Source organism: Paraburkholderia oxyphila NBRC 105797 (assembly GCF_000685075.1).
Classification (GTDB): Bacteria; Pseudomonadota; Gammaproteobacteria; order Burkholderiales; family Burkholderiaceae; genus Paraburkholderia; species Paraburkholderia oxyphila.
Window position 1 is genome coordinate 1 of record NZ_BAYD01000027.1, and the last position, 57,547, is coordinate 57,547.

Consider the following 57,547-nt stretch of genomic DNA (forward strand, 5'->3'; position numbering starts at 1 on the left):
CGCCCCGCACAGGGGCAACGCTTGCGGCCCGCCGCGAAAACAAGTTACCGCGCCATCCGCCAGGATAACCACAAAAAAACCGCTTCAAACGGTCCCAGCCAGATGAAACCGCGAAGCCGGATGCCAAAGCCGCACCGAAGTGGCGACATCCTTACCAACCCAGGTGCGCCGCAGCAACAGCAAACAAGGCTCACCAATTTCCATAGCGAGATGCTGGCGCACGTGCGCGTCGGGCTTTTGCGCGTAAATACGGAACTCCGCACGCTGAATAGGCGCAAGACGCACCATATAGTGATTCGGCGTTTCGACCGTGAAATCCTGCGCGAGATATTCGGGAAACACCTCGGGATTCACATAGCGATCCTCGTACTGGATCGGCTCGCCCTCCTCGTTATGCACGATGCGCGAATGAAACACCGGCCCCGTGTCGAGCTCGAGCGCGGCCACGGCGTTCGGATCGTCGCTGGCTTCCAGCGCGAGCACGCGCGCCGTATGGCGATGCCCGCGCGCGGCAATTTCGTCGGCGATATTGCGGATCTGCAGGACCGTCGATTCGTACTGGCGCGGCGCGACATAGGTGCCCGAGCCGCGCACGCGGTTCAGCACGCCTTCGGCCATGAGCTCGCGCAGCGCGCGCGAAACAGTCATGCGCGCGACGCCGAACTCCTTGACCATCTCCGTTTCGGAAGGCACGACGTCGCCCGGCTTGAGTGCGCCGCTTTCGATCTGTGCGAGGACGTGGCGCTTGATCTGTTCGTATGCGGGCAGTGGCGTGCCGCGAGCCGGCTTGTTTTGCATGGTCGTCATCTGGAAATGGGCGGGCACCCTGCCCGGCTTTCGGCCTCGTACGAGCGTGACGCTCTGCTACCTCGGGTACGGCCGGTCAGGTACGGCCGGTCAGGTACGGCCGGTCAGGTATGGCCGGTCAGGTATGGCCGGTCAGGCGCGGCCTCTCACGCCCGGCCAGGTTAGGCTAGACAACCTGGGGCCGGCCACATTGTACCGTCCACAACGCGTTGTGCCGACAGTCTTGCCCGAAGCGCCACACACGGCCCGGCGCGAGCCGGGTCCCATGCTAAGATCGACGGCTCCCAATCAACCAATCAGCGCGCGCAGTGGCGCATGAACCGGCGCATCGCAGGGGTCGCGAGACACGCACGCTGCAGGCCATTCAACTTGAACGCTCCCACCCAACTCCTGTTCCTGCCCGGCGCCTCGGGTAATCCCGCATTCTGGCAGCCGCTCGCGGACCAGCTCGAGCATCCGGCCGAGCGTCGCTTTCTCGCTTACCCGGGTTTCGGCGACGAACCCAAGGACCCCGAAGTCGAGAATTTCGAAGATCTCGTGCGCAAGGTCGTGCAGCAGATCGACAAGCCGACCGCGCTGATCGCCCAGTCGATGGGCGGCGTGCTCGCGTTGCGCGCCGCGCTGGCCAAGCCTGCCCTCGTCACGCATCTCGTGCTGGCCGCCACCTCCGGCGGCCTCGACACGCAGGCGCTCGGCGCGCGCGACTGGCGTGAGGAATTCGTCGCACAAAATCCGCACTTGCCGGACTGGTTCGTGACGCTGCGCGAGGACCTCACGGGCGAGCTCGCGTATGTCCAGCAACCCGTCATGCTGCTGTGGGGCGACGCCGACCCGATCAGCCCGCTCAGCGTTGGCGAAAAGCTGCTCGAATTGCTGCCGAACTCGGAGCTCGACGTGGTGAGCAACGGCGGCCACGATCTCGCATGCGCGCATGCACGCGTGCTGGCACCGCTCGTCGACGAGTTCCTGCAGGCGGACGCCGTCGCGTAGTCTGCGCATGGCGGCAACGACCCGGCACGCGCTCAGCGCGCTTAATGTGCTCAGCGCGTGCTCAGTGCGCGTAGTGAAAGCCCGTTTGCTGAAGCTCGAGCACGGTCGCCACGATGCCGGGCGTCACGATGGCCTCCAGAATGACACGTCAGATCGGCGGCCAGCGCATCGATCGCGAGCTTGTCGGGGTTGCTGCCCGCTGCGTGCAGTGTCTCCGCCAGCTCCCAGATGGCGTTATGACAAGTCATGAACACCACGCCTCGCGCGAGCAGCGCGGGAACGCTGTTGTCCTGCGTCGACCAGGCGCCCGCGACGGTCCGATGATCGCCAAAATTAACCAGTAGTGCGAACTTAATGTGGAGACTGCTCCGCATTAAGCATGCAAGTTCATCCTGGAACGCAACGAACTTTCGGGGGGAGATTTCGATCAAGGAAGACGTGGCCGGCGCGCTCTACGTTTCATGAACCGTCCTGTCGTTCGCGGCGCACGCCTGTGCGCCGCGTTTTTTGGTGCGACCAGCCCGCGATGGCCCAGTCGCACCTCATGACTCCCGCCGCGCTACTTCGGCTGCGCCACAGTCCGCAGATACGGCTTGAGCGTCTTGAAGCCCTGCGGATACTTTTGCTTCGCCGCGTCGTCCGATACCGAAGTCGGGATGATCACGTCGTCGCCGGGCTCCCAGTTCACGGGCGTGGCCACCGTATGCTTCGCAGTCAACTGCAGCGAGTCGAGCAGGCGCAGCACTTCGTCGAAGTTGCGGCCCGAGCTCATCGGATAGACGAGCATGGCCTTCACTTTCTTGTCCGGCCCGACGATGAACACCGAGCGCACCGTGGCGTTGTCGACCGCCGTGCGCGGGCCGCCGCCGCTCGCGTTCGGGTGAATCATGTCGTAGAGCTTGGCGACGGTCAGGTCCGCGTCCCCGATCAGCGGATAGTTGACCGCGCTGCCCTGCGTTTCCTCGATGTCCTTGACCCACTTTTGATGGTCGCTCACCGGATCCACGCTCAGGCCGATGATGCGCGTATTGCGCTTGTCGAACTCGGGCTTGAGCCGGGCCATGTAGCCGAGTTCCGTCGTGCAGACGGGCGTGAAATCCTTCGGATGAGAGAACAGAATGGCCCAATGATCGCCGATCCATTCGTGAAACCGGATCGTGCCCTCGGTGGTTTCAGCCGTGAAATCGGGTGCATCCTCTCCTAGACGAATCGTCATCTCCAGCCTCCATGTATGTGGTTGCACTGCAGAGTCCTGCCGTTGCGTCGTACGCGGCGCACTAAATTGCTGCACGCTGTTGCATTTTAGGAAGTCCAGCGACCAGGTTTACGATTTGTTTTTCATGCCGAATGCTTTCATTTTGCATTCAACATACGGTCATTTGGTGTGAAAAATACTGCATAAGCACGATATTGCAGCTTGACATTCACGTTGCATAAAGCGACCATTGGTCGGTTCGATTAACGAAACTGTGTTCTTATTGCGAACACAAGATAACAAGAACGAGCCAGCCAGCAGACACACGTTGCGAGAGCAATAACAGCATGAAAAGAGACAGCCATCAGGACAGCCGCGCCAACACACCGGCGCGCGCTTCCAGCGGACGCGGCGTCGTTGCCGCCCTCGTCTATGTTTTTGAGCGGGTCATGCCGGACCCGTTCGTCCTCTCGATCTGCCTCACCGCCTTCGTCGCGGTGCTCGCGCTCGCGATCGCGCCGCAGGGCCATATTCCGACGCTGCTGAGCGCCTGGTACGAGGGCACCTTCGGCATCCTCGGCTTCGCGTTGCAGATGATCCTGATTCTCGCGACTGGCTACGCCATCGCCGAAGCGCCCATCGTGCAACGCGGCCTGCGCGCGCTCGCCGCCGGAGCCCAGACGCCAGCGCGCGCCGCGCTGCTGGTGTTCCCGGTCGTGGCCATCGCGGCGTGGCTGAACTGGGGGCTGGGCCTGATCGTCGGCGCCCTGCTCTCGCGCGAGATCGCACGGCGCGTGAAGGTCGATTTCGCCTGGCTCGTGGCCGGCAGCTACTCGGCGTGGTCGATCTGCAATAGCGGCCTCTCCAGCTCGATCGCACTTTCCCAGGCTTCGCACGGCAACGCGCTCAATCTGGTCGAGAAAGCCACCGGCCAGGTCGTGCCGCTCTCGCAAACCGTGTTCGCGCCGTTCGTGTTCGTGCCCACCGTGCTCGTGGTGGTCGCGATGACGTTCATCTTCATCCGCATGCACCCGAAGGCCGAGGATGTCGTGCCCTTCAACGAGGCCGCCGAAAGCGAAGACGCCGCCCCCAGCGACGACCCTCACGCGCGCGTGAGCGGCGACACCCCCACGTTCGCCACCCGGCTCGAGCAGTCGATGCTCGGCACGCTGCTGCTGCTCGTGCTGGGCGTGGGCTATCTGGCGATGGAGTGGCGCGCCAAGGGCTTCGATCTCGACATCAACACCACGATCCTGATCTTCCTGCTGATCGGGCTCGCGCTGCAGCGCACGCCCATCGCCTATGCGAACGCCATCCGCCGCGCCGCGCGCCAGACGGGATCGATGCTGCTGCAATACCCCGTGTACGGCGGCATCATGGGCATCATGAAGGGCACCGGCCTCGCCTCGATGATCGCCAAGGCCTTCGTCACGATCGCCACGGCGGCCTCGCTGCCGATCTGGAGCTACCTGAGCTCGCTCATCATCACGCTGCTGGTGCCGAGCGCGGGCGGGCACTGGGCCGTGCAAGGGCCATTCGTGCTGCCCGCCGCGCTGAGTCTGCACGCCTCGGTGCCGCGCACGGCGATGGGTGTCGCGATGGCGGAGAACGTCTCGAACATGCTGCAGCCGTTCTGGGCGGTGCCGATCGTCGCGATCGCGGGCATCCGCATCCAGCGCGTGATGGGCTATACCGCGGTGACGTTCGCAGTCTCGCTGGTCATCTACGCCGCCGCGCTCTGGCTCGTGCCCTGATTGCACCCGGCGGCGCGGCGGCCATCGCCGAGCGCCGCCTGCGCGAATCGGCGACAATGGCAGACGAGCTTGCCGGGCGCACCGCCCGGCCCCTGCGAAGGAGTCTGCCGTGACCGCAAACGTTCCGCCAGCCGCGGATACCGACCCGCGCCTCATCGAGTTCGCGCGCGAAGTCTTTGATACGGCCCGCCGTGGCGAGGCCGCGACGCTCGCGTCGCTGATCGACCAGGGCCTGCCGCCCAATCTGCGCAACGAGAAAGGCGACAGCCTCGTGATGCTGGCGAGCTATCACGGCCACGCCAATGCGGTCCGCGCCCTGATCCAGCGCGGCGCCGACCCCGACCTGCGCAACGACAACGGCCAGACGCCGCTCGCCGGCGCCGCGTTCAAGGGCTATGCCGAGGTGGTGAGCGCCTTGCTCGATAACGGCGCCGATGTGGAAGGCGCATCGCCCGACGGACGCACCGCGCTCATGGTCGCGGCCATGTTCAACCACGTGGAGATCGTCGAGCAATTGCTGGCGCGCGGCGCCAGCCCGAATGCCCGCGACGGTGCCGGCAACACGGCGTTCGACGTCGCGAACGGCATGGGCGCCACCGACTGCGCTGCGCGTCTTGCGCGCGCGAGCGGCAAGACGATATAAGGCAAGGGCCTGTTCACGCTAATGACAGGCCCTGGAGCCTTTTCCCGCCAATAACCGGCGCTAACGCACACAGGCTCAATCCCGCGCCGCGAGACAATGACTTAGATCGCGAAGGACGCACGCATGCGCCGTGAATCACGCCGCCCGCACGCTTCATTCGCGATCCGCAGCACCTCAGCGGCCATCCGTTGCCGCCCTGGTATCAGTCCTGGTTTGCATACCACCCGCCGCCAGGCGACGCTATTCCCGTAGCCCGCGTATGCGGCACATGGTTTGCTCCGGCGTGTTTATGCCACCCGTGATATTGTCTGAATACCGGAGTCGTAGCGCGCATGTGCCCGTCAATCGAACTCTGTCACCTTCGCGAGCGTCGCCATGAGTGATGTACGCCACCATCTGAGTCCACGCGACCGTGTGGAACTGCTCTGCTGGCTCACCTGCGGGAGCCTCGGAGCGTACTACCTCAACGAAACGTGGCCCAATGCGGCCTTTCACGTGCAGGCGGCTCACAAGTGGCTCGATCGTCACGCGCGCGAAGCCGACTGGCTCGCCATCGCGCGGCTCACCGCCATCGCCCAGGAAATCGCCAAGCAGCACGCATGGTTCGTCGACGCCACCTGGGCGCGCGACGCCGTCGAGGAAATCCTCGACACAGACGACCTCAACTATCAGGCCAAGCTCGTCATGCAGGTGCTGAAGGACTGCGAGCTTGCGCTCGCAGACCGTAGTTCCCCCGACTGATTTTCAGCGTCAAGACTGCGGCGCGGGCTGGGCGGCCGTGTGGGCGTCCGCTGGCGCTTGCGGCGTCCAGCCATAGCCGAGCGCCTTGTACAGGCTCACGATCTCCGAGAGCCGCTGATCCTGCAATTGCGATTGCTGAATCTGCGCCGCGAACAGGCTGCGCTCGGCGTCGAGCACTTCCAGATAACTCGTGTAGCCGCCCTCGTAGAGATCGCGCGCGAGGGACGTGTACTGCGTCAGCGCGTCCACCTGGCGCGTGGTGGCGCCGAGCTGATCGTTCGTGCGCGCGGCGCCAACGAGCGCATTCTCCACGTCCGCGAATGCCTGCTGAATGGTCTGCTCGTAGCTCAGCAGCGCCTCCTGGTGCGCCGCCTCCGCCGAATGCACGGAGCCCGCTATCGCGCCGCCTTCGAAGATCGGCTGCGAGATCGCACCCGCGAACGACCACACACGCGCCGGTCCGGTCCAGAGTCCCGAAAGCGCCGTGCTGGCCGCGCCGAACATGCCGGTGAGCGAGATCTCCGGAAAATACTGCGCACGGGCCGCGCCAATCTGGGCATTCGCCGCAATCAGCGTCTGCTCCGCTTGCTGAATGTCGGGCCGCCGCTCCAGCAACGACGACGGCAAGCCCGCCGGAATCGTGGGCACGGAGAGCTGCGAGATCGACTTGCCGCGCGGAATCGGCCCCGGGTTCTGGCCGAGCAGCAAGGAGATCGCGTCCTCCTGCTGCCCGATCTGCTGCTGGATCGAATAGACCGACGCCTGTGCGGATTCGAATTCGGAGCGCGCCTGGCTCAACTGCAGCTGCGACACCACCCCGCCCGCGAAACGCTCTTCGAACAGCTTGACGGTGCCGTCGCGGCTCTTGAGCGTCTCCTGCGCAATCGTCAGTTGATTGTCGAGGTCGCGCAGTTGCAGATAGCTCGTCGCCACATTGGCGATCAGCGCAATCCGGGTGGCCTGCTGCGCCGATTGCGTGCCGAGATAATCGGCGCGCGCGGCTTCCGTCAAGCGCCGCAGGCGTCCGAACAGGTCGAGCTCCCACGACGCAACGCCCTGGAGCTGCACCTGGTTGCCGACCAGCGGCGGAAAGCCGGGGGCGGGCACGCCGCGGCTGCGCGAGGCGCCGAAATTCACGCCGACCTGCGGGAACAGGCCCGAGCGCGCGACGACGTAGCGGCCGTAATACTCTTCGACACGCGCCGCGGCAATGCCAAGATCCTTGTTCTGCGCGAGCGCCTTCGCGACCAGATCGTCGAGAACGGGGTCGTTGAACTGCTTCCACCAGTCGAGCGACGTATCGACCACCTCTGCGTCAGGCGCCGCGAAGCGGTATGTGGACGGCGTTTCCACCGCGGGCCGGTGATAGTCGGGGCCGACCGCGCAGGCCGCGAGCCAGACCGTGCTCGCGGCAAGCACGACAGGTTTCAATGCACGCTTCATGTTCGGGCTCATGGCTTCAACCCTCCTGTGCGGGAGGCGCCGCCGGCGGCGGCAATTCCGGTTCGGCTCTGGGCTTCTTGCGCGACGAGAGCGTTTCGAGGCCCCAGAAGAACATCGGAATGAAGAAGAGCGCGATGAGCGTGGCGCCGAGCATGCCGAAGATCACGCCCGTGCCGAGCGAGCGGCGGCTCGCCGCCGACGCTCCGCTCGCGATGGCGAGCGGCACGCAGCCCAGAATGAAGGCGAGCGAGGTCATGATGATCGGCCGCAGACGCAGCTTCGCGGCATGCAGCGCCGCCTCGTACGGCGACATGCCTTCCTTCTCGCGCATTTCCACGGCGAACTCGAAGATCAGAATGGCGTTCTTCGCCGCGAGCGCGATCAGCACGGTCAAGCCGATCTGGAAGTACACATCGTCCTCCATCCCGCGTATCAGAATGCCGATGAGCGCCCCGAACACCGCGAACGGCACCGCAAGCAGCACGCCGATCGGCAGCGACCATTTTTCGTACTGGGCCGCGAGGATCAGGAACACCATCAGCAGTGCGAAGCCAAACACCAGACCCGCGGTCGAGCCGGCCGTCTTTTCCTCGTAGGCCTGGCCGCTCCACGCGTAGCTGTAGCCGTCGCCCAGCACCTCCTTCGCGATCTCCTCCATCGCCGCGATCGCTTCACCCGAGCTGTGGCCGGGCGCGGCATCGCCGGTAATCTTGGCGGCCGGGAAGTTGTTGAAGCGGTTGACGATGTCCGCGCCGTTGACGAACTTGTAGGTCGTGACGGCCTTGATGGGCACCATGTCGCCGGAACGGTTACGCACGTAGAGCTGCTGGATGTCGTCCGGCTGGGTGCGGTATTGCGGCTCGGCCTGCACGATCACCTGGAACAGGCGGCTGCCCTTCGGAAACTGGCTCACGTACGAGGAGCCGAACATCGTCTGCAGTGCCGAGTAGACGTCCTGCACCGCGACGCCCTGCGATTCGGCGCGCTCGCGGTCCACCTCCACGAGCAACTGCCGCGAGTTCGTGTCGATGGTCGAGTTGACGCCGCGCAGCGCCGGATTCTGGCGCGCCTTCGCGATGATCTCGCGCACCTTCTGTTCGAGCTGCTGGTAGCTGCCGTCGCCGGTGCTCTGCGCCCAGAATTCGAAGCCGCCCGTGGTCCCGAGGCCCGGAATCGACGGCGGGTTCAGCGGGATCACCACGCCGTCCTTGAAGCCGGCGAACGCCTTGTTGGCGGCCGTGATGAGGTCCGCGGCCGTGCCGTCCTTGCCGCGCTCGCCAAAGTCCTTGAGCGTCACGAACAGCGTGCCGGCGTTGGCCTTGTACTGCGAGTCGATCAGGCTGTAGCCGATCGGCGCGGCCACGGCCTTCACGGCGGGCTGCTTGCTGAACCAGTCTTCGGCGCGCTTCGAAAGATCTCCGGTGCGGTCGAGGCTCGCGGCATCGGGCAAGATGACGGCGCCCAGCAGATAGCCCTGGTCCTCGACCGGCACGAACGAAGTCGGGATATTCTTGAAGAGCACACCGGTGGCGAGGCACATCACGACGATCAGCATCACCGAGAGCATCACGCGGCGGATCACCGATTGCACCGCCGTACCGTAGCCGTTGGTGAGCCGCTCGAAGCGCTCGTTGAACCACGTGAAGAAGCGGTTTTTCCTGTGCTCGCCCGGCTTGAGCAGGATGGCGGCGAGCGCGGGCGAGAGCGTGAGCGCGCAGATGCCCGAGAGCACCACCGAGACCGCGATGGTCACGGCGAACTGCTTGTAGAGCTGCCCCGTGATGCCCGAGAGGAAGGCCACCGGAATGAACACGGCCAGCAGCACGAGCACGATGGCCACCACCGGTCCGCTCACTTCGTCCATGGCGCGCTTGGCGGCCTCCTTGGGCGGCAGCTTGAACTCGGTCATGTTGCGCTCGACGTTCTCGATCACGACGATCGCGTCGTCCACGACGATACCGATCGCCAGCACCATGCCGAACAGCGTGAGCATGTTCACCGAGAAACCGAACGCCAGCATGCCGATGAACGCGCCGATGATCGACACCGGCACCGCGAGAATCGGCACCAGTGTGGCGCGGAAGCTCTGCAGGAACAGGAACACCACCAGAATCACGAGGATCACGGCATCGCGCAGCGTCTTCACCACCTCGATGATCGACTCGTGCACGAACTCGGTCGTGTCGAGCGCGATTTCATATTTGAGCCCGGGCGGGAAGCTCTTGTTCAGCTCGTCGAGGGTCGCGCGCACCTGCTTGGACACCTGCAGCGCATTGGCGCCCGGCTGCTGATAGACCGCGATCAGCGTGGCCGTCTTGCCGTTGTAGCGCCCGCGCATCGAGTAGTCCTTGGCGCCCAGCTCGGTATGGCCGATGTCCTTGATGCGCACGATCGCCGCGTCGCCGGACTTCGCGCGCAGGATGATGTTGTCGAAGTCGGCGGGCTCGGTCAGGCGCCCCTTGGTCGCCACCGGGAAGGTTTGCAGCACCGGCCCGTTGGTTGGCGACTGGCCAAGCCGGCCGGCCGAAAACTGCTGGTTCTGCCCGCTGATTGCGTTCTGCACGTCGGCCACGGTGATGCCGAGCTTGGCCATGCGGTCCGGCTTGACCCACACGCGCATCGCATAGTCGGCCGAGCCGAGGATCGCCGACTGGTTCGCGCCGGGCAGGCGCTTGATCGCGTCGAGCACGTAGACGTTCGCGTAGTTCGCCACGTACTGCTGGTCGAAGGTGTTGTCCGGCGAATAGATGGCAATCACCATCATGAACGCCGACGAACGCTTCTGCACCGAGACGCCCTGCGCGGTGACCGCGTCGGGCAGCGTGGGCAGCGCGAGGTTCACGCGGTTCTGCACGTCCACCTGGGCGAGCGACGGGTCGGTGCCGATGTTGAAGTACGCGGTAAGCGTCATGTTGCCCGTCGAGGAGCTCGACGAACTCATGTACATCATGTTGTCGGCGCCGTTCACCTGCTGCTCGATCGGCGCGGCGACGTTCTGCGCGACGATGTCGGCGCTCGCGCCGGGATAGGTCGCGCTCACCGTGATCTGCGGCGGCGCGATGTCGGGAAACTGCGCGATCGGCAGATTGAACATGGCCACGAAGCCGGCCACGACAATGATGATCGACAAGACCGACGCAAAGATCGGCCGGTCGATAAAGAAGTGAGAGAACTTCATCGCTCAACCTCCCGCTGCGGGAGAGAGCGTCACGTCCACGCGGCGGGACTTTTCGGGCGGGTCGGCGGCCACGATCTTCGCGGGCTTGCGCATGTCGATGCGCGCGTTCTGCACGCCCGCGACGATCAGCGCCGCGCGCACGGTAGCAGCACGCTCGCGGGCAAGGCGCTCGTTCTGGGCGTAGGAGCCGCTCGAATCGGTATAGCCGGAAATCACGACTTGCGTGCTGGGCGATGCGCTCAGCTGTTGGGCAACCGCGGCGAGCGCCGTGGCCGATTGCGCGTCGAGGCTCGCGCTGCCCGGTGCGAAGTAAAGCGGCGTGGGCCCGGTCGCGGTGGTCGCTGGCGCCTGGGTCGCCGCGCCTGCGCCTGCTCCTGCACCGGCCTTCGCGTTTGTGGTGTTTCCGCCGCTTGCCGGCCCACCCGCGCCGGTGCCACCGTTGCCTGCGCGCTCAGCGCTTGCCCCGCCGGCATCGGCTGCGCCGCCCTGCCCGCCGACATTCACGTCATCGGAGGGCGTGGCCACCAGATTCGCCTTGACCGGCGCGCCCGGCATCAGCTTGAGCGTGTTGTCGATCACCACGTGATCGCCCGCGTGCAACCCCGAGCTGATCACCCAGTCGTTGCCGTTCCATTCGCCCGTCTCGACCGCGCGCTGCTGCGCCTTGTCGTCCTTGTCCACGGTCCACACGTACGCGCCGCGCGGCCCTTGCTGCACCGCGACTTGCGGCACCGCCACCGAGTTCGCACGTTGCGCGCCCAACAGCTTGATGCGCACGAACTGCCCCGGCCGCAAGCTGCCCTTCGGGTTCGGCACTTCGGCGCGAATCAGATAGGTGCCGGTTTCTTCGCTCAGCGAAGCATCGGCAAACTTGATATGGCCGCGGGCCGGAAAGACGCTGCCGTCGGCCAGCACGATCACCGCCTCGAGCTCGCCGATTCCCGGCACCTTGAGCGAACCGTTTTTGGTCTGCGTGCGCAGGCTCAGCATCTCGTTCTCGGAGAGCGAGAAGTTGATCCACATGGGGTCGAGCTTCGCCACGTAGGTGAGCAGGCTGTTGCTGGCGTCGATATAGGAGCCGTCCTGCTTCTTCGCAAAGCTCGAGAGGCCCGTGACGGGCGCCGTGATGGTGGTATAGCCGAGATTCAGGCTCGCGCTCGTGACATTGGCGCGGGCCTGCTCGAGCGCGGCGGCGGCGGCCTGCTGCTGGCCGATGGAGTCGTCGAGATCCTTCTGGCTCAGCGCGTTCTTGGCAGCCAGCGGGCGCACCCGGTTGAGGTTGGCCTGCGCCACGTCGAGCCGCGCCTTCTGTTGCGCATACTCGGCATGCGCGGCGTCCAGCGCGGCCTGGAACGGCTTGCGGTCCATCTGGAACATCACGTCCCCTTGATGGACCATCGAGCCTTCTTCGTAGATGCGCTTTTCAAGAAAACCGTTGACGCGGGCGCGAATCTCAACCTGCTGCGAGCTCTCGGTCTGCCCCACGTAGTCGAATACCACCGGCACGTCGCGCAGCGCGACATTGATAACGTCGACATTCACAGGTGGCCGCGCCGACGCAACAGGCGTCTTGTCGTGGCACGCAGCAGCCCCAACCACCAAACCCAAGGACAAGCACAAACGTGCCATCCGAATTCCACTTGTCATGCATTTTCTCCGTTATCGACGATCTACGCTGGACCGACGAACTCGAGGCGAATCCGGTCACGCCGGATGTGCTGCGACGCCTGGAAGTTCGGAGCAAAATCTTACAGTGATTCCCTAAAGTGCACGATCAAGTTGGCCGGCAAACCACGCATTTTTGCCGGCCATCAACACTCGATACGCATCGCGAAATAATTAGGCAGATAGTTGCGTGCACAGCAACAAATCAGAAGGATCGTATTGCAAACAGTCGATGCACTTCGATGGGCGGCTCGCACCACCCCGTGCCCTGGCTTAGCGGCTTCGTTCGAGCCGCCTGACGGTCCCGAATTCGGCGCCCGGCAGCGTGTGGATCAGCACGGCCATGGCTTCAGGCACGCGCGCGCGTTCGAGCTCGACATGGAGGCAAGCGAGGTCGCGGCGGCGGTCGATATCGATGGTGTGGATGCCCAATGCATGACCGAGCATCGCGTGCAACACACTACGCGCGAGCTGCGCGTCGCGCGTGGCGACGCGCACGATCATTTGCACGGTGACAAGGCGCGGCGTCGTGCGACGCCTGTCCATGCCGAGACGCGGCGCAATCGGCATGGATGCCGGAGAGGAAGCGGGATGATGCGGGAGGAGCGAGGCCATGTGTGCAATGCGCGCCGCTCTCAGGCACGGCGCGCGTCTTGTTGAACATGGATCGATTCTAGGGAGCGGCATGCAAACGCCGCGTAAAGATATGCGCGGCGCACGCCAAAAACCTGTAGCGCGCCGCGCGGCCGTATTGGCCTGCTACTTTGGCCGGCTACGCTGGCCTGTGAATCGGCCAGTCAAGCCTGCCTCAGTCGAGCGCCCGGCCCGCCGGTTCGCGGATCAGCGGCAAGGCCAGCAGCGACACGGCTCCGCAGCCGATCAGATACCACGCCGGCGCGAGCGGGTTGCCAAACAGTTGAATGAGCCAGGTCGCGAAGAACTGGGCGAAGCCGCCGAAGATCGAAACGCCCACGCAATAGACGATGGACATGCCCGTCACGCGGATCGACTGCGGGAACAGCTCGGGCAGCATCACGATGTTAGGCACCGCGGTGAACGCAACGATGGCGCCCAGCCCGGCCACCACGGCGAGCACGGCCGGCACCGTGGGCACGGCGTGGATCAGCACGAATGCCGGATAGATCACCACGATCAGCAGCACGCGCGAGTAGCCGAGCACCCGCTTGCGGCCCAGGCGGTCGGACAGGATGCCGGCGAACGGCGAGCAGGCGGCCGTGACGAGGGCGGCCACGAGCGCCGCGCTCATGCCCACCGACATCGGCAGGCCGAGTATCTTGATCGCGTAGGTGGACATGTAGAACAGCACGATATAGTTCGCCGCCGTGCCGCCGATGGTCGTGACGACACCCGCGACGAGCGCCGCGCGATGACGCGAAAAGATCTCGCGCAGCGGACGCGCCGTCTCGGTGACCGGCGCGGCCATGTCCACGGCTTCGGCATGCTCGAGCGTTTCGTCGAGATGGCGGCGGATGTAGACGCCCACCGGCACGACCAGCATGCCGATCACGAACGGCACGCGCCAGCCCCAGCTCTGCAGCGCCGCGGGCGTGAGCGCCGACGAGAGCGCCACGCCGAGCAGCGCGCCGCAAACCACGTTGAGCCCCTGGCTCACGAACTGCCAGCTGCCGTAGAAACCGCGCGTGCGGTTGTCGGCGTATTCGAGCAGCATCGTCGTCGAGGCGCCCACCTCGCCGCCCACCGCGAAGCCTTGCACGAGCCGCGCGAGCACGATCAGGGCCGGCGCCGCGAGGCCGATCTGCGCGTAGGTGGGTGCGAACGCGATCATCGCGGAGCCGAGCGCCATGAGCCACAGTGTGAGCGTCATGGCCGCCTTGCGGCCCGCGCGGTCAGCGAATGCACCGATCATCACGCCACCCAGCGGCCGCACGATGAAACCCACGCCGAAGCTGCCCACCGCGAGCAGCAGTTGATTCAGCGCGCCGTGCACCGGAAAGAACAGCGTGCCGATGGTCGTCGCAAAAAAGCTGTAGACCGTGAAGTCGAAAAACTCCAGGCCGTTGCCGAGCGTGATCGCGGCGATGGCTTTCGCGCGCGATGCGCGCGTGTGGCCATGCGCGTCGGCATTCGCCTGGGGTTGCAGCGGGGTGGCGTTCATTGTGGGTCTCCTCTCGACCAGACTCAGGCGCGCAAGAAGCGCTCGGCGAGCTTCACCCAGTACGCGGCGCCCGTCGCGAGACAATCGTCGTTGAAATCGTAACCGGGGTTGTGGACCATGCAGCCGCCTTCGCCGTCGCCATTGCCGATGATCAAATAACTGCCTGCGCACTGCTCGAGCAGGAACGAGAAGTCCTCGCTGCCGGTGAGCGGCGGGAGGTCCTCGATGAGGCCGTCTTCACCGAGCCAGTCGCGCGCGACGTCTTGCGCAAGCGCGGTCATCTCCGCGTCGTTCACGAGCACCGGATAGCGGCGCTGGTAGTCGATGCGCGCGGTGGCGCCGTAAGCGCTCGCCTGCGCGTGCACGAGCGTCTTGATGCGCTCTTCGAGCAGGTCGCGCACCTCGGGGCGCAGCGCGCGCACCGAGAGCCGCATCTGCGCGGTCTGCGGAATCACGTTGGGCGCCTCGCCCGCGTGAATCGCGCCCACCGTGACGATCGCCATGTCGAGCGGCGGCACGTTGCGCGACACGATGGTCTGCAGCGCGAGCACCACGTTCGCGCACACCACCACGGGGTCGATGGCCTTGTGCGGCACTGCACCATGACCGCCGCGCCCGTCGATGTCGATGATCACCGTGTCCGACGACGCCATGAACGGCCCCGGGCGGAAGCCGAGCTTGCCGGTGGGGAAGCCCGGCATGTTGTGCATGGCAAAAACGGCGTCGCAGGGGAAGCGCTCGAAAAGACCTTCGTCGAGCATGCGCTTGGCGCCGCCGAGGCCTTCTTCGGCGGGCTGGAAAATGAGATGGAGCGTGCCGTCGAACGAACGCGACTGCGCGAGGTGCTTGGCCGCCGCGAGCAACATGGCCGTGTGGCCGTCGTGGCCACACGCGTGCATCTTGCCGGGAACACGGCTCGCGTAATCGAGCCCCGTATTTTCCTGGATGGGCAGCGCATCCATGTCGGCGCGCAGGCCGAGGCGCTGCGTGCCCGTCCCCACCTTCAGCGTGCCCACGACGCCCGTCCCGCCCAGCCCGCGATGCACATCGTAGCCCCATTCGGTGAGCCGCTCCGCGACGAGATCGCTCGTCACGAACTCCTCGAAACCGAGCTCCGGGTGCGCGTGGATCGCGTGGCGCAACGCGATCATTTCCTCTTCGATATCCGCGATTGCGGTGGGGATCGCCATGGTGTTCATCCGTCGTCTCCTGCGTTCAAGCCATTGATTGCATGACGGTTCAGGATAATGACGCCGTTTTGTTCCCGACAGTCCTAAAATGGTTAGCCCGCCAACCGCAGGTTCTCATCCGGGTTTCCCCTTATGAAGTTCCACCAGTTCCGGGCGCTCGTCGCCATGGCCGACACCGGCAGCATCCGCGCGGCGGCGCGCGCGCTGGGCATTTCTCCGGCGGCCGCCACCAAGGCCGTGCGCGAGCTCGAAGCGGAGCAGCAGATCGCGCTCGTGACGCGCAACGCGAACGGCATTGCGTTCACCGACGCCGGCCAGGCGCTGCTGGTGCACGCGCGGGCGATCGTGCACCAGATGTCGCGCGCCCAGGACGAGCTCGACGCGCGGCGCGGCCACGGTGGCGGCAAGCTCTCGATCGGCGTGACGCCCTGGCTCGCGCTCTCGTTCCTGCCCGACGCCGTGACGCGCTTTCGCGAGCGCATGCCCGGGATGCAACTGGAATTTTATGAAGGACTGCTCAATATCGTGATGCCGCGCCTGCGCGACGGCACGCTCGACTTTTCGCTCGGTAAGCCCGGCCTCGCCTCGCTGCATGCCGAATTCGCGCAGACCCCGATCTTCGCCACCGAATCGGCCGTGGTCGTGCGCAAGGGCCATCCGCTCGAGCACGCTCAAACGCTCAAGGATCTGCAGGACTGCGAATGGTTGCTCAACTGGGATCCGGCCAGCAAGGAGATGGTCACCGACGACATCTTCCGCCGCCATGGCCTGCCGCTGCCGCGCACGGTGCATCTCGCGCACTCGTTCGTGGTGGCCATGGGGCTCATCATGAACACCGACATGGCGAGCATCTTTCCCTGGCCGCTCGTGGAGACACGCTTCGCGCGCGATAACCTGCGCGCGCTTGCGCTTCAGGAGGAAGTGGACCGCACCGTGGTGAGCGTGGTCGCGCGGCGCGGCGTGCCGCTCTCCGCCGCCGCCGAATGCTTTCTCGCCTGCCTCAAGGAGGCGATCCGCGCGGGCGAAGCCTCCCAGGACCCCGAGCGGCGCCGGCTCTACCACTCGCTCGAGCTGCTGATCTGAAGCGCCCGAGCGGTCGGGCTCGCAGGCCTCTCTTAGAACGACGTGCCGATCTGGAACTGGAACTTCTGGTACTGGTCGCCCGCGTGCTTGACGATCGGGAAGCCGAGGTCGAGCTTGAGCGGGCCGATCGGCGAGATCCATTCGAGGCCTGCGCCGTAGCTGTAGCGCAGCCCGTTCGCGCCGGTGCTGTTGCCTTCGGTGCCCCAGACGTTGCCGCCGTCCACGAACGTGAACACGCGCAGCGTGCGGTCGTAGCCCGTGCCCGGCAGCGGGAACGTCAGCTCGATATTGCCGACGAGCAATTTCGAGCCGCCAATCGGGTCGTTCGTGCTTGCGTCGCGCGGACCCAGCGAGCCCGACTCATAGCCCCGCACCGAGCCGATGCCGCCCGCGTAGTAATTCTTGAAGATCGGATAAGGCTTGCCGCCGAGCCCGTTGCCGTAGCCGCCCTGAAAGTTCAAGCCCAGCACGAAGCCGCGCGCAAATGAGTAGTAATACTGCATTTGTGCATCGGCCTTGTAGTACTCCGTGCCGATTGGCGTGCCGTACTCGGCGTTGGTCTGTACGTAGTAGCCGCGGCTCGGTACGAGCGCGCTGTCGCGGTTATCGCGCGACCAGCCCACCGTCAACGGCACCGTATTCGAGACGCGCCCGAAGTCAGCCACATAGTCCTTGTACGTTTGTGGCGTGTTCGCATCGATATCCAGACGATCCTGCTCGATGCCGAGACCGAAGTACACCATGTCGGTCTCGGAGAACGGAATGCCGAACTTCGTGTCCGCGCCGTACGAGATGATGCGAAAGCTCGTGTCGTTCGTGCTCGAATAGTAGAGCGGCTCGGTCGTGCGATAGTAGACGTCGGTGATGCGCTTGATCCCGTCGATCGTGAAATACGGATCGATCTGCGTGACCGAGAGCGTGCGATAAGTGGTGGCCGTATTGACGTTCAGCGAGAGGCTGGTGCCGGAGCCGAACACGTTGTCCTGCGAGATGCCCGCCGAGATGATGGGGCCCTCGCCCGAGCCGTAGCCCACGCCCAGCGAGATCGTGCCGGTGGGCTTCTCGGTGACCTTCACGTCAATATCCACTTCGTCCTGCGTGCCTTCCACCGGCACCGTCGTGACGTCGACGTCGGTGAAATAGCCGAGCCGGTTAATGCGGTCCTTCGAGAGCGCGAGGCGGTTCGAATCGAACCACGAGCTTTCGAGCTGGCGCATTTCGCGGCGCACGACTTCGTCGCGCGTGCGCGTGTTGCCGATCACGTTGATGCGGCGCACGTACACGCGGCGTCCCGGGTCGACCTGCAAGGTGAGGTTCACCGTGTGGTGCAACTGATCGATCTGCGGTTCGGCGTTGACGGTCGCGAAGGCATAACCGTACTCGCCGAGCTTGTCGACGATCGCCTTCGTCGTGTCCTTGAGCTTCTGCGCGGAAAAACGCTGCCCGGGCTTCACGCCAATCAGCTTTTTGAGCTCGGCTTCGCGGTCGAGCAGATTGCCCGCAAGACTCACGCCGGAAATCGTATAGGGCTCGCCCTCATGTATCGTCACGGTCAGATACATGTCCTTCTTGTCGGGAGAGAGCGACACCTGGGTGGAGTCGATGTTGAACTCCAGGTAGCCACGGTCGAGATAGTAGGTCCGCACGTTCTCGAGGTCGCCGGTGAGCTTCTCCTTGGAATACAGATCGTTTTTCGTGTACCACGAGAACCAGTTCGGCGTGGAGAGCTGCATTTCGTCGCGCAGCGTGCCCTCGCTGAACACCTTGTTGCCGATGAAGTTGATCTGGCGGATCTTCGCGCTCGGTCCTTCGACCACCGAAAACAGCAGGCCCACGCGGTTGCGGTCGATCGGCGTGACGGTGGTGGTGACTTCGGCGGCATAGTAGCCGCGCGTGAGGTACTGGCGCTTGAGCTCCTGCTCGGCCTTGTCGACGAGCGCCTTGTCGTAGCTGAGGCCCGGCGAGAGCCCGACCGACTTGAGCGCCTTGGTGAGGTTGTCCTTGTCGAACTCGTGAATGCCCGCAAAATCGATGGTGCCGATGGCCGGCCGCTCCTGCACCTGCACGACGACCGTATTGCCTTCGGTGGCAATGCGCACGTCGCTGAAAAAGCCCGTGGCGTAGAGCGCGCGAATCGCTTCGGAGGCCTTGTCGTCGGTGAAGGTGTCGCCCTGCTTGATCGGCAGATACGCGAACACGGTGCCGGGCTCGATGCGCGTCAGCCCGTCGATGCGGATGTCCTGGACCACGAAGGGCTCGGTGGCGTGCGCGGTGGCGGCCATGCCAAGACTGAAGCTGGCGAAAGTCAGCGCGCGGGCGTAGCGCGTAGTGGTTGATACCGTCATGCAGGAGTTCGGGAAAAGGGCCAACGGGAAACGACGCGCAGCCGTGCGCGACGCCACAAGCGACACGCGGCAAACGGCGTTCGCACTCTTTGAAGGATGGCGCGGCAAACCGCGCACGGGCTGCGCTATTGCATGCGCGCCCTGCCCGGCCACCGCGGCTTCGCGAGCCCCGTGGCGAGCGAAAGCACCTCAGTCATCTGCGCCGCCTGCGACGGGTGCAGACGAAACGAAAGTTCTGCGCCGCCTGGCAGGCGAAAGCTCATCACGAGATGCTGCACCGCGCCCGACTCGCGCCCGACTTCCCACGCCTCGCAGGGCATCGCGAACTTCACGCTCGCGGCCTTGTGGCGGATGCGCTCGGAGCGGCCAATCGCGTTGGAGAGCGCGGCCAGCAACTCGTGCATGACCGAGCAGTGCAACGCGACGCTGTCCGGCTGATTGCCGTTGACCATCAGATACTGGCCGTCCGCGCTCAACTCGAAACCGCGCAGCGAATCGATGGCAAGTGACGTAGACGTGGACATGGACGGCGCTCCGTGACGAAAAGCATCGGCGGAGTCTAGACGGCACGGCGTGGCCCACCGTTACGTGGCTGTTACGTGCATTACTTTCATCAATATTTCCGCGCCTGACATGCGCCGGGACTGTCGCGGCCGAGACGCCCTGCACCGGGCGGTTCCCGCCTTTCAGTTACCCGTTTCGGCTTGTTCGCCCTGGCGGATCTGGAAACATACGGTAAACGAGATGATTACCAAGCCTGACAGCACGCAGACAATCGTATGAACAGGAGCTCATGGGGCCATGTCGACCCGTAAGCTTCTTGTGCGCCCCATCGGCGCGATACGGATCGTTTCAGCGCGCGTTGTCGGTGGCAAACCCGTGCTCATGGAACACGCTCGCGGGTGCCTGAACGGCGATCGCGCGCAGCGCAAAGCACCGGTTGATCGCGACGGCATCGCGTGTTTCAGCGAGCCGCGTGAGCAAGGCCCGCGCTGCGTCGCGACGCAACTGGCCATGTCGGTCGAGAAATTGCCCCCAGAGAGACATCGCGCGCAGCCGGTCGACTGTTCGCGCGCTCGCAAGATAAGCGGGAGGAAAGAGGCGTTGGTACGCAGGAAGGTTATAGAGCCACGAGGTGCCATGCACGACTGGATCGCTGCCGCCCACGTGCGTGCGAACATGCTCGAACAACTGGCGCAATTCGGCCCGCCTGCGCGGCGCCTCGCGCGCAGCGAGCGGCGACACGGCCGCAGCGCCCACGCCGTGCGCATCGAAATGCAGCCGCACGCCGCCGTGCGGGTCCCGCGCCCATGCAAAACAGCCGAACGCGGCAACAATGGGCGGCGCGGCCAGGTGGGCCGGGCACTCTATATAGAAGTGCCACGTCCAGTCGCCCAACTCGCGCGAGTCCGTGCAGGCACGCACGCCCTGGAGATACGCGGCCCATAGCGGATGGGCAGCATCGAATTCACGCCCCGCCCCGAAGCGCACATAAAGATTGGTGCAGTCGAGCAAGGCCTTTTCGAGCGGCATGCCTGCGACGCGCGCGACGCCCTCGGCAAAGCGGACCTGCAAGTCGAAGAACGCTCGATCGGGTCTCACCGGTCCCCCTTTTCTCGTCCACGCTACAATGCGGCTGCCGTTCCACTGCCCCAACCGACATGCAGAATTCTAATCGGGCTTTCCTGCTCGGTCCGTTGCTCAAAGGCGTTTCCCGCTCGTTCTACCTCACGATGCGCGTGCTGCCCGCCGGGATGCGCGATCCCGTGGGGGAGGCCTACCTGCTCGCGCGCGCCGCCGACACCATTGCCGACACCTCGCTGATCCCGCCGCCCCAGCGGCTCGCGCTGCTGCTCGCGCTGCGCGAGCGCGTCAATGGCACGCCCCCCGGTGGCGCGTCCCCGGGCACGTCCCAAGCCGCGGCGCACGACGACGCCTTGCAACGCATCGCCGGCGAGGTGGCGGGTCAGCAGACGCAATCGGACGAGAAGCTGCTGCTCGAATCGCTTGGCGGCGCACTCGACGTGCTGGCGCAACTCGACGAAGCGGACCGCACGGCCGTGCGCGAGATCGTCACGACGCTCACGGAGGGCATGGAATTCGACTTGAACACCTTCCCCGACGAACGCTCGGGCAAGGTGGCCGCGCTCGGCACATGGGACGCGCTCGACCGCTATACCTACCTCGTTGCGGGCTGCGTGGGCGAGTTCTGGACGAAGATGACCTATATGCATCTGCCCGGCACGCTCGCCCCTGCGCTGCGCGAGACCATGTACCAGCGCGGCGTGCGCTTCGGCAAGGCGCTGCAAATGGTGAACGTGCTGCGCGATTGCGGCAAGGACCTGCGCATCGGCCGCTGCTACCTGCCCGCCACGATGCTCGCGCAGGCCGGTCTCACGCCCGAGGACCTGCTCCACCCCGGCACGTCCGCGCGCGCGCGGCCGCTGATGTTCGGGCTCGTGCGCATCGCCCTCGATCACTTCCGCGCGGCCATCGACTATACGTTCGCGCTGCCGCGCCTGTCCGTGAGGCTGCGCCTCGCGTGCCTGTGGCCGATCCTTATCGGCCTCGAGACGCTGGAGCTGCTGGTCGGCAATGAAGACTGGCTCGATCCCGCGCGGCCTTCCAAGCTCACGCGCAACGACGTCTATCGCATCCTCGCGTGCTCGACGCTCATGGCGCCGTCCAATGCCCTGCTCAACCGATGGTTCAAGCGGCTGCTCACGCGTATCGAAACGCGCATGACCGCAATCGAGCGGACCTGAAAGAAAACGGCGCGTGCTGTTGAGAGCACGCGCCGTGACACTACGCTCCGGTTCGCTTTAGCCCTTCTCGCCGCGATACAGCTTGATGATGGCCGAGAAGTCGAGCTTGCCGTCACCGCGGCTGCTCATCGCCTGATAGAGCTGCTGCGCGAGCGCGCCCATATAGGCGGGCTGGTGCACGCTCTTCGCGGCATCGGTCGCGAGGCCCATGTCCTTGAGCATCAGGTCCGTGCCAAAGCCGCCCGTGTAGCCGCGCGACGAAGGCGCCGTTTCGATCACGCCCGGGAACGGGTTATACGTGTCCGAGCTCCAGCAGCGGCCCGTGGACGTATTCATGATCCCGCCCAGCACCTTCGAGTCGATCCCGAGCGCCTCGCCCAGCGCCATCGCCTCCGCCACGCCCGCCATGGTGACGCCGAGCACGAGGTTGTTGCAGATCTTCGCCACCTGTCCCGTGCCCGTCTCGCCGCAATGGACGATGTTCTTGCCCATGCCGGAGAGCACGGGCTTCACGCTTTCATAGAGCGCCGCGCTGCCGCCCACCATGAACGTGAGCGTGCCTGCCGCCGCGCCGCCCGTGCCGCCCGATACCGGCGCATCCACGAACGCGTTGCCGTTTGCAGCGGCTAGCTTGCCGAACTCCTTCGCGCTCGCCGGATCGATCGTGCTCGAATCGATGATCGTCACGCCCTTCGCGATGCCCGCCAGCACGCCGTCTTCGGCGCTGAGCACGGTGCGCACGTGCGCCGCCGCGGGCAGCATCGTGACGACCCATTCGGCGCCCGTGGCGGCCGCCTTGGGCGTTGCGGCCCGCGTCGCGCCCGCGTCGGCGAGCGTCTGCATCGCCTCGGCGCTCAGATCGAACACGGTGAGCGCGTGCCCCGCCTTGATCAGATTGAGCGCCATGGGCGCGCCCATGTGGCCCAGCCCGATGAAACCGATTTTCATGAGCGATTCTCCCTTTATGGTTGGTCAGGCGCGGCGGCGCTTCAGTGCAGGTTGATCGTCGTGTTCACGCCGGTGTTGATGGTGGCATCGTCGAACCAGCGCGCCGTGACGGTCTTGGTCTGCGTGTAGAACTGCACGACCTGCTTGCCATAGGGACCGAGGTCGCCGAGCTTCGAGCCGCGCGAGCCCGTAAAGCTGAAATGCGGCACCGGCACCGGAATCGGAATATTGATGCCCACCTGGCCGATATCGATCTCGTTCTGGAACTTGCGCGCCGCCGCGCCGCTTTGCGTGAAGAGGCCCACGCCATTGCCGAACGGATTCGCGTTGACGATGGCAATCGCCTCGTCGAGTGTGTTCGCGGTCAGCACCACGAGCACCGGCCCGAAGATCTCGTTCGTGTAGATGTCCATGTCGGTCTTCACGTCCGTGAACACCGTCGGGCCGACGAAGTTGCCGTTCTCGTAGCCGGGCACCTTCACGCCGCGACCGTCGAGCGCGAGCGTGGCGCCCTGCTTCACGCCCGAGTCGATCAGGCCCAGAATGCGGGTCTTCGCGGCGCGCGAGACAACGGGGCCCACGTCGGTCTTCGGCTCTTTGCCGGCGTTGACCTTGAGCTCCTTCGCTTTCTCCACGAGTTCGGGCACCCATTGCTGCGCCTCGCCCACGAGCACCACCACCGAAGTGGCCATGCAGCGCTGGCCCGCCGCGCCGAACGCCGCGCCCACGAGCGCGTTGAGCGCCTGCTCGCGGTTGGCGTCGGGCAGCACGACCGCGTGGTTCTTCGCGCCCATCATCGACTGCACACGCTTGCCGTGCTCGCTGCCGAGGCGATAGACATGCGTGCCCACGGCCGTCGAGCCCACGAACGAAATCGCCTTGATGAGCGGATGCGAGCAGATCGCATCGACGACTTCCTTGCCGCCGTGCACGACGTTTAGCACCCCTGCGGGAATGCCGGCCTCAACGGCCAGCTCGACGAGCTGCATTGTGGAGAGCGGATCCTGCTCGGAGGGCTTGAGCACGAAGGTGTTGCCGCAGACGATCGCCATCGGGAACATCCACAGCGGAATCATCGCGGGGAAATTGAACGGCGTGATGCCCGCGCATACGCCCAGCGGCTGCTGCAGCGTATAGGTGTCCACACCGCCGGCCACGTTCTCCGCGAACGCGCCTTGCTGCAGCGTGCCGATCGAGCACGCGTGCTCGACCACTTCGAGGCCGCGGAAGATATCGCCTTCCGCATCGGGCAGCGTCTTGCCCTGCTCGGCCGTGAGCGTCTGCGCAATGCGCGACATGTTCTCGCGAATCAGCGCCTGCAGCTTGAGCATGATGCGCACGCGCGTGCCGATCGGCGTGTTCTTCCAGGTCGCGAACGCGGCATGCGCACTCTGGACGGCCTTGTCGACTTCCTCGACGGTCGCGAACGGCACGCGCGCCAGCACTTCCTGCGTGGCCGGATTGACGATGTCGCGCCATTCGGTGGTTTTCGATTCGACGAACTCGCCGTCGATCAGCAGCTTGACGGTCGAGACATGAGCGTTGGATGCCTGGGTGACTGCGTTCATCTTGAACTCTCTCTGAAAGGTCTGAACGGGCCGGCCTGAGCCGGATATGCAGGATTACGATCTAATTGACGGATCCGCCAGCCGTGATGCGAGCGCATCAGGATGCGTGCCGGGAATGGAGTCGCGCGTGGGAAAGCCAATCGTGTCCGCCCCTTCAGGGGTCGACTGCATGAGCATCGTGTGTCTCCATCCTTGTTATAGACGACCGCGTCTTGCAGAGGTCTTGAACCGAGTATAGTTATTCGAATATCCACGGTATAGAGACGAAAAAGCCCATCCAATATGCAAAAAAGCACAACGAGACCGATGGAGACGCTGAACTGGGACGATTTACGCTATTTCCTGGAGGTGGCGCGCACGCAGCGCGCCAGCGGCGCGGCACGGCGCCTCGGCGTCGACCACACCACGGTGGCGCGCCGCGTGCGCGAACTGGAGGCGGCGCTGGGCACGGTACTGTTCGACAAATCGCGCTCGGGCGGCTTCGTGCTGACCGCCGAAGGCCAGCGCCTGCTGGCCTATGCGGACACCATCGAAAGCACGGTGCAGTCGGCGAGCGAGCAGTTCGCGCTCGGCGCGCATTCGCTCTCGGGCCACGTGAGGGTGGGATCGACCGAGGGGTTCGGCTGCTTCTTTCTTGCGCCGCAACTGGCGCGCTTCACCGGCAAGCACCCCGACATGTCGATCGATCTGCTGCCGGTCCCGCATTTCGTGAGCCTTTCGAAGCGCGAAGCCGATCTGGCGATCATGCTCGAGCGCCCCGAGCGCGGCCAGTACGTCTATACGAAGCTGTGCGACTATCGCCTGCGCTTATATGGAACGCCTGAGTATCTCGAGCGGCACGCACCCATTCGGACGGCGGCGGACTTGCGCCATCACGCGTTCATCAGCTATGTCGCCGATCTCGCCTTCAGCCATGAGCTGCTCTACCTCGAGCGCACCGCGCCCAATGTCACGGCAAGCCTGTGCAGCACGAGCGTGATCGCGCAGTATCATGCCGCGCTGCAAGGCAGCGCGCTCGCCATTCTGCCCTGCTTCATGGCCGAGCCCGACCCGCGGCTCGTGACGGTCCTGCCCGAAGAGATCGTCGTGACGCGGCGCTTCTGGCTATGCAGCCGCGAAGATCTGCGCAAGCTGCGGCGCATCACGTCGCTCTGGGACTATCTGCGTGCGGCCGCTGACGCGAACCGTGCGCTCCTGATGGGCGAGTCGCCGCAAATGCACTACATCGATCCCTGAGTGCACAGGGGGCGCCAATAAAAAAGCCGCACATGCAATCCTGTTCGCGGATTGCATGTGCGGCTTCCAGAGTGAACCCGGGTCAGGCCAGACGGAGACCCTGGACCGGGCCGCGCCCGTTGCTGCCGCATTTCCGGCGCGGTTCACACGACACCGGCCAGCCGCACGAGGCGACTGGCACGCGTCGCATCCCGGCGATCAGGTCCCGACCGGGCGGATCGTCAGCGCATTCTTGACCGAGGTCACGCCAGCGACGCCCTTCGCCACTTCCGTGGCGTGGTCGACCTGGCCTTGCTCCGGCACCGTGCCTTGCAGGATGACGGCGCCGTCCTTGGCGCGCACGGTGATGTTGGCCACGCTGATGTCCTTGTCCTTCGCGAGCGCCGCGCGCACCTTGCGCGAAAGCGCACGGTTGGCTGCCTTGGCCGACTTGTACTGCGCCTTCGACTGCTGCGCTTGGGTCTTGGCGGCTTCGGTCGCCCCCGGGGTGGGCGCGCTTGCTGCGTCTTGCGCGTACACGTGGAGCGAGGCGGCGACCAGCATCGTGCCGGCTGCCAGTTTGAACGCCTGAATAGCCTTCATGCGGTTTCTCCTGTTGTCACAGTTTTTTGATGGTCCTCGCGGGACCCTTGCACTACACACCATTCACTACCGGTAAACAGACGCTGCCAATACGGTTGATCTCGCCTCGGAGATCGCATTGGGGAGTAACGATACTCCATTTATTTCAAACTTGATGTGAAAGGTGTCGCTGCCACCATTTCGCACGAATGCACTTTACCTCCACTTCAGCTCAATACGCAGAGGATTCACGGGTGCCGCCAACGGATCCTGCAACCCGCGCCGGCACGCTACTTCACACGCCGGAACTCCCCCGGGAACACATCCGGATCAAGCAATGCTATTGAATAGCATTTACAACAAACCCATTCCCCTCATGGACGGCCGACGCAATCATTTCGGAAAATGAGCCAATCCGGTGCATGCGCCATGAATAACAATCGCATTCGCCCACAATTCGTCGATTGGACTCGTGCAGCTTTGTGCATCCATATCGATGAGCAACGTTTGTCGATATGCGGCCGTTGACAGGCGCGAACACAGGTTTTACCCGCATTTACTGATGAAAGGAAATAGCGCCTGTCAATTGACGAGCTGGGCTTTCACCCAGCGGTAGAACTGCTGGATGGCCGCTTCGCGCGGATGGCCCTCGCGCCATGTGAAGTAATAGTCCAGCGATGCGGGAATGCGCACCTGCCCCAACTGCACCAGTTCGCCGCGATCGATGAAGTCGCGCGCGAGCTGCAGCCGCGCCGTGGCCGCCCCTTGCCCGGCCACCGCGGCCTGCAGCAGGAGGCCGGCGTCGTCGAAGACGGGCCCGCGCTCGGGCTCGTCTCCCGCCACACCGGCCGCCTCGAAGAAGTCGAGCCACGAGCGGCGCGAGAAACGCAGCAACGGCATGGAGGCGAGATCTTCGATACGAAACGCCGGGTAGCGCGCGAGCAGAGCGGGACTGCAGACGGCCACCACCTGGTCGTCGAGCAGCTTGCGGATCTGAAAACCCGGCTCGTCCACGCGCCTGTGCCAGATGCCGATATCGAACGGATAGGGATCGGGCGGCGTGACGTCGACATGCATGCGCAACGACAGATCGACATTGGGATGGCGGTCGTAGAAGTCGCCCAGACGCGGAATCAGCCAGACCGAGGCGAAATCGGACATCACGCTCAGTTCGAGCCGCGTCACGCCGCTCACGCCAGGACGCGTGGCATCGAGCGCTTCGCGCAAGCCTTCGAGGCTGCGCCGCACGCGGTCGGCAAGCTGCGCGCCGGCCGCCGTAGGGATCATGCGGCTGCCCGCGCGGCGAAACAGCTCGACGCCGAGCTCCGCTTCGAGGGCGCGCAGGTGATGGCTCACCGCGCTGTGCGTCAAATGCAATTCTTCTGCTGCGCGGCTGAAACTGCGCCGGCGCGCCGCCGCTTCTAGCGCGCGCAGGGCCTGCAAGGGAGGGAGCGGTCGTGACATGACGTCAAATTCTACTCACAATCGCGGCTGAAATCTCTCGCTGGCCTCGCGGCCGGCTTCTCGCCAATAATCGGGACCCAGACATTCGATCCGCTTTCGGATCTCGCTCGCATCATGACCGCACTGAGATTGCGCGTATTCGCCGTTTTCGCGCTCGGCTATTTCATTTCATATCTTTTTCGCGGCGTCAATCTTGGCTTCGCGCCGTTCCTGACGCACGAAATGGGCCTCAGCCCCACCGATCTGGGCACGCTCACGAGCGTCTACTTCCTCGGCTTCGCGGGCGCCCAGATCCCCGCCGGCGTGCTGCTCGACCACTTCGGCCCGCGCCGCGTGACCGCGTGCGTGATGCTGGTGGCCGCCGCCGGCGCATTCGTGTTCGGCCTTTCGCACAGCATGGCCGCGATGATGGTGGGGCGTCTGCTGGTTGGCGTGGGCGTGTCGGTGTGCCTCGGCGGCGCGTTCAAGGCCACCGCCCAGCACTTCCCGGTCGCCCAGCTCACGCTCGTCAACGGCCTCGTGATGGCCGTGGGCGGCCTCGGCGGCGTTGCGGTCGGCGCCCCGCTCTCGTGGCTGCTCACGATGGCGCCGTGGCGCAGCGTCAGCGTCGGACTCGCCGTGCTGACCGCGGCCGTCGCCGCCATCATCTGGATCGGCGGCCCGCGCACGCGTGACACGCACCATCAGGCGAGCGTGCTCGAGCAGTTCAAGGGCACCGCGCACATCCTGCGCAGCCATGCGTTCTGGAAATCCGCGACGTTTTCCGCCTTCACGCAGATCGTGTTCTACGCAATGCAGTCGCTGTGGGTAGGCGCGTTCCTGCGCGACATGGCGCCCGCCGACACTGCCGACGTGGCCTCGCGCGCGGCCTCGCTCGTTTCCGTGCTCGGCGGCGCGTTCATCGTCGGCAACATCGGCTTCGGTGCGCTCGCGCGGACCTTCGAGCAATACGGTGTCAGCGTCGCCCGCTTTTCCGGCGTGACGATGGGGCTATTCGTGCTCGTCCAGGTGCTGCTCGCGGCCCGCGTGCCGCTGCCCGCCGCGTTCCTGTGGGCCGCGTATGGCGCGCTGGGCGGCACCGGCATCCTCACTTATGCGGTGCTGGCCGAATACTTTCCCCCGCGCCTGATCGGCCGCGTCAATACCACGTTCACGCTTGTCATCTTCATCGGCATCTTCATCGCACAGATCGCGATCGGCGCAGCGCTCGGCCACTGGAGCGCCGTGGACGGCCACTATCCCGTCGTCGCGCATCAAGCGGTGTGGACCGGCCTGATCGTGCTGCAAGTGCTCGCCGGCGTGTGGTATTTCATGCCCAGCCGGCGCGCCGGAGCCGCGCGCCACGCCGTGGAGTCCTGAGACGCATCGGCGCGCGAGCGTCGGCCTGCTCCCGTGGGCAGACTCATCAATTCGACCTCCGAAATAAAAACCGGCGGCGTGGAATCGACCCACCTGGTCGATCCCGCCGTGCGCCTCCGGAACATGCGCTTCCGGCATTTCCCTACCGCCCCCCAGATATTTTGGCGTCGAGTACAATCCTGCCCCGCCAGCCCTGGTGGACGCATGTCTTCGGACCTCACCATGGCTCGCGGGGGCTACGCAGCGCTCACCAGAGCACTCGCGCGAGCCAGGCCAACCGACTGGCCGGTCGTATGACGAATAAGGCACAAGGCGTAGCGAATCGAAGCCCGATATTCAGGCTCGACGCTGCATGACCCGCGCCTTGCGCGTGAGAAACTACGTATTGAAGACGGGCAGGCCGGTGCCGCGCGGCAAATACGTGCGCGATACCGTGTTTTACGCGCAGATGTCCGCTCGCACGCGAATGTGACGATCGGAAAACGGGAAAACGTACGTTCGGACGGAACTTTCCGAACCGAAACGCGGCAGCCGGACGTGACTCGGCGTAAACTTCCGCTGCTGCCATTCGAATGTGTCGATTCATGATAAAGAGAGAAACATCCATGCCAGACCATACTCACTCGCACGACGTCCACTCCGAATCGTGCGGCTGCGATCTGCTGCACCTCCTCAACGGCGTGGATGACTTCGCTCGTAACGTGTTTCCGGGCGACAAGGAGCTGTTCCGCAGTCTTGCCCACAGCCAGTCGCCGCACACGCTGTTCATCACCTGTGCAGATTCGCGCGTCTCGCCCGAATTGATCACACAAACGCGCCCCGGCGAGCTGTTCGTCTGCCGCAACATCGGCAATATCGTGCCGGCCTACGGGGAAATGCTCGGTGGCGTGTCGGCGGTGGTCGAATTCGCCGTGCTCGCGCTGAACGTGCGGCAGATCGTGCTGTGCGGCCACACCGACTGCGGCGCCATGAAGGGGCTCGCCGCCGGCCCCGAATCCACGGCGGACATGCCCACGGTGCAAGCATGGCTGCGCAACGCCGAGGCGGCACGCAGCGTCGTGCAAACGCGCGGGCTGAACGAAGATCAGGTCGTGCAAGCGCTCGTCGAGGAAAATGTTCGCCTGCAGCTCACGCACCTGCGCACCCATCCGGCGGTTGCGGCTCGCGTGGCGCAGGGCCAACTCCAGCTGCAAGGCTGGGTGTACGACATCGGCCACGGCACGATTTCCGTCTTCGACGACACGCATGGCCGCTTCGAATCGCTCGGCTCGGCGCGCACCCGGCTGCTCAAAGACACCACGGGCTAAGGCGCTCCAAGCCACCCAGCCTTCCATTCATCCCGCGACATACCGATGAACCGGACCACGCCGACGAGGCGTCGTCCGGTATTTGCGCTGGATTCCATCAAATTTCGCAACAAAGATTCAAGCCTCCCGCATCAACCAGGTATTTACCCTCCTCCGCTCCACCGCTACGAACTAGCCGCGCGACGCCACCGGGCAGTGGCCCAGGCAGCGGCGCGCGCATCGGCCAACGGGCGCGCCCCGCCGGCCATCAAGCCGATGCGAAGCACGAACGCTGCTGTACAGATGCGCTTTCCTATCGGAAACTGTGGCCTTTCGCGTGGGCCGCGCGCTGCAACCTTCCGGTCCACGACATTCCGATCGGAAACTTGCCCGCCGACCGCCTCATGATGCGCCCTTCGCTCCGCCCCTCGCCCCCCATGCCGCGCTTCCAGCCCTGCCACGAGGCGGCGCAATGAACGACGATGCACGCAACAAGCCGGTACGCGCAGCCTGGGTCGGCTGGCTGCCCTACATCGTCGCGGCGACGTTCTTCATGGAGTACCTCGACACCACCGTGATCGCCACGGCGCTGCCGCAAATGGCGCACTCGTTCGGCATCGGGCCGAATAGCCTCAGTCTCGGCGTGACTGCGTACATGCTCGCGCTCGCCATCTTCATCCCGGCAAGCGGCTGGGTGGCCGATCGTTGCGGCTCGCGCACCGTGTTCTTCGGCGCGGTGGTGACATTCACATTCGCCTCGGTGCTCTGCGGCATCTCGCAGAATCTCTGGGAGTTCGTCGCCGCGCGCGTGCTGCAAGGCATCGGCGGCGCCATGATGGTGCCGGTGGGCCGCATGATCGTCGTGCGCAGCACCGACAAGAGCCGCCTGATGCAGGCGATCTCCACCATCACCTGGCCAGCCATTGCGGCGCCGGTGGTCGGGCCGCCGGTGGGCGGCTTCATCACGACCTATGCGTCATGGCGCTGGATCTTCCTGCTCAACGTCCCTTTCGGCCTTGCCGTGCTTGCGGCCATCGCGGCCGTGGTACCGAATCTGCGCAGCGAACAGCGCCGGCCGCTCGATGTCGTCGGGCTCGTGCTGAGCGGCGCGGCGCTCACGGCCATCCTCTACGGCGCGGAACTGGCGAGTCAGGCGGGCTCGAGCCCATGGCGCGCGGTGGCCCTCGTGGGTGCCGGCGTGCTGATCGGCGCCATCGCGTTCTTTCATGCGAAACGCCATCCGCATCCGCTTGTGGACGTTTCCAGCCTTGCGATTCCGACTTTCTCGGTCACGGTCGTGACGGGCTCGATCACGCGCATCGGTATTGGCGCGGCGCCCTACTTGATGCCGCTGCTGTTCCAGATCGGCTTCGGTCTCTCGGCCTTCAAGTCGGGCCTGCTGCTGCTCGCGAGCGCGCTGGGCAATCTGGGCATGAAAGCGCTCACGACGCGCATTCTCGAACGCTGGGGCTTCCGGCTCGTCGCTATGGTCGACGTGGCGCTTGCCGGCGCCTCGATGATCGCGTGCGGGATGCTCACGCCCGAAGCGCCGCTCGCCATCGTGCTGATCGTGATCTTCGTTTACGGCGTCACGCGCTCGATGCAATTCTCGACGCTCGCGACGCTCGCCTACGCCGACGTCGCGCAGCCGCAGATGAGCGCGGCCAGCACGCTCTGGAGCGCGGCAGCGCAAATGACCAACGGACTCGGGATTGCGTTTGGCGCGCTCGCGCTGCGCGTCGCGGCAAGCATCAACGGCGAATCGAGCGGCCGTGCGTTCACGCTCGACGATTTCCGCCTGGCGTTTCTGAGCGCAGGCGTGCTCACGCTGCTTTCGATCTGGGGCTATGCACAGATGGCGCGCGACGCGGGGCGGAACGTGGGCGGCGGCTCGCGCCGCCAGCGCGCCTGACGACACGGCCGATGCACACGATGCGTCGGCCCGCTGCAGCGGAACCGGCGCAACGCGCCGTGACGAAGCGTGAGCGAATTACTCTGAAATGCTGGCCCGAACCGTGAACTCCTGTTCGGCGACGGCTTCGTATTCCTCATCCTCGCGCGCATGCGCGGCGTGGAATTCCGAAGAAAGCGGCTCGACGGGATAGCCGTGGCGCTCCCACGCGTCGAGACCGCCCTTGAGCGCGTGAGCATGATAGATGTGCTTGCTGCGCAGTTGGCTGACGATGCGCTTGGCCGTCGCCTCGTTCGGGCAGACGCAATACACGACGATGGGCCGTGCGAGCAATTCGGGCGCCAGCGCTTCGCTCGAATCGAGATTGAGCGGCCGCGCGCCCGGAATGCGCCAGGCCTCCTGTTCGCGCACGCTTTGCGGCCGCGCATCGAACACGACGGGCGGCGCAGGCGACTTCATCATCTCGTCGAGCTGATCGGGCGAGATCCGATGGGTGGCCAGCCAGCGGCGCAACTGCAGGCGGCGCACCCAGCGCCAGGCGAGAAACAGCAGACCCGCCAGTGCGAGCACGTCGAAGATGGTCCAGCCGTTGGCGCGCACGAACATCGCGAAGCGGGCGATTTGCGCGTGCATGGCCGCGCCGCCGATGAGCCATGTGCCGGCCCACAGCGTTGCCCCTACTGCGTCCCAGAGCAGAAAGAGGCGCACGTCCATCGAGGTCGTGCCGAGCAGCGGCGCGGACATGAGACCCAGACCGGGCACGAACTTCGCCACCGCGAGAATGGGCGCGCCATGGCGTTCGAACACGTTGCGCGCGACACGAATCGTCGTATCGAGAGAAAGCGAGAAGCGCACGAGCGAATTGAGCAGGCGGCGTCCGCGCATGCGGCCCGCCGTGAACCAGAGCGAATCGGCGAACAAGGTGGCAACGATCGCCGCGAGCAGCAGACTCCCATACGACGCCTCGCCGCCCGCCGCCATCGTGCCCGCGAGTATCAGCACCGGCGCGGCGGGAACCGGCACGCCGAGCTGTGTCACGAGCACGCTGAAAAATACCGCCCCGGTACCGAAATCGGGGGGTATGGCGGTGGGAAGCGTCCACATATCGGGATTTCCTGCGCGAAGACGTTTTGATCAGAAAGGAAATTTTTGTGCAGATGCAGCACGAAATATAGAGATTACCCTAACTGGACGGGTTCTTGCTTGCTGCCTTACTGCTGGCTCACTCATGGCAACACGCGTCGAACCGGCCCTTTTCACGCACTGCTGGTGTTCTGGAAGGCTTACGCGTGCGTACGAATCGGTGCTACTCTGGGTCATCCTGCCGTAGCAGCCGATTTCAGCCGTTTTCCCTTCAGAAACATGCGTCACTGGCGTCTTGACCGACCGAGACAACCGGGCCAATTCGACCTGTCTCGCGTCACCAGCCTCATCTCCGCGATCGGCCGCGACGACACTAACGCGCTCGCCACCGAGGTCCTCAACATGCTCGGGCCGGCCACCTCGGTGTCGCAGTGCACGGTGTTCGCGTACGAATTCGGCAACCGTCCGCGCACCGTCTCGGTCGCCGATCATCGCGGCGGCCGGTTCCTGCGTGACGTCGCCGACACGTATTCACGGCTCTTCTACGCACTCGACGGCAATCAGCAGATCGTCGGCGGCGAAGCGGCCAACAAGCCGGGTTCGTCACTGGTGCTGCACTGGCAATCGAGCGAGGACATCGCGCACGACGGCTACCGGCAAGCCTGCTACGCCACGCCCAATGTTTCCGATCGGCTCTCGTTGCTGCTGCAACCCGCCGCCGACATCTGGCTTTCGGTGAATCTCTATCGCGAGCGCGATGCCGGCAATTTCCAGCCGGGCGAAATCGAGCTGGTCGAGTCGCTGGCCCCGTTGATCGGCGAAGCCACCAAGCATCACTACGCCCTGCGCGGCCAGAGCCAGATGGGCATTCCGCAACTGATGCTCGCGCGCCTGCGCGGCCTGTGCCCGGCGCTTTCGAAGCGCGAGCTCGATGCGCTGCGCGGCGTGCTGGAAGGCAGAAGCGCCGCCGAAATTGCCGAATGCATGGGCGTCAAGCCCAGCAGCGTCGTGACTTATCAGAAGCGCGCGTATCAGCGCCTCGGCATCTCGAGCCAGCGCCAGCTCTTCGCGCTCTGCCTCGCCAACGACAAGGCCTGAGGGCCGAACGCGTCACCGCGCGCTGCGTCCGCGGCGCCTGCCGGCACGCTGTACCCAAAATGAGGACAGCGCCGCGCCTGCCTCGCTCCATACTGCATGCATCGTCGCCGGGCTCCCGCCGGGCCCCGATAGCGCGGCTGCCCCGCGCGGCGCCCCTTCGATGGTGCGCGAGAAAAAATTTCCAATCGGAGACGTATTCCCTCATGCCTCGTTTCGCCCATTCCCCGATCGGCAACGGCCCCGCCACGCACGGAGGCGCCGCATCATGAGCACCGAATTCAAGCCCTATCCGTTCGAGGCGAAGCACTACGACGCCCGCCTGCCCGAACTCGTCGACGGCCGCGAACCAGCGCGCCATCCGGTCATGATCGTCGGCGGCGGCCCGGTCGGCTTCGCCATTGCGCTGGGGCTCGCGAAGCACGGCGTGCGCTCGGTGCTGATCGAGGCCGACGAATCGGTCTGCTATGGCAGCCGCGCGATCTGCATTTCACGCCGCAGCCTCGAGATCATCGAGCGTCTCGGCGCGCTCGACGGATTTCTCGCGAAGGGCCTGCCATGGACCGGCGGACGCAGCTTCTATCGCAACGACGAGGTCCTGCACTTCACGATGCCGCAGGACGAGAACCAGAAGCTGCCGCCGATGGTGAACCTCGCCCAGTACCACATCGAGCAGTTCCTGCTCGACGCGGCCGAGCGGCATGCCGACCTGATCGAGATCCGCTGGCGCACTCGCGTGACGGCCGTGCAGCAGGACGCGCACGGCGCAACGCTCACGCTCGCAACGCCCGCAGGCGAATACGAGACCCGCGCCGACTGGCTCGTCGCCGCGGACGGCGGGCGCAGCACGGTTCGCGACGCGCTGGGCCTGAAGCTCACCGGAACGAGCTACGAGGGCCGCTACGTGATCGTCGACATCCTGCTCGACAGCACGCGCCCCACCGAGCGACTCGCCTACTTCGACCCGGCCTCGAACCCGGGCTCGACCGTGCTCGTGCACAAGCAGCCCGACAACGTCTGGCGCATCGACTATCAGCTGCGCGACGGCGAGGACGCCGATGAGGCCGTCAAGCCCGAAAACGTGATGCCCCGCGTGCAGAGCCTGCTGGACATGATGGGCGAGACCGCGCCGTGGTCGCCCATCTGGATCACGATCTACAAGGCCAACGCCCTCACGCTCGAGCGCTATCGCCACGGCCGCGTGCTGTTCGCGGGCGACGCGGCGCACCTCGTGCCGATCTTCGGCGTGCGCGGCGCGAATTCGGGCATCGACGACGCCGACAACCTCGCGTGGAAACTCGCCTGGGTGGTGCAAGGGCGCGCAGGCGCGCGGCTGCTCGACAGTTATTCCGACGAGCGCGTATTCGCGACGCACGAGAACCTGAGCTACGGCACGAAGAGCACCGAATTCATGGCGCCACCCTCGTTCGCATTCGAGTTGATGCGCACCGCCGTGCTGAGCCTCGCGCTCGCGCATCCCGGCGTGCGCTCGCTGATCAACCCGCGCCAGACCTCGGCGATTGCCTATACGGCTTCGCCGCTGAACGCGGTTTCCGATCCGCTCGTGAGCGGCCCGGCGCCCGGTGCGGTGCTGCCCGAATGCCCATTGTCGATCTTCGATCGCGGCGCAATGCGCGAGGGCCATCTGACCGATCTCGTCGGACCACGCTTCACGGCGCTCTATTTCAGCGCGAACGGTACGGTGCCGTCCGCCGTCGACGCGCTCGAGACGGTGCTCGCCTCGCGCAACGTGCCGTTCGCGCTCGTGCCGCTCGCGCAGCACGCGCCTGCCGACGCGACGCGCCGCTGCGGCTGGGACCACACGGGCCGGCTCTTCCCGATGTACGGCGCCGCGGCGGACACGCTCTATCTCGTGCGCCCCGACGGCCACGTGCTCGGCCGCTGGCAAGGCGCCGGCGACACGCTGGCACAACGCGCGCTGGACGCCCTCGATCACGCATTGCGTGCCTGAGGCGCGTTGCCCGCACAACCGAAAACGATGTAACCCGCACTGGAGAACCTCATGACAGACAGCGAACTCGACATGGTCTACACACGGCTGTGCAAGACCATGACCGATCTGGGCGAGGCCAACGCCCCGCTCTTCCTGGCACGCTTCGCGCTGCTCGCGATGGAGCGGATCGGCAATGCCGAGACCTCGCTCGACCTGATCGACGCGGCCCGCAAAGGCATGTCGATGCCGCAATAAGGCACGGAAAAAGCGGGATCCCCTGCAAGCGCAGGCACGTCCCGTTGCCGATACACAACGCGCCGGCTCGATCAGCGCCGCGACAACTGCACCAGCCGCGCGAGCCGCGAGCGATTGTTGATGCCGAGTTTCTGAAACGAACGATCGAGGTGCGTACGCACGGTCGTATAGGAAATGCCGAGCCGCTGCGCAATCTCCTTGTCCAGCAGTCCCTCGGCCGCAAGCACGACCACCTCGCGCTCGCGAGGCGTGAGACGCCCGAACAGATCATCTCCCGATTGCACCCTCTCCTCTGGCGTGACCGCCACGGGCGCATCATTCGCCTTCGTCAGACCGGCTTCTCTGCGCGAGCGCGCCAGTGCCGCGGTGAAGGCCGGCCGGATCAGCTCGAGCAAGGCAAGTTCATGATCGGAAAAATTCTCCCGGTGTTTACCGCGCCAGATCCGCAGATCACCGATGTTCTCGTCGCCGTCCCAGGCGAACAGGTTCAAGCCCCAGTACAGGCCGTCACGACGCAGGAAATCATTGAAGAATTCGGTGTGCGCGAGCACGTCGTGCGGCACCACGTCGGTCACGCGCACCGCCTCACGGCGGTTCTGCAATGTCGGCATGAGTGGATCGCAAAACTGGAAATAGCGTTCGTAATTGCCGAGATTGTCCGCGGACATGTTGACGGCCACGCGATGCACGAACGCGCCCTGCACGGCATCCCAGACGTAGGACCCCATGTAGTCCGCGCGCAGCAGATCGAGCATGCGCCGCCCCACTTCGAGCCGCAGGACGTCCTCCGGCAAGGTGCGGTCGGCCAGCAGCTTGAAGACGTCAGCGAGCAACGCCAGTTCGCGGCTTGTGAGTTGCATGCGCGGCGTGATGGACCATGGTTGAAAAGCGCCTGTGTCGCCTCCGGGCCGGGCCCGTTGCCGTTGCGTGCGCAGACATCCGGGCAGCCGCAAACCATTAGAGCGCAGTTGGCGTGCCCCACCCATTCAAGAAAACCCGCGCACACAAACGCGCCCTGAAAAGAAAAACGGGCGGCCAGGGCCGCCCAGGAAAACACACGCCGGCTGGGTTTTCACGCCGCCGGAATTTGCATACTACGCGACGATCCAGGTCGCCGAGTCCTCATTAAAGAGGACAAAACGCCAGCAAACGTTCATTGGATGCGAGCTTGATACGTATGCGCCTGAAGCGCGGCGCGCCGACCCAAATTTAGGAAAACTGGGTCGGCATTTTTTTCTTATCGGCAACCCAATTCGCAACATTGAAGCGCAACGGCCGGCAAACTCTACCGACACCTGCGTCCCTGGTCACTGCACCACGCGCGTCACGCCACGTCCGCGCGGATCAGCCGCCGCCTCCGGCGTATCGCCATCGATACGGATCGCCTGAATGTCGCCGCTGAAGTCCTGGCCCTTGAGCACATAGCCCCTGGCCTCGACCTTCTTCGCGAGATCGCCGTCGATCGGTTGGTACGGCTCCCAGAAAATCGTATTGGGCGGCAGCAGTTGATGGTGGAAGCGCATCGCGGCAACCGCGTCCTTCAGCGGCATCTTGAAGTCATAGATGTTGTTGATGACCTGGAAGATCGACGTGAAGATGCGCGAGCCGCCCGGCGTGCCGATCACGAGCGCCACCTTGCCGTCCTTCGTGAGGATCGTGGGCGTCATCGACGAAAGCGGACGCTTCTTTGGCGCAATCGCATTCGCATCGCTGCCCACCACACCGAACATGTTCGGCACACCGGGCTTGGACGAGAAGTCGTCCATTTCGTCGTTCAGCACGATGCCCGCGCCCGGCACCACCACGCCCGAGCCGAAGTAGCCGTTGATCGTATAGGTGTTCGACACGGCGTTACCCCACTTGTCGACCACCGAGAAGTGCGTCGTCTCGGCCTTCTCGGGCATCTTGTTGCCGTGCGCCTCGTCCGCCATCTGCGGCATCGACGTACCGAGGCCCGGCTGCACGCTCTTCGTGTCCGACAGCTTCACGGGATCCACTTCGGCGGCGCGTTTGGCAAGATAGGCGTCGGCGGTGAGCTGCTCGACCGGCACCTTGTAGAAGTCGGGGTCGCCGAGATACTGTGCGCGGTCGGCGAATACGCGCTTTTCGATCTCAGCGATCAGATGGATGTATTCCGGCGAATTCAGCGGCACGTCCTTGAACTCCGGCGCGAGCATCGCCTTCATCTTGAGCAGCTGCACGAGGCCCACGCCGCCCGAGCTCGGCGGCGGCGCGGTGATCACCTCATAGCCGTTCCAGCTGGCCTCCACCGGCTGGCGCCAGACTGCCTTGTACTCCTGCAGATCGCGCTTCGTAATGAGGCCGTTGCCCTTCATCGCCGTCGCGATCAGGTCGGCGGTCTTGCCGTCGTAGAAGTCCTTCGCACCCTGGTTCGCGATGCGCGTCAGCACATTGGCGAGATCGGGCTGCTTGAACGTCGCGCCCTCCTTCATGGCGGCAAAGTACTGGTCGAAATTGGTCTTGCCGCCGAATTCCTTCGACGCTTCTTCGCGGCGCTTCGCAAGTTGCTCGTCCACGACGAAGCCGTCGCGCGCGTACTTGATCGCGGGCTGGAGCACCTGCTTCCATTGCAGCTTGCCGAAGCGGCGCTGCGCTTCCCACATGCCCTCGACGGTGCCCGGCACGCCCACGGCGTCGTAGCCATAGAGGCTCTTGCCCTCGATCACGTTGCCCTTGTCGTCGAGGTACATATTGCGCGTGGCGGCCAGCGGTGCGCGCTCGCGATAGTCAAGGAAGTACGGCTTGCCGTTCACGTAGAGCGTCATGAAGCCGCCACCGCCGATGTTGCCGGCTTCCGGATACGTAACGGCCAGCGAGAAGGCGATGGCGACCGCCGCATCGACGGCATTGCCGCCTTCCTTGAAGATCTGCTCGGCGGCGTCGGCGGCGTATTTGTCGGCCACGGCAACTGCCGATGCGTTCAGGATTGCGGGGCGTTGCTGCGTGTCCTTCGCGAATGCGGGCGTGGCTTCGAGAAAGCCTGCGGACAGCGTGGAAAGCGAAACGATTGCGAAAGCAACGGCGGAAATTTTCGTTCTATTGACCCACTTCATTCAGTCACCTCCATGATTTAGTTCATCGAGCACCAGCTTGCAACCCGGCAATTCAAGCGACTTTCAGCCTGGTTGTTGCGCTTATAGCACGCCACACAAACGTTTGCGATCAGGCCTGCCGCCAATACCTTTCACGAGACAAGCACAAGTGAAATCGCGCGGGCAGATCAGTTGGGGCCGCGCCTTCCACGCGCAATTTCCTCGCCTGCATTGGCGGGCAGACGCATCGTCACCGGAATCGAGGCCACGGAGAAAAGTGCGACGACGAAGAACGCCGGCCAGAAGTCGGTCCACACGATGGTCGAATGTCCCTGTATCCGATGCGAAACCTGCAGCACGATCCCGGCGATGGTCACGCCGAGCCCCAGTGAAACCTGTTGGATCACGCTGGCGACGCTCGTCGCGCGTCCAATCTCTTTGGTGGGGATATCGGCGTAAGCGAGCGAGTTCAGGCCGCTGAACTGGAGCGAAGGAAACACACCGCCCAACAGCACCACGAGCCAGATGAGCCATACCGGCGTGCCCGGAGTGAACAGGCCATATACAGCGATGGACACGCCCGCCAGCGCGGCGTTGACGATCAAGGTGCGGCGAAAGCCGAAGCGGCCGAGCACGTGCGAGACGACCGACTTCATGAAGATCGAGCCGAACGCCGAAGCGCAGGTGATTGCGCCCGAAACGAACGCCGTCATGCCGAGCCCTTCCTGCAGCGTGAGCGGCAGCAGGAAAGGCACGGCGCCGAGTCCGATGCGAAACAGCGAGCCACCCGCCACGCTCGCATTGAAACTCGGGATGCGCAAAAATTTCAGATCGAGAACGGGCCGTTCGGCGCGTTGCGCGTAGAGCCAGTACGCGGCGAGCAAGAGCGCGCCCACCACGCACATCGTCACGGCTTTCCCATTGGAAACCAGTTCGCCGCCCACGAACGACAGCCCGAGCATGAAGAGCGAAGCGCCGCCCGCGGAGAGGATGAAGCCGAACCAGTCGAGCGGTCCCGGATGCTCCTCGTGCATGTTCGCGATGTGCCGGTTCGCGAGCCAGATGCCGAGCAGGCCAATCGGAATGTTGACGAAGAAAATCAGCCGCCAGTGCAGATACGTCGTGATGAAGCCGCCGAGCGGCGGCCCCATCACCGGACCCAGCAAGGCCGGCACGGTGAGATAGTTGACCGCGCGAATGAAGTCCGACTTGGGCAGCGAGCGAAAGATGATGATGCGGCCCACCGGCACCATCATCGCGCCGCCGATACCTTGCACGAAGCGCGCCGCCACGAACATCTCGAGCGACCTGGACGCGGCGCACAATAGCGAGCCCGCCATGAAGATGCCGATGGCGGTGCGAAACACGTTGCGCGAGCCGAAGCGGTCGGCCACCCAGCCGCAAATGGGAATGAACACCCCCAGCCCGATCACATAGCTCGTGACGGCGAGTTTGAGGGTGATGGGGCTCTGGCCGAGGTCGCGGGCCATCGCGGGGAGCGCTGTGACGATGACCGTCGCGTCCACGTTCTCCATGAACATCGAGCACGCGACGATGAGCGGAACGATGAAAGTGCCGAGAGCAAGGGGCATGGGCAGGAACGACAGTCAGCGTGGCTGATGGCGTAAAGCTGCCATTATGGCACCGTGTTGCCGAAAACGGTGAGGCCGCAACAGATGAAGCAATGCATAAAAATACGCGGTGAGCGCCGGAAAAAGCACAAGGGCCGCGAAACCCACCGCCGCACTCACGCGGCTATGGACTTCACGGCCCTCTTCATGGCCATCTCAAGACAGCGGCGAAAACCGCGGCTCAGACCACCATCAAAGCGCCGTCTGCTTCACGCGGCTCACGACCGGCGCCAGTTGCGGGAGCACCTGTTCCGTGGCGCGCGTCACGTCGTTAGGGAAGTCGATTTCGATCCACGGCGCGCCAGTCACTTCCGCGGTTTCGAACTCGCTGCCGCGTTCGAGCAGCAAATCACGCAGCGCTTCTTCGTGCGGCATGTTCGCTCGACCCGAATCGACATAGCCCTCGACGATCTGCGCAAAGCGGCGCGCCGTCGCTTCGTTCAGGCGGAAGAAGCCAACCGATTCGCCGATCGTGTCGTACTGCAGCCCGACCGCAAGCTGCTTGCGCAGCTCGACAGGCACGCCATCGCGCAGGCACAGCTTCACGGGCTCGTCGCCGGCCTCGAAGTCGCGGTCGATCAACAGGCGGTTGGCCGGGGCCTCGCCCGCCACGAGCGGCGCGAACACGCGCTCGTCGTAGAGCACGTCGGCGTCCATCAGCAGCACGTCGCCGCCGCGCGTGAGCGCTTCGGCCGTGCGATGCACCGTGAGCACGCTGCCCAGGTCGAAGCGCGGATTGAGCACCACCTCGACCTCATGCGGCCAGCCGATGCGCTTGAGCTCGGCCTCGACCAGTTCCGGCTGGAAGCCGAGCGCGAGCACGACTTCGGTGACGCCCGCCGACTCGAGCATCTGCAGATGGCGTTCGAGCAGCGACACGCCCTCGAATTGCAGCAGACATTTCGGAAACTGTTCTCCAGCCGGTTGCTGAAGGCGCAGGCCGAGGCCTGCCGCGAGAATGATGGCGCGCATGCGTTCCTTGGGAGAAAAAGGTCAATCGGCGACTTCAACGGCGGGCACGCGCACGGCGCGCCTGCGTTGCCAGCTACGTTCGCTGATATGCAGATACAGCAGGCCCGGCAGACCGAGCACGATCTCTCGCGCGCGCTTGGCGAGCGAGAGCGCGAGTGCCGCCTCGGGCGGCAGGCCGACGAGCGGCGCGAGCAGCAGATAGCCGCCCTCCTGCACGCCGAGCGAGCCGGGAATGGCAAAAGCCGCGCCGCGAATGGCCTGGCCGATGCTTTCGAGCAGCAGCGCATCGACCCAGCCGACGGGATGGCCGAGAAAGCGCAGCGCGAGCCACACTTCCACGATGCCGACGAGCCAGCCCACGAAGCTCAGCGCGAAGCTGGCCGCCACGCGGGCGCGATCGGCATAGAGCGTTTTCACGGCAGCGTCGATGGCGTCGGCGCGCGTGGTGAGCGAGGACCAGTCGCGCTTGCCGAACACCTTCGAGGCGAGCCGCAGCACGCGGCCGAACAGCCCACGGCGCTGCGCGACGTAGAAAAGGCCGATCAGGGCGCCAAGCACGCCAGTGGCGATCAACGCGGCCACGCCGAGATCGCGCGGCGCGCCGTTGGCGGCATAGACGGAAAAGAGCGCGATGCCGAACACCGCGAAGACGATCTGCGCGAGTGCCTGCAACGTCGTGCTCACCGTGATGGCCGCCGCCGCGTCGCGCATGGGCATGCCACGCTGGGCGAGCTGCCGCACCATGACGACGGGACCGCCGATCTGCCCGGCCGGCAGCAGGCTGTTCACGGACTCGCCGCTCCAGCGTGCGAGCAGCGCATCGCGCTGGCCGACCGGCTCGCTTTTGCGAAACAGCACGGCGATCGCGCCTGCATCGAGCGCGAGCGGCACAAGGTGGAAGGCGGCGACCAGCGCGAGCCCCCAGCCTGCTGCCGCGAGCGCGCCCGTCACCGAGCCGAGACCCTGCCAGGCGAGCAGCGCAATGAACAGTGCCGTGCCGATCGACAACAGCAAAATGGCGGCACGATTCACGCCGACCCTCCAGCCTTGCCGCCGCCAGCCCGCGCGGACTGGAGCGCCTTGCGGAACACCTGGCGGAAGCCAAAGTACGCGATCGCGTCCTTCATGTTCGAGATGAAGCGCCGCCACGGGCGCATGTTCGGGTTCGTCACGTATTCGAACGTGAGCGAGACGCGCACTTCGCCCTCGCGGCTCGGCGTGACGCGATGGCGCAGCTTGTCGCCATCGAACAGCACGAGCGCGCCCGGCGGATATTGCACGGCGCCCGGCTCGTCGGCCTTGCTGGCGTCGCGGGTGTGCAACTCGTAGTCGAGGATGCACGAGGAGTCGTCGATCACGCCGAACAACACGGTATAGCGGCGGCCGTCGTAATACGAGGTGTCGTAATGCCAGCCGATGTGATCGCCTGCACGCGTGTAGTAATAGAGCGCGTACGCGTGCGGATCGTCTTCCGGCGAAAGCTGGAGCCGGTCGCCCGTGATCTTTTCGAGCCACGCGATGAGCTTCGGCGAGCGGTACAGCTCAGCGATATACGGCTGCAAGCGGTCGATCGTGTGACGGCTCACGCTGCCGCCGGCCTTGTGGCCCGGGATGAAATTGCGATTGACCTCGGGCATGAGCGCGTTGGCGGCGTCGATGAGCCGCTGCGTCGCCTCGGGAGGCAGGAAATCGGAGAGGTAGAGGAACGAGCCCTGATCCACGTACTCGCCGCGCAGCCGGTCCGAGTCCAGCTTGCCCAGCGCGCGGCCGATCGCGACATCGGGCTCGCCCGACTGAACAGCCGACTGCGCACCGGCGGCACGCATATTGACGGCGACTTGTTCTTCTTCTGCTTGCACACTCATCTGCTGATCCAGACCTGACGGGTTTCCTTGGCTGGCCTCACGCGGCGCGTGACGCGCCAGTAGTCGAGCACCACGTAAATGGCAAAGAGCGGCGCGCCAATGGACGCGGCCACGACGAACGGCGAGACGATCCCGGTGAGCGTGACGAGCGGCAACAGATAGAGCACGTCTTCTGTTTCGAAGCCGCCGACGAACGCCTGCTGGGTGCCGGCCTTGCCGGCCATTTCCTCGATGCGCATGCGCAGAAAGAAGATCGCTGCGACCGCCACGCCGGCGACACCGCCGAGCAAGACAGGCGGCACGTGCCATTGGGTCCCGGCGGAGCCGGCGGCAGCCGCTGCGGCACCGAGCCCGTACCCCATGCCGAGGAACAGGAGCACGGTCGTTACGGCGTCGGCGGCGAGATCGTAGAAATGGCCGATTCGACTGGTTTTACCACTGATTCGCGCGAGTTCGCCGTCGGTGTGATCAACGAAATTCGACAAAACAATCAAAAATGCGCCAATATTGACGTGCAGAAAGTCGCCGCGCGCCAGATAGAACGCGCCAACGAGGCCGATCAAGAGGCGCAGCGTGGTCAGATGATTGGGCGTGACGCAGGTACGCACGAGCGGCGTGACGAGCCAGCGCGCCGCGCGCGCATCCCACGTGCGCGGTCGCGGCACCGCTTGCGGAGCCGGTTTTGCAGATTTGTTTGTTCCAGTCATAACCGGGAAATAATATACGGCTTCCAGAAAACTTGCAGGCTTTCCGGCTGGCGAATAGAAGCTGAAAGGTAGTGGGGCCGTATGGCGTACGGGCCGCGCGTCATGGTCCCCCGATGCGGCCCCGCAAGCAAGTTCGCGCGAACCCGCGTACAGTGCAACGCTTCGCACCGGCCCATCAGGGATCGCGTGGATACCCTTCGGCGTTGGCGCCGCCCATAGTCAGAATTCCAATGAAACGTCTTACCTTTGCTGCTTTTCTGCTCGCGGCGCTGCCCTTCGTGCCGCTCACCGGCCATGCCGCCGCCCTCGACGATGCGCTGACCTGCAAGGAGTCGGCGCACGACTTCATCTCAGGGCTCATCGACCAGCAGTTGATCGACGCCAAGCCGATGAAGGTCGAAAGCAATTCGATCAACGCGTTCTGGCCGGCGCACGGCCAGCATCTGACTGCCTACGGCTTCAAGGTGTTCGCGATCGTGGGCTTCCAGCAGGACGACCCGCTCTTCCAGACCGGCAATGGCAAGCCGATTGCCCGTTCGGCCTACGGCGCAGTGGTCGTGGCCACGCAGGCCAGGGTGAAGGCGGCGGCCGACGCCGCCGGCAACACCGCGATCATCTATCATGCCGGGCCGCTGCTGACGGCCATCTTCTGCCAGCAGGACTAACAGCGTTCACGGGACTCGCTGCCCCGTCCACGCCGGGTTGCGCGACCGTGTGCGTCAGTCAATCGATGCGGCCGAAGCCGCCTTCGGCCCACGCCTGCGCGCGCGCCTTGTTCAGCTTGAAGGTGGGCGCGACGCGCATCTGCGCGATCTGCTCGCCAAACGCATCGAGCGCCGTGAGCAGCGCGTAGGGCTCGTATTCGTCGGGCACGATGTCGAGGGTCACGTCGATGTCGCCGTCGCCCGTGCTCAGGCCCACGCGCTTGTGCAGCAGCGCGTGCAATTGCTGCTCGTGGCGACGCAACACCTCGGACGCGGTTTTCACGAGCGTGTTGAACGCCGCGGTATCGAGCGGCTTCGGGTTCTTCTTGTCGCGGCCCATGGTCCATGGGCCGACCAGCGCCGGCTCCGGCTCGCCGTCCTTGATCATTTCGACGGCCCAGCCGTCGTCGTCCTCATTTTTGATGACGCGCGCCGTCCAGCCATCCTTGCGCCACAGGCGCGGTTCCTGGACCACTTCGGCCGAATCGGCGTTCGGGTCCTCAAAAGTGTCCTCGGGAATGACAGCGGGAGAAGAATCGGTCATGGCGGTTTCCATCGGGTTCTGCGGAGACTGCCCGTTGCATCGCGGGCAGGGGCAAGATTTTAACCGCAAGCGCCCGACCGGCGGTCACCGGGGCCGGCCGGCACCCCTTTGCGCCTCGTCATGACATCGCCGGGATTCAACCGGAATTCCAATAGAGCGAATAAAGAAAATAGCTGAGCGGCATGCGCGCTCGAATGCGGCGATATGTCTCGTTTCATTTATTGCAATACTGTCTTTCACATCTCAGATCGAACGAAAATCAATTCGATGGAGATGGCAAAAAAAACGCGGCCCGAGAGCCGCGTAAAACAGATGAAAAAAGACCACCCTTGGTCAAGGGGTAGACACATTGTACCGTCAGAATCCGCGACCATAGATCGCACAATCTGGAACAGTACCTTTCAGAAATCGAGGGAAATATCCCGCAATAAATCTCGTATTGGCCCTCATGCCCGCCACGCAAGCCATCGCCGGCGTCGTGCTCACACAACATAATCTCGAATGGTGCATTTTGTCGCATCTTCGGTCATTTTTAAAAAATGCTTTCTACGCAGTGACTTATCAACGCCAATCTCGTTATTTCCATTTCAAAAATGGTTTGTTGCGTCAGACAAAGCAAGCCGCCGAGATTGCCGGAATACACTTCGTTCGAATCTTCAGACCACGGAAATCACTGCGGCACGCGTTTTCCGTGAGATTCCCAAGTACTGTCCGGAGTTAAAAATCATGAAAAAAACCCTTATCCTCGCTGGCGTTCTCGGTGCATTCGCAATGAGCGCTCACGCGCAAAGCAGCGTGACGCTATACGGCTCGCTCGATGCCGGCATTGTCTATGCGAACAATGCGGGTGGTCACAGCCTGTGGGCGCAGGGCAGCGGCGCGATGTCGAACAACTACTTCGGCCTGAAAGGCGCTGAAGACCTCGGCGGCGGCCTGAAGGCGATCTTCACGTTGGAGAGCGGCTTCAACCTCAATAACGGCGGCTACAAGAACGGCGACAACGGCTTCAACCGTCAAGCCTTCGTCGGCCTGCAAAGCGATCAGTACGGCGCGCTCACCCTCGGCCGCCAGTACGACTCGATGAACCAGTACCTGGCGCCGCTCTCGGAAGCCGGTCTCGGCTTCGGCAACAACCTGGCCGGTCACCCGTTCGACAACGACAACTTCGCACAGTCGTTCTCGATCAAGAATGCGGTCAAGTACTCGAGCGCGAACTACGCGGGCTTCCAGTTCGGCGGCATGTATGGCTTCTCGAACGAGGCCGACGGCTTCGCCAACAGCCGCGCATGGAGCGCCGGCGCGTCCTACAACAATGGCCCGCTCAATGTGGCGGCCGGCTACCTGCAACTGAACAACTCGGGCAACTACGGCGGCAACCTGAACGGCGCGGCCTCGGCTGACCAGAATATTTCGGCTCGCCTGCAGCGTTCGTTCGGCGTCGGCGCGAACTACACGTACGGCCCGGCGCAAGTCGGCTTCGTGTGGTCGCACTCGCAGATCGACGGCCTGCAAAGCCTCGGCAGCGGCGGCATGAATCTCGCCGGCATCAGCGGCCTGAACCTGCACCTCGACAACTACGAAATCAACGGCGCCTACCACCTCACCCCGGCGCTCGCGTTCGTGGGCTCGTACACGTTCACCGACGGCACCGTGACCGGCACCGGCACCGGCGATCAGAGCCCGAAGTGGCACACCGTCGTGCTCGGCACCGACTACTCGCTCAGCAAGCGCACCGACGTCTATCTCGCCGGCGTGTACCAGCATGCTTCGGGTTCGCTCGGCGTTCAGAACGGCGCGGCTGTGGCCAACGTCGCGGCAATCAACACGCTGTCGCCGTCGACGACGAACAACCAGGTCGCCGCAACGATCGGTCTGCGTCACCGCTTCTAACGCGCACCGGCTTGCGTCTCGCGGCGCAAGCCGTCGGGCAGGCGGCGCGATCCGCCGCCTTGCCCGCTCGCTGCCCAACGCACATGCTGTACGACCGCATGTGCGTTTTTTCTTTGCTTCCTTCGCGCGGCTTTTCTGCGTCCTCTGCCTTGCCCCCTGGCCGGACCTTGCTCCGAATTTTCGCGATTTCGGATCGTCAACTTTCGTCGCGGTCATCGCTTCGATGATCGGCCTGCCATCTCGCCGGGCGCTTTCTCTTCCTCTGTTGCATCTTTTTACTTCTACGTGAGCCTGCGCTGTCAGACCCGTGCGTATACTCATGCACATGTTCGCCGCAACGCATTTCGCGTTGCTTTTCGCCAGGCATCCGCCACGACGCTCATGTCATGAATACCCTCACGCAACGCCTTGTCGCCGCCCTGCCGCTCGCACTCGTCGCCGCCTGCGGATCGTCGCCATCCAACACCGCTTCCGATAGCGACGTGATCGTCTACGCGTCTTCGGCACGCTCGCCTTCATCGATCGCAAGTTGCCTCGAAGACCGCTTGTCGCGCGCATATGAATCGCATTCGGGCAACGCGACCGAACTCGCGATTGGCTCGCGATCGAACGCATCGTACTTCGTCACGCTCACGCCGAACGGTTATGGATCGGTGATTCGCGTGACGCACGGCGCGTCCAGCTCGAACGATCCACCTGAGGAAGAAATGCGCTTCGACGTGGCGCGCTGCACGACCTGATGTCTCGATCGGCGCGCGATAAATTCTGCGCGTCGCCCCCTGTCACGAAGCCGTCGCATCTGCGAAGATTGCGCCCTCTTTCGACTTTGCACTACACCGCTTCATGGCATCAGGGACCGCACATCACGCCACCGGCTGGGCCGCCGGCGTCATCGCCGCCGCAATCGTCACGCACACCAGGACGGACAGTCCCTGGCATCTCTACGCCGCACTGGCGTTCATCGCAGGCGTGGCGGGCGGTACCGCGCCCGACTGGCTCGAAGTTGCGTGGTGGAGCAAGAAGCGCCGGCTGTGGATTACCCATCGCACGTTCACGCATTGGGGCGTCGGCTGGATTGCCTTGCTACTGTGGTCGTATCGCGGGCTCGGACATCTCGCTGTTGCCGCGCCGGCATTCGGCTTCGCGTGCGGCGGGCTGATCCACTTGTTCGCGGACTGGCCGAATCCGCTTGGCGTGCCCTGGATCGTCCGTCGCCACTCACTGAACCTGTGGCGAAGCGGCCGATGCGATTTGATCGTCGTGGCAGCTTCGTGGGTTGCCGCGTGGTTCTTCGCGGTGCATGGCGTGCCGCATAGCTGGTCGCTCGAACCGCTGCGCCGGCTCGCCTGAGACGTGCAGCGGATGCGCTCCCGGTGCGCGGTCGCGCTCCGGGAGCGGTTAGCCGCTGGACATCGCGCTGCGCCATTTGATCTGCAATCCCAAGTAAATGGGCGATGGGCACTTTGCTTTGGTATGGCTGTCCCGATGCGTGACTACCTGATGCAGGCTCAGCGTCTTCATGCCGGACGGCAGCACGCGTGCCGCGCCACCGCCCGGGACGCGACACTCAATCGAGCGAGAAATCGATACCCTGCGCCAGCGGCAGTGCCGACGAATAGTTGACGGTATTGGTCGCGCGCCGCATGTACCCCTTCCACGCGTCCGAACCCGACTCGCGGCCGCCTCCCGTTTCCTTCTCGCCGCCGAATGCGCCGCCGATTTCCGCGCCGCTCGGCCCGATATTGACGTTCGCGATACCGCAATCGCTGCCCGATGCCGAAAGGAAACACTCGGCTTCGCGCAAATCCGTCGTGAACACGCACGAAGACAAGCCGTGCGCGGCCGCATTGTTCGCTGCTACGGCTTCGTCGAAGTCGCGATATTTCATGACGTAGAGAATCGGCGCAAAGGTTTCCTTTACGACAATCTCGCTTTGCGCCGGCATCTCCGCCAGCGCGGGCCGAACGTAATAGCCGTTTGGCAAGCCGTCGACGGCAACGCGCTCGCCACCCGTGACGACCCCGCCTTCGGCCCGGGCGCGCTCGAGCGCGGCCTGCATGCGCTCGAACGCGTGGGCGTCGATGAGCGGCCCCATCAAGGTGCCCGCAGTGAGCGGATTTCCGATCGGCACCTTCGCATAGAGCTGCTTGAGCCGCTCGAGCGTTGCGTCATAGATGCTCTCGTGCACAAACAGGCGCCGCAGCGACGTGCAGCGCTGCCCGGCCGTGCCGACTGCGGAGAACAGAATCGCGCGCAAAGCCAGTTCGCGGTCGGCGCTCGGCGTCACGATCCCTGCATTGTTCCCACCGAGTTCGAGAATCGAGCGTCCGAAGCGCTGGGCAACCGCAACGCCTACTGCGCGGCCCATTTCCGTGCTGCCGGTAGCGCTGACGATGGCGGCCCGCGGATCGGCCACGAGCTTCGCGCCAACGTCGCGCCCGCCCACCACGAGCGAAACGAGAGCTTGCGGCGCATCGCCGAACGCAAGCATGGCATCGCCCATGATTTTCTGCACCGCAAGCGCGGTGAGCGGCGTTTTCTCCGAAGGTTTCCAGATCACGGGATTACCGCAGACCAGTGCAAGCGCGGCATTCCAGGACCAGACGGCGACGGGAAAATTGAACGCGGAGATGACGGCGCACACGCCCATTGGGTGCCAGCTCTCAGCCATGCGATGCCCCGGGCGCTCCGACGCGATGGTCAGACCATAGAGCTGCCGCGACAAGCCAACGGCGAAGTCGCAGATATCGATCATTTCCTGGACTTCGCCCAGCCCCTCCTGAAGGATCTTCCCGGCCTCCAGCGACACGAGGCTGCCGAGCGCCTCCTTGCGCGCGCGCAGACGCTCGCCCAGCAGGCGCACCAGCTCGCCGCGGCGCGGCGCCGGCACGTTGCGCCACTGAAGAAATGCCGCCTGCGCGCGGGCCAGCGCGGCATCGACGTCCGCGGCCGAGTAGCTTGCCACCCGCCCGATCAGCTCGCCCGATATCGGCGATCTCACCTCGATCTCACCCGCCCAGGCTGCTTCTGAAATGCCGAGGTCGGCAAGAATGCGTGCTGCGTCCATGACCTTTCCTTTATTTCCGATAAGAAACAAACTGTGGTGGACTGACTATACACGGGGGAAAATGGTGCAGCAAGGCGAAGGAGTCGGCGCTCCCCTCATGCCGCATGACAGGACGGCGGCGGGCGCCGCGTCGCGATTTTGTGCTGTCGCGCATTGCGCGAAAGCTCGGGAGCCGGAATTTCCGATCGGAAACATCGACCGAGGGATGCGGGACGGTCAGGCACTCGCGTGACGATGCGGGAAGTCACGCGTGACGCTCGTGTTCGCGCCCGTGCGCCGCACTCAGGACTCTTCGATGCATTCGGCGCGGCCCACACGGAGACCGACGATCAGCCCCGCGTCATACGCAGCTTCAAGCGCACGGCCAACGTCTTCCACACTCACCAGGTGGTAGTCCACGGTCTGCTTGCCCGTCAACTCGAAGTCTTCGATACCGAGCGTTCTCCGCGATATGGCTAACAATAGTTCGAGACGTTCGTCGCGCATTTTCTTCTCCAAACTTGATGTATGTCATCAAATCAAATAGTAAGGATCGCCATACGGTTCGTCGCGTGACCGCGCGACGCATATCGAGGCTCCATTCGAATTCTTACTGTATTGAAAGACAACTTCCGCGACGACAAGATCCGCGAAAATCTTTAAAGATGGTTAATTCGGTTCCCTGAACGGTTCGAATCGAAGAAATGCGAGCCCACGCGTTTCGGCATGCGGACTGCGAACGTTAGCCGTCTGGCCGATGTTTCCTAAAGGCGACGATTTGCTATGATCGGAAACGTGCCAGAACACTCGCTCCTGCCCTTCTAACGCTCATGGACACCACGCTTACGCAATCGGCGGCTTCGTCGTCCGCAGATCTCGGCCGCCGCGTCCGCGCCGCCCGCCTTGCCCTCGACCTGACGCTCGAGCACGCGAGCCACGTGTGTGGCGTGTCGCGCTCCACGCTCTCCAAAATCGAGAATGGGCTGATGTCGCCCACCTTCGACGTGCTGCAGAAGATCGTTGCCGGATTGAAGATCGACTTGGGCGAGCTGTTTGGCTCGACGCCGAAGCTCGACTTCGGCGGCCGCCGCGCGCTCACGCGTCACGGCGCGGGCAAGCCGCACGCGTATCGCGGCTACGAGATGGAGTTGCTCGCCACGGAGCTCGCGCACAAGGCGATGCTGCCGTTTCTCGTGCGCATCACCGCCCATTCGGTGGACGCGTTCGACGACTGGGGGCGCCACGAGGGCGAAGAGTTCATCTATGTGATCAGCGGCAGCATCTGTCTGCATACCGAGCTCTACACGCCCACGCATCTCGGGACCGGGGACAGCCTCTACTTCGACAGCCGCACCGGCCACTTTGCCGTTTCCACCAGCAAGGAGGACGCGGTGGTGCTCTGGATGTCGACGGGCGCCGCGGTGCCGGGCGCGTTCGAAGCCGCCGAACCGGCGCCGCCCCCCAGCAAACCGCCCCGTTCCAAAAAGAAACTTCCGGCAGCCTGAGGCGCGGGCCGCTGCGTCAGCCTTCGGCGTCGCCTGAGCGCCCTTTCCGCCCCTTGGGCCCAGTAACGGCCGCCGCGCCCGGACGACGGCGCGCGCGCCTCACTGCCGGTTTCGCATGCACCGCCGCGTCGCGCTCGCGCGCCGCCTGTCTCACCGCGTCGATCAACGCGCGCCCTGCGGCCGTCGGTTGCGTGTCGGTACGCTGGATCAGGCCGACGGGCTCCTCGCCGCCCGCGCTCGGCAGCGGCAGGCGCACCAGTGTGCCCGCGCGCAGATCGTATTCGACCGCCCCCGACGGCACGAACCAGACCGCGTCGTTCTCGAGCGCAAGCGCACGCCCAACCGAAACCGAGAGCAATTCGACGAACGAGGTGAGCGGCGGCGCGCCCCACGCCGCCAGCAGACTGTCCGCGGCCTGCCGGATCAGCGTCCCGAACGGCGGCAGCACGAGCGGAAACTGCGTGGGGAACTGCGCCAGCGGCGGCGCCGATCCGGCCTCCTGCGCGAGCGGATGACCCGCGCGCACGACCACTGCCATCGGCTCGTTGTAGAGCTGCTCGAAACTCAGGCCCACCATGCGCTCCGGATCCGCGAGTCGCCCCACCGCGAAACTGATCGCCCCCGCTTTCAGGCGCTCGAGCAACTCCGCATTGGCCGCCGTCATGAGACGCACGCTCACGCGCGGCCACTCGCCCGCGAAGTGCCGCAGCGCAGTCGGCACGAGTGCGGTCGCCACGGTCGGCAACACGCCGATGTCGAGCGTTGCCGCCACCGCCCCCTCTTCGCGCGCAAGCAGCGCAACGCCCTGGCGTAGCGCGCTCACACACGCGCTCGCGTGCGGCATGAAAAGCTGCCCCTCACGCGTGGGCACCGCCCCGTGCCGCCCGCGCTCGAACAGCTTCACGCCGAGCGCCGACTCGAGCTCGGCAATCGTCTTCGAAACCGCCGGCTGGGTAATCGAAAGGCTCTCGGCCGCCTGCTGCACGCTGCCGAACTGCGCAACCGCGAGAAAGCACTGGAGATGGCGAAATTTGACGCGTGAGTCCGCAAGCCGGTTTTGCATAACGATTGGTTATACGAAGCGCGAGAAAACGTCATTTTGCATAACTTTTCGCCTTGGATAAAGTGGCGGCATGCGTGCGCTGCGACCGTCCGCCGCGCAGCGCACTTCCCACCACAATCCTGCCAGGAGACACCCACATGGACGAGTCCTTCCTGTCGCCGCGCGATTTCGACTCGCATCCGGCGTATGTCTATCCGCCGTATCGCTCGTCGGTCAAACGTGGCCCGACGCTGCCGCTGATTCCACTAAAGGAAAAATTGCGCAATCTGCATGCGCCCGTATACGGCGCGGAAGATCTCGGCGCGCTCGACCACGATCTCACGCGCAACGCGGCGCGCAATGGCGAGCCGCTCGGTGAGCGCATCATCGTCACGGGCCGCGTGCTCGACGACGGCGGCAAGCCGGTGCGCAATACGCTCGTCGAAATCTGGCAAGCCAATGCGGCTGGACGCTACGTTCACAAGCAGGACCAGCATGACGCGCCGCTGGACCCGAACTTTCTGGGTGCGGGGCGTTGCGTGACCGACAACGAAGGCCGTTATCGCTTCCTCACGATCAAGCCGGGTGCGTACCCGTGGGGCAACCACCCCAACGCGTGGCGGCCGAATCACATTCACTTCTCGCTGTTCGGCGATTACTTCGGCTCGCGCCTCGTCACGCAGATGTATTTCCCCGGCGATCCGCTGCTTGCCTACGACCCGATCTTCCAGGGCACGCCCGAACAGGCTCGCGATCGCATGATCTCGCGCTTCGCGCTCGACACCACCGAAGAAGGCTTTGCACTCGGCTACGAATTCGACATCGTGCTGCGCGGCCCGAACCAGACTCCCACGGAGCGTTGATCATGGCACTCAAAGAAACGCCTTCGCAAACCGTCGGCCCGTACTTCGCCTACGGCCTGTGCCCGCAGCAATACGATTTCGATTACAAGAGCCTCTTCACGCCCGAGATGGCCGGCCCGCAAACGCCTGGCGAGCACATCACGCTGATCGGCCGCGTAATCGACGGTGACGGCAAGCCGGTCTTCGACGCCATGCTGGAGTTCTCACAGGTCGACGCCAACGGCCAATATCCCGCATCGCGCGCCCAGGTGGCCGAAAACGGTTTCCGCGGTTTCGCACGCGTGGGCACCGGCACGGATCCGGAGCAGCGCTTCGTCGTGCGCACGGTGAAGCCGGGACGCGAGCAGGCAGACGAAGCACCGCACATCAACGTGATCGTCATGATGCGCGGCATGCTCACGCACACGTTCACGCGCATTTATTTCGACGACGAAGCCGCCGCAAATGCCGCCGACCCGGTGCTCTCCGCGGTGCCCGAAGCGCGTCGCGGCACGCTGGTCGCGCGCCGCAGCGAGCAGGCAGGGAGCATCGTCTATCACTTCGATATCTGCATGCAGGGCGAACGCGAAACGGTGTTCTTCGATCTGTGACACGCAGCGGCGCGGCGGCGCATGTAGCCGGCCCGGCTTCAGCCCGTCTGGCGATGACTTTCACGCAGCTTTCATGAACAGACCCTAAGATCGCAACCACTGCGATCTGATCGCGGAACTCCGAGCTGTACCTTGACGAAGCCTGCCTCGAGCAGGCTTCTTTTTTGATTTTGCGGATCGCGTCAGCCGAGCGGGCGCACGCCGATCAGCATTCCGTGCAGCCAGAACGCGAACAGGTCCCACGCGACGAGCCCGATCACGACGACCAGCGCATCGCGCGCCAACGTGCCCTGCGCATGGACGACGCCGGCCTCGCAATCGCGCCGACGGTCCGCACGCAGCTTGAGCAGCGCCCAGACCAGCAACGCGGCGAACAGGACGATGGCGTGAAGCGTGCCGTTGGCGAGCAGATGCGCGAACGCCCAGAGCGCCACGCCGCTCATGAACGGCTGGCCCAGCGCGCGCTTGATGTGATTGCCCGGTATGCAGGCGGCCGCAATCATCACGAAGGCAATCGCGGTCAGGAGCGCAGTGACATGCACCATGCCGAACGGCGGCAGCCAGATTGGCACGGGATAGCGCCGCGCGAGCGCGTAGCCCCGGACGATGAAAAACAGGCCGAGGATCGAAAACAGCGCGAAGAAGCCACGCCATGCCAGCATGCCGAAGCGCGCGATCTGCGCCTCGCGCCACGGCGCGGCTACGGCGCGAATCGAATGCATGGCAATGAAGATTGCAAGGCCCAGCACCAGTAACGCCATATTCGCCCCCTGGACACGGCATAAGCGCAATGGCCGGTATTGTGGCGCAACTGCACGGCACGGCCAATCGGCAAGATCAACGATCTTCCGACGAATATGCGCTTTAACGGCTTATGGCCAAACCGGAACAGGCGGATGCGAAGCGCCATTGATTAAATGGGCAATATCCACCGAAAGGCATTTTTAAAACGGCACTGAAATATTGCCGAAATGACTAAAGCGCCAAACAGACAATCGGGCAAATCACCCAGGGCCCCGTGCACCGCGCATGGTCACGCAGTCGGCCGCAAGATGCCGCGCCCTCGCTGGCTAGCAGCGGAAATGCTCTATGTCCTGTCCCGCATGCTTGTAGCGCAACAACCAGGACGGCATGTCGCCTTCCCCATTCCAGGTATTGCCATATGCATCGCGGTACATCGGCTGCCGTTCGCTTTCGGCAATGAATAATTCAAGATCTTCGAGCGTAATGCCGTACTCCTCCATGCGGCGTCTAATCCACAGGATGAGCCGTTCGCGCGCCTCACTGTCGAGGTCGAACATCGGTTAATTCCTCTCGCATCGCTAAGACAAGGCGTTGATCGATATCGATTCGTCTGCCCTGAAAAGACAAAGGCTTCGCCAAATGCCGCGAAGCCCTGCTGCACTGATGAGGTGGCCTGGGTATGGAACCCGTGGCCGGTTCGGAGGGGATCTGAGGTCCGCTGCTCCGCTCGCCAGAATGGCCGCTAAAGGTGCGCGGCGACTTGCTGCAAGCGGAACCCATCATACCTTGCGCGAGCCGCCCAGATCAAGCGGTTTGACGCCTGCGAGGCCCGTTCGGGGCGCTCGCAGGCGTCCGGCGGCATCGGTTTACGAAGCGGTTGCTCGCCGCTTCGCGGCACGCGCGCCGTCGGGGGCGGTGTTGTCTGCTGCCGCGGCTGCATCGTCGCCCGCCGCTGATGACGGCAACGGCTGCACTTCGCTCGCCGTGCGCGCGAGCACGGGCGCAAGCGCCGCGCCCGTGTGACTCGCCGCCACCTTCACGAGCCCTTCCGGATTCGCCGCGCCAACGATCGTGCCGCCGCCCACGCCGCCCTCGGGACCGAGATCGATGATCCAGTCCGCTTCCGCGATCACGTCGAGGTCGTGCTCGATCACAACCACGCTATGTCCCGCATCGGCGAGACGATGCAGCACGCGAATGAGGCGCGCCACGTCCGCCATATGCAGGCCCACGGTGGGCTCGTCGAGCACGTAGAGCGTGTGCGGCGCCTTCTGGCCGCGCCGCGTGATGTCATCGCGCACCTTGGAGAGCTCCGTGACGAGCTTGATGCGCTGCGCCTCGCCACCCGAGAGCGTGGGCGACGGCTGCCCGAGCGTGAGGTAGCCGAGCCCGACGTCCTTCATCAGCTGCAACGGATGCGCAATGCTCGTGATCGGGCCGAAGAATTCCACGGCCTCGTCGATCTCCATCGTCAGCACTTCGCCGATGTTGCGGCCACGCCATGTCACGGCCAAAGTTTCCGGATTGAAACGCTGACCGTGGCAGACATCGCACGGCACTTTCACATCGGGAAGGAAGCTCATGCCGATCGTGCGCACGCCCTGGCCTTCGCAAGCCGGGCAGCGGCCATCGCCGGTATTGAACGAGAAACGCGATGCGCTGTAGCCACGCGCGCGCGCCTCGAGCGTATCGGCAAAGAGGCGGCGAATCGCGTCCCACACGCCGATATAGGTG

The 57,547-nt window shown here is 64.6% G+C and carries 51 protein-coding genes (1 of these 51 cut by a window edge); 20 read left to right on the forward strand and 31 right to left on the reverse strand.

Translation table 11 applies throughout. The annotated features are described in order from the left end of the window. Positions 1-84 precede the first annotated feature (84 nt). Entirely contained in the window at positions 85-798 is a 714-nt protein-coding gene (gene hutC, locus BO1_RS18030) for a histidine utilization repressor (RefSeq protein ID WP_028218755.1), read from the reverse strand. Positions 799-1,176: 378 nt separating this feature from the next. Here hutC and BO1_RS18035 point away from each other — a divergent pair, with 378 nt between their 5' ends. Then, positions 1,177-1,797, forward strand: a complete 621-nt coding sequence (locus BO1_RS18035) for an alpha/beta fold hydrolase (RefSeq protein WP_028218756.1) — start codon at positions 1,177-1,179, stop codon at positions 1,795-1,797. Between the two features lie 50 nt (positions 1,798-1,847). Here BO1_RS18035 and BO1_RS59250 read toward each other — a convergent pair whose 3' ends face one another. Next, on the reverse strand, positions 1,848-2,228 hold the full coding sequence (locus BO1_RS59250) for a hypothetical protein (RefSeq protein WP_028218757.1): 381 nt from the start codon (positions 2,226-2,228) through the stop codon (positions 1,848-1,850). Between the two features lie 128 nt (positions 2,229-2,356). Continuing rightward, positions 2,357-3,013, reverse strand: coding sequence for a peroxiredoxin (locus BO1_RS18045; RefSeq protein WP_028218758.1), 657 nt, complete (start codon positions 3,011-3,013; stop codon positions 2,357-2,359). 326 nt (positions 3,014-3,339) lie between these two features. On the opposite strand from BO1_RS18045, the gene BO1_RS18050 reads away from it, so the two are divergent. From BO1_RS18050 to BO1_RS18060, 3 genes are all read left to right on the forward strand, one after another. Further along, positions 3,340-4,746: a TIGR00366 family protein gene (locus BO1_RS18050; protein WP_028218759.1), complete on the forward strand. Its 1,407-nt coding sequence runs from the start codon at positions 3,340-3,342 to the stop codon at positions 4,744-4,746. 109 nt (positions 4,747-4,855) lie between these two features. Next, positions 4,856-5,389 carry an ankyrin repeat domain-containing protein gene (locus tag BO1_RS18055; RefSeq protein ID WP_028218760.1) on the forward strand — a complete coding sequence of 178 codons (534 nt, stop codon included), beginning with the start codon at positions 4,856-4,858 and terminating at the stop codon, positions 5,387-5,389. A 375-nt stretch (positions 5,390-5,764) separates the two neighbouring features. Then, positions 5,765-6,130: a hypothetical protein gene (locus tag BO1_RS18060; RefSeq protein ID WP_028218761.1), complete on the forward strand. Its 366-nt coding sequence runs from the start codon at positions 5,765-5,767 to the stop codon at positions 6,128-6,130. A 9-nt stretch (positions 6,131-6,139) separates the two neighbouring features. Here BO1_RS18060 and BO1_RS18065 read toward each other — a convergent pair whose 3' ends face one another. From BO1_RS18065 to BO1_RS18090, 6 genes are all read right to left on the reverse strand, one after another. Beyond that, positions 6,140-7,585: an efflux transporter outer membrane subunit gene (locus tag BO1_RS18065; protein WP_245643826.1), complete on the reverse strand. Its 1,446-nt coding sequence runs from the start codon at positions 7,583-7,585 to the stop codon at positions 6,140-6,142. A 4-nt stretch (positions 7,586-7,589) separates the two neighbouring features. Then, a complete protein-coding gene (locus BO1_RS18070) occupies positions 7,590-10,751 on the reverse strand; it encodes an efflux RND transporter permease subunit (RefSeq protein WP_028218763.1) in 3,162 nt (1,053 codons plus the stop codon). Between the two features lie 3 nt (positions 10,752-10,754). Continuing rightward, entirely contained in the window at positions 10,755-12,293 is a 1,539-nt protein-coding gene (locus BO1_RS61870) for an efflux RND transporter periplasmic adaptor subunit (protein WP_322788531.1), read from the reverse strand. A gap of 396 nt (positions 12,294-12,689) precedes the next feature. Continuing rightward, complete coding sequence (locus tag BO1_RS51570; protein WP_156992309.1) at positions 12,690-13,031, reverse strand: hypothetical protein; 342 nt, start codon at positions 13,029-13,031, stop codon at positions 12,690-12,692. Between the two features lie 193 nt (positions 13,032-13,224). Further along, positions 13,225-14,553 carry an MFS transporter gene (locus tag BO1_RS18085; RefSeq protein WP_028218765.1) on the reverse strand — a complete coding sequence of 443 codons (1,329 nt, stop codon included), beginning with the start codon at positions 14,551-14,553 and terminating at the stop codon, positions 13,225-13,227. Between the two features lie 23 nt (positions 14,554-14,576). Beyond that, positions 14,577-15,752, reverse strand: coding sequence for a M20 aminoacylase family protein (locus BO1_RS18090; protein WP_028218766.1), 1,176 nt, complete (start codon positions 15,750-15,752; stop codon positions 14,577-14,579). A 123-nt stretch (positions 15,753-15,875) separates the two neighbouring features. Between BO1_RS18090 and BO1_RS18095 the strand changes: the two genes are divergently transcribed. Further along, positions 15,876-16,826, forward strand: a complete 951-nt coding sequence (locus BO1_RS18095) for a LysR substrate-binding domain-containing protein (RefSeq protein WP_028218767.1) — start codon at positions 15,876-15,878, stop codon at positions 16,824-16,826. Positions 16,827-16,858: 32 nt separating this feature from the next. On the opposite strand, the gene bamA is transcribed toward BO1_RS18095, so the two are convergent. The 3 genes from bamA to BO1_RS18110 all read right to left on the reverse strand — a co-directional run bounded on the left by bamA (position 16,859) and on the right by BO1_RS18110 (position 20,773). Further along, positions 16,859-19,108: an outer membrane protein assembly factor BamA gene (bamA, locus tag BO1_RS18100; protein WP_245643830.1), complete on the reverse strand. Its 2,250-nt coding sequence runs from the start codon at positions 19,106-19,108 to the stop codon at positions 16,859-16,861. Between the two features lie 188 nt (positions 19,109-19,296). Beyond that, positions 19,297-19,695, reverse strand: a complete 399-nt coding sequence (locus tag BO1_RS18105) for a hypothetical protein (protein WP_028218769.1) — start codon at positions 19,693-19,695, stop codon at positions 19,297-19,299. 328 nt (positions 19,696-20,023) lie between these two features. Further along, a complete protein-coding gene (locus tag BO1_RS18110; RefSeq protein ID WP_028218770.1) occupies positions 20,024-20,773 on the reverse strand; it encodes a hypothetical protein in 750 nt (249 codons plus the stop codon). A 59-nt stretch (positions 20,774-20,832) separates the two neighbouring features. Between BO1_RS18110 and BO1_RS18115 the strand changes: the two genes are divergently transcribed. After that, entirely contained in the window at positions 20,833-21,936 is a 1,104-nt protein-coding gene (locus tag BO1_RS18115; protein WP_028218771.1) for a phytoene/squalene synthase family protein, read from the forward strand. Positions 21,937-21,993: 57 nt separating this feature from the next. On the opposite strand, the gene mmsB is transcribed toward BO1_RS18115, so the two are convergent. Then, a complete protein-coding gene (gene mmsB / locus BO1_RS18120; protein WP_028218772.1) occupies positions 21,994-22,884 on the reverse strand; it encodes a 3-hydroxyisobutyrate dehydrogenase in 891 nt (296 codons plus the stop codon). A 41-nt stretch (positions 22,885-22,925) separates the two neighbouring features. Continuing rightward, positions 22,926-24,452 (reverse strand): CoA-acylating methylmalonate-semialdehyde dehydrogenase, encoded by a 1,527-nt coding sequence (locus BO1_RS18125; protein WP_028218773.1) that lies wholly within the window; start codon positions 24,450-24,452, stop codon positions 22,926-22,928. A 282-nt stretch (positions 24,453-24,734) separates the two neighbouring features. Here BO1_RS18125 and BO1_RS18130 point away from each other — a divergent pair, with 282 nt between their 5' ends. Next, a complete protein-coding gene (locus BO1_RS18130; RefSeq protein WP_028218774.1) occupies positions 24,735-25,688 on the forward strand; it encodes a LysR family transcriptional regulator in 954 nt (317 codons plus the stop codon). A gap of 198 nt (positions 25,689-25,886) precedes the next feature. Here the strand turns inward: BO1_RS18130 and BO1_RS18135 are convergent, their stop codons facing one another. Together BO1_RS18135 and BO1_RS18140 are read right to left on the reverse strand one after the other, a co-directional pair. Continuing rightward, positions 25,887-26,270, reverse strand: a complete 384-nt coding sequence (locus tag BO1_RS18135; RefSeq protein WP_028218775.1) for a BON domain-containing protein — start codon at positions 26,268-26,270, stop codon at positions 25,887-25,889. Positions 26,271-26,831: 561 nt separating this feature from the next. Beyond that, positions 26,832-27,713, reverse strand: a complete 882-nt coding sequence (locus BO1_RS18140; protein WP_028218776.1) for a LysR substrate-binding domain-containing protein — start codon at positions 27,711-27,713, stop codon at positions 26,832-26,834. 114 nt (positions 27,714-27,827) lie between these two features. On the opposite strand from BO1_RS18140, the gene BO1_RS18145 reads away from it, so the two are divergent. The 3 genes from BO1_RS18145 (at position 27,828) to BO1_RS18160 (ending at position 32,270) form a co-directional block, all read left to right on the forward strand. Continuing rightward, on the forward strand, positions 27,828-29,072 hold the full coding sequence (locus BO1_RS18145) for an MFS transporter (RefSeq protein ID WP_028218777.1): 1,245 nt from the start codon (positions 27,828-27,830) through the stop codon (positions 29,070-29,072). 605 nt (positions 29,073-29,677) lie between these two features. After that, positions 29,678-30,379: a carbonic anhydrase gene (locus BO1_RS18155; RefSeq protein ID WP_028218778.1), complete on the forward strand. Its 702-nt coding sequence runs from the start codon at positions 29,678-29,680 to the stop codon at positions 30,377-30,379. Positions 30,380-30,830: 451 nt separating this feature from the next. Continuing rightward, a complete protein-coding gene (locus BO1_RS18160) occupies positions 30,831-32,270 on the forward strand; it encodes an MFS transporter (protein ID WP_028218779.1) in 1,440 nt (479 codons plus the stop codon). Between the two features lie 78 nt (positions 32,271-32,348). Here the strand turns inward: BO1_RS18160 and BO1_RS18165 are convergent, their stop codons facing one another. After that, positions 32,349-33,374, reverse strand: coding sequence for a VTT domain-containing protein (locus BO1_RS18165; RefSeq protein ID WP_028218780.1), 1,026 nt, complete (start codon positions 33,372-33,374; stop codon positions 32,349-32,351). Positions 33,375-33,632: 258 nt separating this feature from the next. Here BO1_RS18165 and BO1_RS18170 point away from each other — a divergent pair, with 258 nt between their 5' ends. The 3 genes from BO1_RS18170 to BO1_RS18180 all read left to right on the forward strand — a co-directional run bounded on the left by BO1_RS18170 (position 33,633) and on the right by BO1_RS18180 (position 36,657). Beyond that, complete coding sequence (locus tag BO1_RS18170) at positions 33,633-34,451, forward strand: helix-turn-helix transcriptional regulator (protein ID WP_028218781.1); 819 nt, start codon at positions 33,633-33,635, stop codon at positions 34,449-34,451. A gap of 265 nt (positions 34,452-34,716) precedes the next feature. Then, positions 34,717-36,420: an FAD-dependent oxidoreductase gene (locus BO1_RS18175; protein WP_028218782.1), complete on the forward strand. Its 1,704-nt coding sequence runs from the start codon at positions 34,717-34,719 to the stop codon at positions 36,418-36,420. Positions 36,421-36,471: 51 nt separating this feature from the next. Continuing rightward, the gene (locus BO1_RS18180; RefSeq protein ID WP_028218783.1) at positions 36,472-36,657 is read left to right on the forward strand and encodes a DUF2783 domain-containing protein; all 186 of its coding nucleotides are present in this window, start codon (positions 36,472-36,474) and stop codon (positions 36,655-36,657) included. Between the two features lie 71 nt (positions 36,658-36,728). Here the strand turns inward: BO1_RS18180 and BO1_RS61775 are convergent, their stop codons facing one another. The 7 genes from BO1_RS61775 to BO1_RS18215 form a co-directional block, all read right to left on the reverse strand. Further along, on the reverse strand, positions 36,729-37,412 hold the full coding sequence (locus BO1_RS61775; RefSeq protein WP_156992310.1) for a LuxR family transcriptional regulator: 684 nt from the start codon (positions 37,410-37,412) through the stop codon (positions 36,729-36,731). A 552-nt stretch (positions 37,413-37,964) separates the two neighbouring features. Beyond that, positions 37,965-39,731, reverse strand: a complete 1,767-nt coding sequence (gene ggt / locus BO1_RS18190) for a gamma-glutamyltransferase (protein WP_028218785.1) — start codon at positions 39,729-39,731, stop codon at positions 37,965-37,967. A 167-nt stretch (positions 39,732-39,898) separates the two neighbouring features. Next, positions 39,899-41,302: an MFS transporter gene (locus BO1_RS18195; RefSeq protein WP_028218786.1), complete on the reverse strand. Its 1,404-nt coding sequence runs from the start codon at positions 41,300-41,302 to the stop codon at positions 39,899-39,901. Positions 41,303-41,533: 231 nt separating this feature from the next. Then, positions 41,534-42,313 (reverse strand): phosphocholine cytidylyltransferase family protein, encoded by a 780-nt coding sequence (locus BO1_RS18200; protein ID WP_028218787.1) that lies wholly within the window; start codon positions 42,311-42,313, stop codon positions 41,534-41,536. Positions 42,314-42,334: 21 nt separating this feature from the next. After that, positions 42,335-43,345: a flippase-like domain-containing protein gene (locus BO1_RS18205; RefSeq protein ID WP_028218788.1), complete on the reverse strand. Its 1,011-nt coding sequence runs from the start codon at positions 43,343-43,345 to the stop codon at positions 42,335-42,337. Continuing rightward, the gene (locus tag BO1_RS18210; protein ID WP_028218789.1) at positions 43,342-44,178 is read right to left on the reverse strand and encodes a HalD/BesD family halogenase; all 837 of its coding nucleotides are present in this window, start codon (positions 44,176-44,178) and stop codon (positions 43,342-43,344) included. The genes BO1_RS18205 and BO1_RS18210 overlap by 4 nt, the downstream gene beginning before the upstream one ends. After that, on the reverse strand, positions 44,175-44,885 hold the full coding sequence (locus tag BO1_RS18215; protein ID WP_028218790.1) for a CDP-alcohol phosphatidyltransferase family protein: 711 nt from the start codon (positions 44,883-44,885) through the stop codon (positions 44,175-44,177). Before BO1_RS18215 ends, BO1_RS18210 begins: the two co-directional genes overlap by 4 nt. 230 nt (positions 44,886-45,115) lie before the next feature. Here BO1_RS18215 and BO1_RS18220 point away from each other — a divergent pair, with 230 nt between their 5' ends. Next, entirely contained in the window at positions 45,116-45,550 is a 435-nt protein-coding gene (locus tag BO1_RS18220) for a hypothetical protein (protein ID WP_028218791.1), read from the forward strand. A 58-nt stretch (positions 45,551-45,608) separates the two neighbouring features. Here BO1_RS18220 and BO1_RS18225 read toward each other — a convergent pair whose 3' ends face one another. Continuing rightward, entirely contained in the window at positions 45,609-46,133 is a 525-nt protein-coding gene (locus tag BO1_RS18225; protein WP_028218792.1) for a hypothetical protein, read from the reverse strand. A 726-nt stretch (positions 46,134-46,859) separates the two neighbouring features. Between BO1_RS18225 and BO1_RS18230 the strand changes: the two genes are divergently transcribed. The 3 genes from BO1_RS18230 (at position 46,860) to BO1_RS18240 (ending at position 49,373) form a co-directional block, all read left to right on the forward strand. Then, positions 46,860-48,023 carry a porin gene (locus BO1_RS18230; protein ID WP_028218793.1) on the forward strand — a complete coding sequence of 388 codons (1,164 nt, stop codon included), beginning with the start codon at positions 46,860-46,862 and terminating at the stop codon, positions 48,021-48,023. Positions 48,024-48,409: 386 nt separating this feature from the next. Beyond that, positions 48,410-48,763: a hypothetical protein gene (locus tag BO1_RS18235; protein WP_028218794.1), complete on the forward strand. Its 354-nt coding sequence runs from the start codon at positions 48,410-48,412 to the stop codon at positions 48,761-48,763. A gap of 103 nt (positions 48,764-48,866) precedes the next feature. Then, positions 48,867-49,373: a metal-dependent hydrolase gene (locus BO1_RS18240; protein ID WP_028218795.1), complete on the forward strand. Its 507-nt coding sequence runs from the start codon at positions 48,867-48,869 to the stop codon at positions 49,371-49,373. 217 nt (positions 49,374-49,590) lie between these two features. Here BO1_RS18240 and amaB read toward each other — a convergent pair whose 3' ends face one another. Continuing rightward, positions 49,591-51,090 carry an L-piperidine-6-carboxylate dehydrogenase gene (gene amaB / locus BO1_RS18245; protein ID WP_028218796.1) on the reverse strand — a complete coding sequence of 500 codons (1,500 nt, stop codon included), beginning with the start codon at positions 51,088-51,090 and terminating at the stop codon, positions 49,591-49,593. A 282-nt stretch (positions 51,091-51,372) separates the two neighbouring features. Continuing rightward, complete coding sequence (locus tag BO1_RS18250) at positions 51,373-51,576, reverse strand: DUF6900 domain-containing protein (RefSeq protein WP_043285324.1); 204 nt, start codon at positions 51,574-51,576, stop codon at positions 51,373-51,375. Between the two features lie 323 nt (positions 51,577-51,899). On the opposite strand from BO1_RS18250, the gene BO1_RS18255 reads away from it, so the two are divergent. After that, positions 51,900-52,574 carry a helix-turn-helix domain-containing protein gene (locus BO1_RS18255; RefSeq protein WP_028218798.1) on the forward strand — a complete coding sequence of 225 codons (675 nt, stop codon included), beginning with the start codon at positions 51,900-51,902 and terminating at the stop codon, positions 52,572-52,574. 16 nt (positions 52,575-52,590) lie between these two features. Here BO1_RS18255 and pcaQ read toward each other — a convergent pair whose 3' ends face one another. Further along, entirely contained in the window at positions 52,591-53,637 is a 1,047-nt protein-coding gene (pcaQ, locus tag BO1_RS51575) for a pca operon transcription factor PcaQ (RefSeq protein WP_043285326.1), read from the reverse strand. A 137-nt stretch (positions 53,638-53,774) separates the two neighbouring features. On the opposite strand from pcaQ, the gene pcaH reads away from it, so the two are divergent. Together pcaH and pcaG are read left to right on the forward strand one after the other, a co-directional pair. Continuing rightward, positions 53,775-54,479, forward strand: coding sequence for a protocatechuate 3,4-dioxygenase subunit beta (pcaH, locus tag BO1_RS18265; RefSeq protein WP_028218799.1), 705 nt, complete (start codon positions 53,775-53,777; stop codon positions 54,477-54,479). Beyond that, the gene (gene pcaG, locus BO1_RS18270) at positions 54,479-55,069 is read left to right on the forward strand and encodes a protocatechuate 3,4-dioxygenase subunit alpha (RefSeq protein ID WP_028218800.1); all 591 of its coding nucleotides are present in this window, start codon (positions 54,479-54,481) and stop codon (positions 55,067-55,069) included. Before pcaH ends, pcaG begins: the two co-directional genes overlap by 1 nt. Positions 55,070-55,251: 182 nt before the next feature. On the opposite strand, the gene BO1_RS18275 is transcribed toward pcaG, so the two are convergent. From BO1_RS18275 to uvrA, 3 genes are all read right to left on the reverse strand, one after another. Next, positions 55,252-55,830, reverse strand: a complete 579-nt coding sequence (locus BO1_RS18275; protein WP_028218801.1) for an NnrU family protein — start codon at positions 55,828-55,830, stop codon at positions 55,252-55,254. A gap of 309 nt (positions 55,831-56,139) precedes the next feature. Further along, positions 56,140-56,370, reverse strand: a complete 231-nt coding sequence (locus BO1_RS18280) for an H-NS family nucleoid-associated regulatory protein (RefSeq protein ID WP_028218802.1) — start codon at positions 56,368-56,370, stop codon at positions 56,140-56,142. 309 nt (positions 56,371-56,679) lie between these two features. Further along, positions 56,680-57,547 carry the final stretch of an excinuclease ABC subunit UvrA gene (gene uvrA, locus BO1_RS51580; protein WP_407669962.1) on the reverse strand. The gene runs 5,108 nt beyond the window's last position, so 868 of the gene's 5,976 nt are visible here — the last part of the coding sequence; the start codon falls outside the window, past its right edge; it ends in the stop codon at positions 56,680-56,682.

Bases quoted from the DNA above. Each gene is read 5' to 3' on its own strand.
- hutC (WP_028218755.1), bottom strand. From the start codon at position 798: ATGCAAAACAAGCCGGCTCGCGGCACGCCACTGCCCGCATACGAACAG.
- BO1_RS18045 (WP_028218758.1), bottom strand. From the start codon at position 3,013: ATGACGATTCGTCTAGGAGAGGATGCACCCGATTTCACGGCTGAAACC.
- BO1_RS18050 (WP_028218759.1), top strand. From the start codon at position 3,340: ATGAAAAGAGACAGCCATCAGGACAGCCGCGCCAACACACCGGCGCGC.
- BO1_RS18060 (WP_028218761.1), top strand. From the start codon at position 5,765: ATGAGTGATGTACGCCACCATCTGAGTCCACGCGACCGTGTGGAACTG.
- BO1_RS18065 (WP_245643826.1), bottom strand. From the start codon at position 7,585: ATGAGCCCGAACATGAAGCGTGCATTGAAACCTGTCGTGCTTGCCGCG.
- BO1_RS18070 (WP_028218763.1), bottom strand. From the start codon at position 10,751: ATGAAGTTCTCTCACTTCTTTATCGACCGGCCGATCTTTGCGTCGGTC.
- BO1_RS51570 (WP_156992309.1), bottom strand. From the start codon at position 13,031: ATGGCCTCGCTCCTCCCGCATCATCCCGCTTCCTCTCCGGCATCCATG.
- BO1_RS18085 (WP_028218765.1), bottom strand. From the start codon at position 14,553: ATGAACGCCACCCCGCTGCAACCCCAGGCGAATGCCGACGCGCATGGC.
- BO1_RS18090 (WP_028218766.1), bottom strand. From the start codon at position 15,752: ATGAACACCATGGCGATCCCCACCGCAATCGCGGATATCGAAGAGGAA.
- BO1_RS18095 (WP_028218767.1), top strand. From the start codon at position 15,876: ATGAAGTTCCACCAGTTCCGGGCGCTCGTCGCCATGGCCGACACCGGC.
- bamA (WP_245643830.1), bottom strand. From the start codon at position 19,108: ATGGCCGCCACCGCGCACGCCACCGAGCCCTTCGTGGTCCAGGACATC.
- BO1_RS18105 (WP_028218769.1), bottom strand. From the start codon at position 19,695: ATGTCCACGTCTACGTCACTTGCCATCGATTCGCTGCGCGGTTTCGAG.
- BO1_RS18115 (WP_028218771.1), top strand. From the start codon at position 20,833: ATGCAGAATTCTAATCGGGCTTTCCTGCTCGGTCCGTTGCTCAAAGGC.
- mmsB (WP_028218772.1), bottom strand. From the start codon at position 22,884: ATGAAAATCGGTTTCATCGGGCTGGGCCACATGGGCGCGCCCATGGCG.
- BO1_RS18125 (WP_028218773.1), bottom strand. From the start codon at position 24,452: ATGAACGCAGTCACCCAGGCATCCAACGCTCATGTCTCGACCGTCAAG.
- BO1_RS18130 (WP_028218774.1), top strand. From the start codon at position 24,735: ATGCAAAAAAGCACAACGAGACCGATGGAGACGCTGAACTGGGACGAT.
- BO1_RS18135 (WP_028218775.1), bottom strand. From the start codon at position 26,270: ATGAAGGCTATTCAGGCGTTCAAACTGGCAGCCGGCACGATGCTGGTC.
- BO1_RS18140 (WP_028218776.1), bottom strand. From the start codon at position 27,713: ATGTCACGACCGCTCCCTCCCTTGCAGGCCCTGCGCGCGCTAGAAGCG.
- BO1_RS18145 (WP_028218777.1), top strand. From the start codon at position 27,828: ATGACCGCACTGAGATTGCGCGTATTCGCCGTTTTCGCGCTCGGCTAT.
- BO1_RS18155 (WP_028218778.1), top strand. From the start codon at position 29,678: ATGCCAGACCATACTCACTCGCACGACGTCCACTCCGAATCGTGCGGC.
- BO1_RS18160 (WP_028218779.1), top strand. From the start codon at position 30,831: ATGAACGACGATGCACGCAACAAGCCGGTACGCGCAGCCTGGGTCGGC.
- BO1_RS18165 (WP_028218780.1), bottom strand. From the start codon at position 33,374: ATGTGGACGCTTCCCACCGCCATACCCCCCGATTTCGGTACCGGGGCG.
- BO1_RS18170 (WP_028218781.1), top strand. From the start codon at position 33,633: ATGCGTCACTGGCGTCTTGACCGACCGAGACAACCGGGCCAATTCGAC.
- BO1_RS18175 (WP_028218782.1), top strand. From the start codon at position 34,717: ATGAGCACCGAATTCAAGCCCTATCCGTTCGAGGCGAAGCACTACGAC.
- BO1_RS18180 (WP_028218783.1), top strand. From the start codon at position 36,472: ATGACAGACAGCGAACTCGACATGGTCTACACACGGCTGTGCAAGACC.
- BO1_RS61775 (WP_156992310.1), bottom strand. From the start codon at position 37,412: ATGCTCGATCTGCTGCGCGCGGACTACATGGGGTCCTACGTCTGGGAT.
- ggt (WP_028218785.1), bottom strand. From the start codon at position 39,731: ATGAAGTGGGTCAATAGAACGAAAATTTCCGCCGTTGCTTTCGCAATC.
- BO1_RS18195 (WP_028218786.1), bottom strand. From the start codon at position 41,302: ATGCCCCTTGCTCTCGGCACTTTCATCGTTCCGCTCATCGTCGCGTGC.
- BO1_RS18200 (WP_028218787.1), bottom strand. From the start codon at position 42,313: ATGCGCGCCATCATTCTCGCGGCAGGCCTCGGCCTGCGCCTTCAGCAA.
- BO1_RS18210 (WP_028218789.1), bottom strand. From the start codon at position 44,178: ATGAGTGTGCAAGCAGAAGAAGAACAAGTCGCCGTCAATATGCGTGCC.
- BO1_RS18215 (WP_028218790.1), bottom strand. From the start codon at position 44,885: ATGACTGGAACAAACAAATCTGCAAAACCGGCTCCGCAAGCGGTGCCG.
- BO1_RS18220 (WP_028218791.1), top strand. From the start codon at position 45,116: ATGAAACGTCTTACCTTTGCTGCTTTTCTGCTCGCGGCGCTGCCCTTC.
- BO1_RS18225 (WP_028218792.1), bottom strand. From the start codon at position 46,133: ATGACCGATTCTTCTCCCGCTGTCATTCCCGAGGACACTTTTGAGGAC.
- BO1_RS18230 (WP_028218793.1), top strand. From the start codon at position 46,860: ATGAAAAAAACCCTTATCCTCGCTGGCGTTCTCGGTGCATTCGCAATG.
- BO1_RS18235 (WP_028218794.1), top strand. From the start codon at position 48,410: ATGAATACCCTCACGCAACGCCTTGTCGCCGCCCTGCCGCTCGCACTC.
- BO1_RS18240 (WP_028218795.1), top strand. From the start codon at position 48,867: ATGGCATCAGGGACCGCACATCACGCCACCGGCTGGGCCGCCGGCGTC.
- amaB (WP_028218796.1), bottom strand. From the start codon at position 51,090: ATGGACGCAGCACGCATTCTTGCCGACCTCGGCATTTCAGAAGCAGCC.
- BO1_RS18250 (WP_043285324.1), bottom strand. From the start codon at position 51,576: ATGCGCGACGAACGTCTCGAACTATTGTTAGCCATATCGCGGAGAACG.
- BO1_RS18255 (WP_028218798.1), top strand. From the start codon at position 51,900: ATGGACACCACGCTTACGCAATCGGCGGCTTCGTCGTCCGCAGATCTC.
- pcaQ (WP_043285326.1), bottom strand. From the start codon at position 53,637: ATGCAAAACCGGCTTGCGGACTCACGCGTCAAATTTCGCCATCTCCAG.
- pcaH (WP_028218799.1), top strand. From the start codon at position 53,775: ATGGACGAGTCCTTCCTGTCGCCGCGCGATTTCGACTCGCATCCGGCG.
- BO1_RS18275 (WP_028218801.1), bottom strand. From the start codon at position 55,830: ATGGCGTTACTGGTGCTGGGCCTTGCAATCTTCATTGCCATGCATTCG.
- BO1_RS18280 (WP_028218802.1), bottom strand. From the start codon at position 56,370: ATGTTCGACCTCGACAGTGAGGCGCGCGAACGGCTCATCCTGTGGATT.